51 protein-coding genes and 1 other RNA gene (2 of these 52 cut by a window edge) are annotated in these 57,671 nt (G+C 37.8%); 12 read left to right on the top strand and 40 right to left on the bottom strand.

The window, feature by feature from the left end; translation table 11 throughout:
* The 10 genes from purF to fabB all read right to left on the bottom strand — a co-directional run.
* Nucleotides 1-1,053: the 5' portion of an amidophosphoribosyltransferase gene (gene purF / locus H4J52_RS02180; RefSeq protein ID WP_182178051.1), read on the bottom strand. 465 nt of this gene lie to the left of the window's left edge; the window shows 1,053 of its 1,518 coding nt (coding positions 1-1,053); the start codon lies at nt 1,051-1,053; its stop codon lies off the left edge, out of view.
* A 113-nt stretch (nt 1,054-1,166) separates the two neighbouring features.
* Nucleotides 1,167-1,649 carry a CvpA family protein gene (locus tag H4J52_RS02175; RefSeq protein WP_182178053.1) on the bottom strand — a complete coding sequence of 161 codons (483 nt, stop codon included), beginning with the start codon at nt 1,647-1,649 and terminating at the stop codon, nt 1,167-1,169.
* Nucleotides 1,650-1,746: 97 nt separating this feature from the next.
* Entirely contained in the window at nt 1,747-2,376 is a 630-nt protein-coding gene (locus H4J52_RS02170; protein WP_182224152.1) for an SPOR domain-containing protein, read from the bottom strand.
* 29 nt (nt 2,377-2,405) lie between these two features.
* Entirely contained in the window at nt 2,406-3,707 is a 1,302-nt protein-coding gene (gene folC, locus H4J52_RS02165) for a bifunctional tetrahydrofolate synthase/dihydrofolate synthase (protein ID WP_182178057.1), read from the bottom strand.
* A gap of 7 nt (nt 3,708-3,714) precedes the next feature.
* Nucleotides 3,715-4,575 carry an acetyl-CoA carboxylase, carboxyltransferase subunit beta gene (gene accD / locus H4J52_RS02160; protein ID WP_182178059.1) on the bottom strand — a complete coding sequence of 287 codons (861 nt, stop codon included), beginning with the start codon at nt 4,573-4,575 and terminating at the stop codon, nt 3,715-3,717.
* A gap of 212 nt (nt 4,576-4,787) precedes the next feature.
* Complete coding sequence (gene truA / locus H4J52_RS02155) at nt 4,788-5,570, bottom strand: tRNA pseudouridine(38-40) synthase TruA (RefSeq protein ID WP_182178061.1); 783 nt, start codon at nt 5,568-5,570, stop codon at nt 4,788-4,790.
* A 289-nt stretch (nt 5,571-5,859) separates the two neighbouring features.
* A complete protein-coding gene (locus H4J52_RS02150) occupies nt 5,860-9,300 on the bottom strand; it encodes a FimV/HubP family polar landmark protein (protein ID WP_182224151.1) in 3,441 nt (1,146 codons plus the stop codon).
* A gap of 289 nt (nt 9,301-9,589) precedes the next feature.
* Nucleotides 9,590-10,609 (bottom strand): aspartate-semialdehyde dehydrogenase, encoded by a 1,020-nt coding sequence (locus H4J52_RS02145; protein ID WP_182178069.1) that lies wholly within the window; start codon nt 10,607-10,609, stop codon nt 9,590-9,592.
* A gap of 40 nt (nt 10,610-10,649) precedes the next feature.
* A complete protein-coding gene (locus H4J52_RS02140) occupies nt 10,650-11,783 on the bottom strand; it encodes a 4-phosphoerythronate dehydrogenase (protein ID WP_182178071.1) in 1,134 nt (377 codons plus the stop codon).
* Nucleotides 11,784-11,886: 103 nt separating this feature from the next.
* Complete coding sequence (gene fabB / locus H4J52_RS02135) at nt 11,887-13,098, bottom strand: beta-ketoacyl-ACP synthase I (protein ID WP_182178073.1); 1,212 nt, start codon at nt 13,096-13,098, stop codon at nt 11,887-11,889.
* 176 nt (nt 13,099-13,274) lie between these two features.
* On the opposite strand from fabB, the gene mnmC reads away from it, so the two are divergent.
* On the top strand, nt 13,275-14,567 hold the full coding sequence (gene mnmC, locus H4J52_RS02130) for an FAD-dependent 5-carboxymethylaminomethyl-2-thiouridine(34) oxidoreductase MnmC (protein ID WP_310649615.1): 1,293 nt from the start codon (nt 13,275-13,277) through the stop codon (nt 14,565-14,567).
* A 22-nt stretch (nt 14,568-14,589) separates the two neighbouring features.
* Here mnmC and H4J52_RS02125 read toward each other — a convergent pair whose 3' ends face one another.
* The 3 genes from H4J52_RS02125 to H4J52_RS02115 all read right to left on the bottom strand — a co-directional run bounded on the left by H4J52_RS02125 (nt 14,590) and on the right by H4J52_RS02115 (nt 16,680).
* Complete coding sequence (locus tag H4J52_RS02125; RefSeq protein ID WP_182223192.1) at nt 14,590-14,883, bottom strand: YfcL family protein; 294 nt, start codon at nt 14,881-14,883, stop codon at nt 14,590-14,592.
* A 105-nt stretch (nt 14,884-14,988) separates the two neighbouring features.
* Nucleotides 14,989-16,131: an ATP-NAD kinase family protein gene (locus H4J52_RS02120; protein WP_182178076.1), complete on the bottom strand. Its 1,143-nt coding sequence runs from the start codon at nt 16,129-16,131 to the stop codon at nt 14,989-14,991.
* 18 nt (nt 16,132-16,149) lie between these two features.
* Entirely contained in the window at nt 16,150-16,680 is a 531-nt protein-coding gene (locus tag H4J52_RS02115) for an elongation factor P hydroxylase (protein ID WP_182178078.1), read from the bottom strand.
* A 319-nt stretch (nt 16,681-16,999) separates the two neighbouring features.
* Here H4J52_RS02115 and H4J52_RS02110 point away from each other — a divergent pair, with 319 nt between their 5' ends.
* On the top strand, nt 17,000-17,704 hold the full coding sequence (locus H4J52_RS02110) for a response regulator transcription factor (RefSeq protein ID WP_182178080.1): 705 nt from the start codon (nt 17,000-17,002) through the stop codon (nt 17,702-17,704).
* 71 nt (nt 17,705-17,775) lie between these two features.
* Here the strand turns inward: H4J52_RS02110 and H4J52_RS02105 are convergent, their stop codons facing one another.
* From H4J52_RS02105 to H4J52_RS02090, 4 genes are read right to left on the bottom strand one after another with little or no spacing between them, the layout of a single operon-like run.
* Nucleotides 17,776-18,561 (bottom strand): CsgG/HfaB family protein, encoded by a 786-nt coding sequence (locus H4J52_RS02105; RefSeq protein ID WP_182178082.1) that lies wholly within the window; start codon nt 18,559-18,561, stop codon nt 17,776-17,778.
* Nucleotides 18,562-18,565: 4 nt separating this feature from the next.
* Nucleotides 18,566-18,982 carry a curli assembly protein CsgF gene (locus tag H4J52_RS02100; protein WP_182178084.1) on the bottom strand — a complete coding sequence of 139 codons (417 nt, stop codon included), beginning with the start codon at nt 18,980-18,982 and terminating at the stop codon, nt 18,566-18,568.
* A 16-nt stretch (nt 18,983-18,998) separates the two neighbouring features.
* Nucleotides 18,999-19,391: a CsgE family curli-type amyloid fiber assembly protein gene (locus H4J52_RS02095; protein ID WP_182178086.1), complete on the bottom strand. Its 393-nt coding sequence runs from the start codon at nt 19,389-19,391 to the stop codon at nt 18,999-19,001.
* A 58-nt stretch (nt 19,392-19,449) separates the two neighbouring features.
* On the bottom strand, nt 19,450-20,904 hold the full coding sequence (locus H4J52_RS02090) for a curlin (RefSeq protein WP_182178088.1): 1,455 nt from the start codon (nt 20,902-20,904) through the stop codon (nt 19,450-19,452).
* Nucleotides 20,905-21,659: 755 nt separating this feature from the next.
* Between H4J52_RS02090 and H4J52_RS02085 the strand changes: the two genes are divergently transcribed.
* Entirely contained in the window at nt 21,660-24,152 is a 2,493-nt protein-coding gene (locus H4J52_RS02085; RefSeq protein ID WP_182178090.1) for a S8 family serine peptidase, read from the top strand.
* Between the two features lie 581 nt (nt 24,153-24,733).
* Here the strand turns inward: H4J52_RS02085 and H4J52_RS02080 are convergent.
* From H4J52_RS02080 to H4J52_RS02070, 3 genes are all read right to left on the bottom strand, one after another.
* A complete protein-coding gene (locus H4J52_RS02080) occupies nt 24,734-26,488 on the bottom strand; it encodes a hypothetical protein (protein WP_182224150.1) in 1,755 nt (584 codons plus the stop codon).
* A 107-nt stretch (nt 26,489-26,595) separates the two neighbouring features.
* A complete protein-coding gene (locus tag H4J52_RS02075) occupies nt 26,596-27,105 on the bottom strand; it encodes a hypothetical protein (RefSeq protein ID WP_182224149.1) in 510 nt (169 codons plus the stop codon).
* A gap of 297 nt (nt 27,106-27,402) precedes the next feature.
* Entirely contained in the window at nt 27,403-28,476 is a 1,074-nt protein-coding gene (locus H4J52_RS02070; protein ID WP_182224148.1) for a hypothetical protein, read from the bottom strand.
* Nucleotides 28,477-29,147: 671 nt separating this feature from the next.
* Here H4J52_RS02070 and H4J52_RS02065 point away from each other — a divergent pair.
* Nucleotides 29,148-30,500 carry a serine hydrolase gene (locus tag H4J52_RS02065; RefSeq protein ID WP_182175518.1) on the top strand — a complete coding sequence of 451 codons (1,353 nt, stop codon included), beginning with the start codon at nt 29,148-29,150 and terminating at the stop codon, nt 30,498-30,500.
* A gap of 355 nt (nt 30,501-30,855) precedes the next feature.
* On the opposite strand, the gene H4J52_RS02060 is transcribed toward H4J52_RS02065, so the two are convergent.
* The 6 genes from H4J52_RS02060 to H4J52_RS02035 are packed head-to-tail and all read right to left on the bottom strand — an operon-like array spanning nt 30,856 to nt 36,645.
* Nucleotides 30,856-31,188: a Na+/H+ antiporter subunit G gene (locus H4J52_RS02060; RefSeq protein ID WP_070374293.1), complete on the bottom strand. Its 333-nt coding sequence runs from the start codon at nt 31,186-31,188 to the stop codon at nt 30,856-30,858.
* Between the two features lie 10 nt (nt 31,189-31,198).
* On the bottom strand, nt 31,199-31,468 hold the full coding sequence (locus tag H4J52_RS02055) for a K+/H+ antiporter subunit F (protein ID WP_182178098.1): 270 nt from the start codon (nt 31,466-31,468) through the stop codon (nt 31,199-31,201).
* Entirely contained in the window at nt 31,462-31,998 is a 537-nt protein-coding gene (locus H4J52_RS02050; RefSeq protein WP_182178100.1) for a Na+/H+ antiporter subunit E, read from the bottom strand. Before H4J52_RS02050 ends, H4J52_RS02055 begins: the two co-directional genes overlap by 7 nt.
* Entirely contained in the window at nt 31,998-33,515 is a 1,518-nt protein-coding gene (locus tag H4J52_RS02045) for a monovalent cation/H+ antiporter subunit D (protein ID WP_182224147.1), read from the bottom strand. Before H4J52_RS02045 ends, H4J52_RS02050 begins: the two co-directional genes overlap by 1 nt.
* Nucleotides 33,512-33,856: a Na+/H+ antiporter subunit C gene (locus H4J52_RS02040; protein WP_182178104.1), complete on the bottom strand. Its 345-nt coding sequence runs from the start codon at nt 33,854-33,856 to the stop codon at nt 33,512-33,514. Before H4J52_RS02040 ends, H4J52_RS02045 begins: the two co-directional genes overlap by 4 nt.
* Nucleotides 33,856-36,645, bottom strand: coding sequence for a monovalent cation/H+ antiporter subunit A (locus H4J52_RS02035; RefSeq protein ID WP_182178105.1), 2,790 nt, complete (start codon nt 36,643-36,645; stop codon nt 33,856-33,858). Before H4J52_RS02035 ends, H4J52_RS02040 begins: the two co-directional genes overlap by 1 nt.
* Before the next feature lie 279 nt (nt 36,646-36,924).
* Between H4J52_RS02035 and H4J52_RS02030 the strand changes: the two genes are divergently transcribed.
* Nucleotides 36,925-37,395: an Lrp/AsnC family transcriptional regulator gene (locus H4J52_RS02030; RefSeq protein WP_182178107.1), complete on the top strand. Its 471-nt coding sequence runs from the start codon at nt 36,925-36,927 to the stop codon at nt 37,393-37,395.
* A gap of 72 nt (nt 37,396-37,467) precedes the next feature.
* On the opposite strand, the gene H4J52_RS02025 is transcribed toward H4J52_RS02030, so the two are convergent.
* The 5 genes from H4J52_RS02025 to H4J52_RS02005 form a co-directional block, all read right to left on the bottom strand.
* The gene (locus H4J52_RS02025; protein ID WP_182178110.1) at nt 37,468-38,136 is read right to left on the bottom strand and encodes a hypothetical protein; all 669 of its coding nucleotides are present in this window, start codon (nt 38,134-38,136) and stop codon (nt 37,468-37,470) included.
* 224 nt (nt 38,137-38,360) lie between these two features.
* Nucleotides 38,361-39,626, bottom strand: a complete 1,266-nt coding sequence (locus tag H4J52_RS02020; protein WP_182224146.1) for a DUF3300 domain-containing protein — start codon at nt 39,624-39,626, stop codon at nt 38,361-38,363.
* Between the two features lie 124 nt (nt 39,627-39,750).
* Nucleotides 39,751-41,100, bottom strand: coding sequence for an ATP-binding protein (locus H4J52_RS02015; RefSeq protein WP_182178114.1), 1,350 nt, complete (start codon nt 41,098-41,100; stop codon nt 39,751-39,753).
* A gap of 23 nt (nt 41,101-41,123) precedes the next feature.
* The gene (locus tag H4J52_RS02010; RefSeq protein ID WP_182178116.1) at nt 41,124-41,801 is read right to left on the bottom strand and encodes a response regulator transcription factor; all 678 of its coding nucleotides are present in this window, start codon (nt 41,799-41,801) and stop codon (nt 41,124-41,126) included.
* Nucleotides 41,802-41,806: 5 nt separating this feature from the next.
* Nucleotides 41,807-42,103, bottom strand: a complete 297-nt coding sequence (locus H4J52_RS02005) for a PepSY domain-containing protein (protein WP_259366573.1) — start codon at nt 42,101-42,103, stop codon at nt 41,807-41,809.
* Nucleotides 42,104-42,360: 257 nt separating this feature from the next.
* Between H4J52_RS02005 and H4J52_RS02000 the strand changes: the two genes are divergently transcribed.
* Complete coding sequence (locus H4J52_RS02000) at nt 42,361-43,197, top strand: choice-of-anchor H family protein (RefSeq protein WP_182178118.1); 837 nt, start codon at nt 42,361-42,363, stop codon at nt 43,195-43,197.
* Between the two features lie 318 nt (nt 43,198-43,515).
* Here H4J52_RS02000 and dnaJ read toward each other — a convergent pair whose 3' ends face one another.
* The 3 genes from dnaJ to grpE all read right to left on the bottom strand — a co-directional run bounded on the left by dnaJ (nt 43,516) and on the right by grpE (nt 47,659).
* Nucleotides 43,516-44,649, bottom strand: a complete 1,134-nt coding sequence (dnaJ, locus tag H4J52_RS01995; protein ID WP_182178120.1) for a molecular chaperone DnaJ — start codon at nt 44,647-44,649, stop codon at nt 43,516-43,518.
* Between the two features lie 157 nt (nt 44,650-44,806).
* Nucleotides 44,807-46,726 (bottom strand): molecular chaperone DnaK, encoded by a 1,920-nt coding sequence (dnaK, locus tag H4J52_RS01990; protein ID WP_182178128.1) that lies wholly within the window; start codon nt 46,724-46,726, stop codon nt 44,807-44,809.
* Between the two features lie 279 nt (nt 46,727-47,005).
* Nucleotides 47,006-47,659: a nucleotide exchange factor GrpE gene (gene grpE / locus H4J52_RS01985; protein WP_404851967.1), complete on the bottom strand. Its 654-nt coding sequence runs from the start codon at nt 47,657-47,659 to the stop codon at nt 47,006-47,008.
* 439 nt (nt 47,660-48,098) lie between these two features.
* On the opposite strand from grpE, the gene nadK reads away from it, so the two are divergent.
* From nadK to H4J52_RS01970, 3 genes are all read left to right on the top strand, one after another.
* Nucleotides 48,099-48,980, top strand: a complete 882-nt coding sequence (gene nadK / locus H4J52_RS01980; protein ID WP_182178130.1) for an NAD(+) kinase — start codon at nt 48,099-48,101, stop codon at nt 48,978-48,980.
* A gap of 108 nt (nt 48,981-49,088) precedes the next feature.
* The gene (gene recN, locus H4J52_RS01975) at nt 49,089-50,777 is read left to right on the top strand and encodes a DNA repair protein RecN (protein ID WP_182178132.1); all 1,689 of its coding nucleotides are present in this window, start codon (nt 49,089-49,091) and stop codon (nt 50,775-50,777) included.
* A 132-nt stretch (nt 50,778-50,909) separates the two neighbouring features.
* Complete coding sequence (locus H4J52_RS01970; protein WP_182178134.1) at nt 50,910-51,257, top strand: outer membrane protein assembly factor BamE; 348 nt, start codon at nt 50,910-50,912, stop codon at nt 51,255-51,257.
* Between the two features lie 76 nt (nt 51,258-51,333).
* On the opposite strand, the gene H4J52_RS01965 is transcribed toward H4J52_RS01970, so the two are convergent.
* Both H4J52_RS01965 and H4J52_RS01960 read right to left on the bottom strand, forming a co-directional pair.
* Nucleotides 51,334-51,714 carry an RnfH family protein gene (locus tag H4J52_RS01965; RefSeq protein WP_182178136.1) on the bottom strand — a complete coding sequence of 127 codons (381 nt, stop codon included), beginning with the start codon at nt 51,712-51,714 and terminating at the stop codon, nt 51,334-51,336.
* Complete coding sequence (locus H4J52_RS01960) at nt 51,707-52,147, bottom strand: SRPBCC family protein (protein ID WP_182224145.1); 441 nt, start codon at nt 52,145-52,147, stop codon at nt 51,707-51,709. Before H4J52_RS01960 ends, H4J52_RS01965 begins: the two co-directional genes overlap by 8 nt.
* 150 nt (nt 52,148-52,297) lie before the next feature.
* Here H4J52_RS01960 and smpB point away from each other — a divergent pair, with 150 nt between their 5' ends.
* From smpB to H4J52_RS01945, 3 genes are all read left to right on the top strand, one after another.
* Complete coding sequence (gene smpB / locus H4J52_RS01955) at nt 52,298-52,780, top strand: SsrA-binding protein SmpB (protein ID WP_070377008.1); 483 nt, start codon at nt 52,298-52,300, stop codon at nt 52,778-52,780.
* A 94-nt stretch (nt 52,781-52,874) separates the two neighbouring features.
* Nucleotides 52,875-53,224: a transfer-messenger RNA gene (gene ssrA / locus H4J52_RS01950) on the top strand.
* Nucleotides 53,225-53,385: 161 nt separating this feature from the next.
* A complete protein-coding gene (locus H4J52_RS01945; RefSeq protein WP_182224144.1) occupies nt 53,386-54,621 on the top strand; it encodes an integrase domain-containing protein in 1,236 nt (411 codons plus the stop codon).
* 182 nt (nt 54,622-54,803) lie between these two features.
* Here H4J52_RS01945 and H4J52_RS01940 read toward each other — a convergent pair whose 3' ends face one another.
* The 4 genes from H4J52_RS01940 to H4J52_RS01925 all read right to left on the bottom strand — a co-directional run.
* Nucleotides 54,804-55,184, bottom strand: a complete 381-nt coding sequence (locus H4J52_RS01940; RefSeq protein WP_182224143.1) for a hypothetical protein — start codon at nt 55,182-55,184, stop codon at nt 54,804-54,806.
* Between the two features lies 1 nt (nt 55,185).
* Nucleotides 55,186-55,350: a hypothetical protein gene (locus tag H4J52_RS19815; protein WP_259366574.1), complete on the bottom strand. Its 165-nt coding sequence runs from the start codon at nt 55,348-55,350 to the stop codon at nt 55,186-55,188.
* 193 nt (nt 55,351-55,543) lie between these two features.
* The gene (locus H4J52_RS01930) at nt 55,544-56,323 is read right to left on the bottom strand and encodes a hypothetical protein (protein WP_182224142.1); all 780 of its coding nucleotides are present in this window, start codon (nt 56,321-56,323) and stop codon (nt 55,544-55,546) included.
* Nucleotides 56,324-56,414: 91 nt separating this feature from the next.
* Nucleotides 56,415-57,671, bottom strand: partial view of a Fic family protein gene (locus H4J52_RS01925; protein WP_182178144.1) — the 3' portion only. Its footprint extends 231 nt past the window's final position; the window shows 1,257 of its 1,488 coding nt (coding positions 232-1,488); its start codon lies off the right edge, out of view; its stop codon occupies nt 56,415-56,417.

Genomic DNA, 57,671 nt, shown 5'->3' with positions numbered 1-57,671 from the left:
AGCATTAAGTTTACGACGTACTGATTTTTTACGCTGCTCTTGACCAGGCATAATAAAAGTACGCCCAATATACCTATTTTTCACAAAACCTTGGCGATACGGAATACCAAGATGACGAGCAATTTCTAGCGCAGTATCACATGATGTTTCAGGGATGGGGATAACAACATCAATATCTATGTCTTCCCATTCTTTAGCTATTTTATCACCCAATTTTTTGCCCATTTCAACACGAGAACCATATACAGAAATTTTATCAATAGCTGAGTCAGGACGAGCAAAATAAACGTATTCAAAAATACAAGGGTTGTAAGCTGGGTTTTCTGCACATTGTTGACTGTGTATTTGTCCATCTTCAGTGAAATAAATTGCTTCACCAGGGGCAACATCTCGCACAAATTCAAAGTCGTTGGCATCAAGTGCTACCGACTCAGAAGCCACCATATATTCAGTGCCTGTAGCAGTTACACGCTTACCAAATACTAAAGGACGAATTCCATTTGGGTCACGAAATACAACCATGCCATGACCTATAATTAAGGCAACCGTTGCATAAGCGCCACGAATTCGCTTGTGCACATTACTGATCGCTTTAAAAATATCATCAGGTGTTAATTTTAAATTTTCAGTCAGTTGTAATTCATGACCAAGAATATTCAGTAATAACTCAGAATCAGACGTCGTATTAACATGACGACGTGCAACATTAAACAACCACTCTTTTAATTCTATCGCATTGGTTAAATTACCATTATGTGCGAGAGAAATCCCAAAAGGGGCATTGGCATAAAAAGGTTGAGCTTCTGAAGAACTTGAGGTGCCTGCGGTTGGGTATCTAATATGACCAATACCCATGTTACCTTGTAATCGCAACATATGACGTGTGTGAAATACGTCTTTTACCAAACCATTACCTTTGCGTAGTCTGAAGGTATTGTTATGAATAGTCACAATACCAGCAGCGTCTTGACCACGATGTTGCAGTACAGTTAATCCGTCATATAATGCCTGACCAACCGATGTTTTCCCAACAATGCCAACAATACCACACATGAGCTTACTCTCCACAGAACTAAGTTTAAAAGCGTTTTAAAGAAAATAAACGCTAAGTAAATAAAAATTATACTAATTAGTATCAGCCCCGTATTAATGGCACTGGAATAAAATTATTTCAAAAAGCTTGATGAATTTTTTAGGTATTCAAAAAACCATTCTACAATGAGTGTAAACTCGGGGATCAGTTGAGAACTTGTCCACCACGTGGTTGATGATGCAGGTGTAAAGGCATCCATAAAGAATAGCACAGCACTAATAATTAATACGCCACGTAATGCACCAAAAACAAGACCTAGTATACGATCGGTACCAGATAAACCCGTTTTACTGACGAGTTGACCAATTAAATAATTAACAAGTGCACCGAGAATTAACGTAGTGATAAAGAGAATAGCAATCGCAGCAGCATTACGAAGCGTTTGATCGGAAATATTAGTCAATAAACTGGAGAGGTTTACATAAAAATTACTGGCAATAAAAAAGGCACTGATCCAGATAACTAGCGAAACTGCTTCTTTAACAAAGCCGCGCACTAAGCTAATTAATGTTGAAATGCCTACAACTGCCAAGATGGCATAGTCTATCCAAACCATAAATTAAACGCTACCAATGAATACTTACCAGTATAATCAGGCGCGCATTCTAACAGGAATACGCCTTATTGTGCCAATCTTTTATTTTTACAGTGAATTATTTTGTTGGGTAGAAGCGAGCAACTTTACCTTGAACTCCAGTGAGATTTTCCAATGGAGTAATTTTTTCCATTAGTGAGCTTTTAATAAGTTCGGGGCCAATAAAGACTTTGATTAATGCACCATTTTTTGTATTTATCGGTTTAGTAAAAGCGGTGTAACCGTTGTCTTTAAGCTTGAGCAATAACTTAGCAACATTTTTTTTATGTCGAAAACTCCCTAATTGCACCACCCATGCTTGTTTTAATACTGACTTTTCCGGCAAGGTTTTTTCTGGTATTTTCTCGGTTAGTTCTTTTTCTGCACTCACCGTTGAATTATTTAAACGCTGAGCATCACTGTCTTTACCCTCAGTTTGAACCGCATATTTTATCGGTTGTTCCGCAGTCGGTAATTCATCATCTAGCGCAAGTTCATCACTCAATGCTTCATCTTTTATTTTTACAATTTTATCTTGAGGAAAAATCCGCGTATTCTTGTCAAATTCAACATGAGGTGGAGGTGGAATTTTTTCAAACTCATCTTGATAAGTCTTTTTATTGCCGTCAAGTAAATCTGGCAAAATAATAATAGCAATTGCAGCCACGATAATAGTGCCAACTAAGCGATTTTGAAAAGGTGTAGACAAATGAAACTCCCCGGCTGAAGTTAATAAAACTACAGCAGTAAACGTCTGACTTCAGCAACGGTATAAAATGATCCAAACACTAAAATAAGATCTGTTGCTGTTGAATTTTTGTTAGCCATTCTAAATGCCTGAGTAATATTGTCAAAACAATTAGCTGAATCTTCATTTAATGACAGTTTTTCGGCTAACTCTTTTGCGCTAGCGCCACGAGGCATTGATAATCCACCTAAATACCAATGATCAACAAGGGCTGATAATGGTCGAAAGGTATTGGCAATATCTTTGTCTTTTAGCATACCAGTAACGGCATAGAGTTTGTTGTACTGTTGTGATTTCAAGTATTCAACTAAATAACGCGCTGCTTGTGGGTTATGGCCAACATCCAGCAAAACACGACTGTTTAAACCTTTGCTCGTGAAAAGTTCTGTACGTCCAGCAACTTTTGTTGTTTGGATTAAAGCATTGATATTTTCAGTATTAAAAACAAACGAGAAATCTTTTAGTAGTGCCAAAGCTGTTAATGCTGTCGCTACGTTGTCTTGAGGTATAAAGGGTTTAGCTAACTTATTAACTCGCAGTTCACCAAATTTCCAGCACCACAAAGCGCAAAAGGGCTTGTTAGCCACTGATGGTAGCATTTTAATAGAAAAGTCATGCTCGCGCAGACTTACAAGCGCGTTGATGTTTTTGGCGTGTGTAAGCACAGATTTAGGACATTGAGTATCACCTATTACGACTTTTTGATTAGCTCGCATAATACCCGCTTTTTCAAAGCCAATGCTTTCACGGTTGTCCCCTAAATAAGCTTGGTGGTCTAAATCTATTGTGGTGATCACGGCAATATCAGCATCAATTAAATTTGTAGCATCTAGGCGTCCACCTAAACCAACTTCAAGAATAATGAAGGCTGGCTTTATTGCCATTAATACAATAAATGCAGCTAAGGTTGTATATTCATAGTAAGTCAGTGAAATATCGTCACGCTGTTCTTCTATTAGCTCAAATGCAGAGATCAATGATTGGTCGTCTATATCGATATTATTAATACGTAAACGTTCATTAAAATTTTCAATATGTGGTGAAGAATACACCGCAACCGTTTTATCATGAGCGAGCAAAGCATTTTCAATAAAAGCACATGTTGTACCTTTACCATTAGTACCTGCAACCGTGATCACTTGAGCAAAACTGAAATCGATATTTAATCGCTTGGCGACATGCGAAATACGTGTCAGACCCAAGTCAATTTCAGTTAAATGAATAGTTTCTAAATAAGAAAGCCATTGAGCTAGAGACTTTCTAGCAGAATGGCTTTTATTGTTTTTTTGCATAATATATTTATGAAACGTTAAGGCTTGGATGCCCCATGAATTTAGCTAACAGTCGAGACAGTGTATTTCGCATATCACGTCGATCAACAATAATATCAATAGCACCCTTCTCTTTTAAAAACTCACTGCGTTGAAAACCTTCAGGTAGTTTTTCACGTACGGTTTGTTCAATAACACGTGGGCCAGCAAAACCAATTAAGGCTTTAGGCTCTGCGACGTTAACATCACCTAGCATCGCTAAACTAGCTGATACACCGCCCATCGTTGGGTCAGTTAATACCGAAACGTAAGGTAAACCTTTTTCACTCATTTTTGCTAGTGCGGCACTCGTTTTTGCCATTTGCATTAATGAAAATAGTGCTTCTTGCATCCGCGCGCCGCCACTGGCAGAAAAACAAACAAGTGGGACATTATGCTCAAGGCAGTATTCAACCCCTTTAACAAACCTAGCTCCCACAACCGAGGCCATTGATCCGCCTAAAAATGAAAATTCAAAAGCCGCAGCAACAATTGGCATACCGTTGAGTTCGCCTCTCATAACAACAAGTGCATCTTTTTCACCGGTACTTTTTTGCGCCGCACTTAAACGGTCTTTATAGCGTTTTGAATCTTTGAACTTCAAGATATCTTGTGCTTCAAACTCTTCACCTAATTCAGCACGGTTATCTTTATCTAAAAAGCAATCGATTCGCTTACGTGCAGAAATACGCATGTGGTGATCACATTTTGGACAAACTGATAATAATCTATCAAGTTCAGCTTTATAAAGCACCGCATTACAAGAAGAGCACTTGCTCCAAACACCCTCAGGGATATTGCGCTTTTGTGTTGTCTTCGCTTTTGGGAGAATTCTTTCGATCCAGCTCATAATTTATTTTTGCCTTCTTTACCTAATATGTTCTTAGGAACATAAAAAAATTTGCCGCTATTGGTTTCAACCTATCAGCAAATTGTTAATTTTTGAATTACTCTAACTATAACCGACAATTAAAGCACATTTAGCCCTACTGTGAATACAAAAAACTGGTCTGTTTTGTTGGAATTAACAGTTTGTAATTGCTCATTCTGCCAATATTTATCTTAAAGTAAAAATAGTGGCCCCAGCGGAGGTTTTGGGATATTAAACTCTTGTGGGTAGTCGACACCAACAAAATATAAACCCGCAGCGGATGCCATCATACCAGCTACGCAACGATTTTTAGCTTCGAGTACTTCACCCAGCCACGCTACTGCTTCTAATTGTTGACCTACACGCATTAAACTACCCGCGATATTTCTCACCATATGGTGTAAAAAAGCATTGCCTTTTACATCAATAATAACAAAGTCGCCTTGGCGAGAAACATTACAGTGAATCAGTGTTCGAACCGGAGAGTGTGACTGACAATGAACCGTCCGAAAAGAAGTAAAATCATGCTTACCCAGTAAAGACTGAGCCGCCTGATGCATTAATTTTTCATCGAGTGGATAATGACAGGACGTTATTCCCTGACTTAAAATCGCAGACCTTAAACGATTGTTATTAATAACATAGCGATAACGACGTGCTGTTGCGCTAAATCGAGCATGAAAACTTTCATCAACTTGCTTCACCCACGAAACAGCAATGTCACTGGGTAAATTAGTATTAACGCCAAGTGTCCAAGCAACATCTTTACGCACTTTATCTGTTTCAAAGTGAATAACTTGGTTGGTTGCACTAACACCTGTGTCGGTCCTACCGGCACAAATAACTTCAATGTTTTCATCAGCAATTTTTGATAAGGCTTTTTCTACATTTTGTTGAACACTGACCGCATTTTTTTGTCGTTGCCAACCGTGATAACGACTTCCATCGTATTCAATACCTAAAGCGTAACGCATCAATAACTCCCAATTATAATGCGCACATTATCCAATATTTTAAGGTTTATGCCAATGAGGTTTTACATAATAGCCTCTAGCTATCAACGTTTAGGATTTTAATTGCCATTAAACACGATTATTTAAAGAGAATGAAGTAAACATCGTTGCTCTGTATTTGATTTATTGAACGCCGTATCAAATCATTCTGAATCGATTGAAGCCGCGCTTTAACCTCTCTCATCATTGGGCGTGGCGATATAAAAAAAGCCACAAAAGTGGCTTTAAATAAAAGGTTCAAGCGTGTTATTTATAAACTGATATTATCAAGTAATTGCTGAGCATCAAATTGTTGCTGTGCGTCGCCTTTTTCAACAACATCTTGAAGTATCACTTCAGCATTTTCATTGTCGCCAATTTCAATATAAACTTTGGCTAAATCCAATTTTGCAGCGATACCGTTATCGTCTTCGTCTTCGGCAGAGTTATCGCCAGAAAATTCAGGAAACTGACTTAATCCGACATTAAAATCAGTTTTATTGTAAGGTTCATCAGCATTTGTTGAGCCTAGACTATCGGATAATAAAGAGTCTACAGAAACAAAATCGTCTTCATCGCTATTAAAATCAATATTTAAATTATTATCACTATCTAGATCATCTCCAATCTCTAAAGCATCATCTAAGTCGAGACTAAAATCCTCTTCATCAATGACTATGTTGATTTCATCATCTGATTGCTCTGCTGCTAAGTCAACCGTATCTAGGTCGATATCATCAGTCGTAAAATTATCAGATAAATCTAAACCACTTGACGAGGGGGGCTGACCTTCTTCTATATTGGCGAGTAGTTCATCAAAGTCGACATTATCAAGGTCTTCAATCGCGTCACTCTCACTATTATAACTAACAGCACTGCTTTGTGTAGTTTTTTCATCAGCCAATAAATCCGCTAATACGTCACTATCGGTATAATCAGTTGATGATTCAGCCCCTTGATCATTCGCTGGTCCATCAGTAAGTATATCATCTCCAATATCTAACTCATTTGTAAGCGAGTTATCGCTGTCTGCAACTTCAGCCAACAGTGCATCTATGTCAAGTTCATCAGACAAGTTTTTGTTTTCGCTCGTGCTGACATCAGCGTCATCAATTGACTTTTCAATATTTTCATTAAGCAACGCACTAAAATCTACGGATAAGAACGGTGCGACATAATCATTTGTAAAGTTTTCAATAAGCGCTTTATTTTCACCTTCCGTTGTATCAATTTCATCTGCTGTTATATCAGCGTCTGCATGCATAGGCGATTCGTTGGAAGGCTGCCCTTCATTGCTCTGTATATCGCCAAGCAAACTGTCAATGTCATCAGATTCAGTTAAGTCTATATTTTCATTAATCTTATCTGCAGCTAAATCATCAAGCGGATCAACAATATCATCGGCCGTAATAGGTTTTGACACCTCTCTAGGGTCGGCCATTGAGTCTAATAACGCATCAATGTCGTCAGGATCTGAAATTTCAAAATTTTCAGGCTTCTCGTTGAGTTCTGCAACGGCACTTTCTTTAACCATTGAGTCCATCAAGGCATCAATATCATCTGGGTCTGTTAGCTCTGTCGGACTGTCATTAACCACTTCAGGTATATGATCAGCAGGTTCAGCTGCTGCTATTGAATCCATCAAGGCATCAATATCATCTGGGTCTGTTAGTTCTGTCGGACCGTCATTAACCACTTCAGGTATAGGATCAGCTGCTGGAGCTGCTGCTATTGAATCCATCAAGGCATCAATATCATCTGGGTCAGTCAGCTCTGTCAGACCGTCATCAACCACTTCAGGTATAGGATCAGCTGCTGGAGCTGCTGCCATTGAATCCATCAAGGCATCAATATCATCTGGGTCGGTCAGCTCTGCAGGACCGTCGTCAACCACTTCTGCGGTAGGTGCTGCTGCCATTGAATCCATCAAGGCATCAATATCATCCGGGTCGGTCAGCTCTGCAGGACCGTCGTCAACCACTTCTGGGGTTGGTACTGTTGGAGCTATAGAGTCCATCAACGCATCGATATCGTCAGGGTCAGTGAGTTCAGCAGGCGCTTCCACTACCGAGTCCATCAACGCATCAATATCGTCAGGGTCAGTGAGTTCAGCAGGCGCTTCCACTACCGAATCCATCAACGCATCGATATCGTCAGGGTCAGTGAGTTCAGCAGGCGCTTCCACTACCGAATCCATCAACGCATCGATATCGTCAGGGTCAGTGAGTTCAGCAGGCGCTTCCACTACCGAGTCCATCAACGCATCGATATCGTCAGGGTCAGTGAGTTCAGCAGGCGCTTCCACTACCGATTCCATCAACGCATCGATATCGTTAGGGTCAGTGAGTTCAGCAGGTGCCTTTTCATCTGTAGCTTCATTTAATAAATCATTAAGTAAATCTTGACCTAATTCGCCTCCTTCTAATACTTCTCCTGCCGCCTCTTCCTTGCTTGTATCTTCTTCATCCTCGTCACCAAGACCTGAAAGTAAAGAGTCTAAATCACTTTGATCTAACTCTCCACCTTCTAGCTCTTCACCATCAAGTGATATATCTTCCAAATCATCTAAATCATCAAGTCCATCTAAGTCATCTAAGTCATCTAAATCTTCATCTAAATGAATAACATCATCAAGTAACTCATCATCTAGGGAGCCTAAGCCATCGTCATCGTCAGAAAATAATGAATCATCCAAATTAAGATCATCTTCATCTAGGTCCATTGACAGTTCATCGTCTAAAGATAACTCATCATCGAGCGATAATTCATCATCAAGGGAGAGTTCACTGTCTAAAGTCCCAAGTGTTTCTTCTTTATTTTCAGGCTTTTCTTGTTCAGCTGCTTTTGACTTTTTAGGCTTAGCAACGTTTTCTACTTCACCACTTTTCTTACGACGTATTAACCAAGCACCAAACATTATGGCACTCAATGCTGGCAAGGTTGACATAAGTATCTTGAACCAAAGTTGTGACGTTATCCCTTCATTTTCAAGTTCAATTTTTTGTTTTTCTAATAATAGTTCTTGCTCTCTCGCTTCTGCCTTTTCTAGTAGTTTTTGTTGAAGCGCTATAACATCATTAAGCTGAAGCTTTATTTCTTTGCCTTTTGCTACTTCATTTTGCATGACATCGAGCTGTTCATTGAAATTACTTAAACGAGAATTAAGATTTTCATTTTCTTTGAGTATCGCTTGCAAGCCATCAATGGAATCTAAAACATCATTTTGAATAGTTTCTAAGCGAACCGTTTGCTTTGTATCTATTTCTTCAAGTTGTGCATTAATTTCTTTTTTTGTTGCGTCTAAATCTTTCTTTTTAATGGCGAGTTCAGCGGGAGGAACAACTTTTTTCTTCACTGTTTTAGCGACTTTCTTTTGCCATGTTTTATCATCAGTCGTTGATTTACTTTTTGCCTGCACGGGATTTATTGCACGCATTTCATCAATAGACGGTAATTTTAAATATTGTCCGTTATTAAGATGATTTAAATTATTTTCTTTAAATGCTTGAGGATTTTTTTGATATAGCGCCTGCATCACTTGATAAACAGATAACGCTGGGTCTGGACGAACTTTTAAAGCAATATTCCATAGGGTATCTTTTGACGTAATAGGTCCATATTGATCATACGGAAACATATCCGTAGCTTTAGGTCCCCTAATACGAATACCGCCTTCTTCAAAGGCGAATAGAGAAACACTAAATGTAGTCATGCTTATAAATATTACCTGCCATAGGCACAGGCGTAATAATCGATGCATCAAGTTTCCTAATTATTTTTATTTATTGCCAATAGTTTGGCACTTTAAGCCTAGAGAAAGTAAAGCAAATTCTATTCCAACCTTACTCTTACGACCTATATGATAGCAAGTAAATACCAAGAGTTTTAGTCATAACGAAACAAAAAAACTCGTCGTTAACTATAACGACGAGTTTTGATTTTTCTTTAATAAATCTTAAGGTTAACGAGCATTTAACCTGAACTAACTCACTTGGGGTAATTTATGAAAGGTAGTCTTTAACCAATAACTCTGCAATTTGTACACTGTTAGTTGCTGCACCTTTACGTACATTGTCAGCAACAACCCACATATTTATACCGCTACTGTGACTAATATCTTCACGAATACGACCAACATAGGTTGCATCTTTTCCGCTTGCATCGCCTATCTGGGTTGGAAAGTCTTCGTCATTACGACAAACAACAAGTCCTTGAGCTTGCTCTAATAAATCTTTAACTTCTTCAGCTGAAATAGGTGTTCCTGTTTCAATATGTAACGATTCACCATGACCAAAGAATACGGGGACGCGAACGGCAGTTGGGTTAACAAGTACATTTTCGTCACCAAGAATTTTTTTAGTTTCCCATACCATTTTCATTTCTTCTTTGGTGTAGCCATTATCCATGAACACATCAATTTGAGGGATAACATTAAAAGCGATTTGACGAGGAAAATGTTTTGTTTCAACAGGCTTTCCGCTTAATAAATCTGCAGTTTGTTTTGCTAGTTCGTCTATTGCTGCTTTACCGCCACCAGAAACTGATTGGTAAGTGGAGACGTTAATACGATTAATACCCACAGCATCATAAATAGGCTTTAACGCCACCATCATTTGAATCGTTGAACAATTAGGGTTAGCGATGATATTACGGTTGCGATAATCAGCTAATGCACTTGGGTTAACTTCAGGGACGATCAGAGGGATATCTGCGTCGTATCTAAACTCTGAGGTATTATCAATAACAATACAACCTGCTTCACCAGCAATAGGTGCAAATTTAGCAGATACTGAACCACCTGCTGAGAAGAAACCAATTTGTGCTTGGCTAAAATCAAAATGGTCAGCGTCGAGTACTTCAATACTCTCCCCATTAAAATCAATAAATTCACCGGCTGAACGTGCACTAGCCAGCGGATATAATTTATTAATTGGAAAATCACGTTCTTCTAATAACTCTATGATGGTTTTACCCACCAAGCCTGTTGCGCCTAAAACGCAGACATCAAATTTTTGTGCCATATCACTCTCTCTTTACTTTGAAAAACAGTGCACTAATGCGCTACTGCTTAAGAAAACCAAGATGATGTGGCACATCACTCTTGGCTTGATTCGACATGGTTACTTTAACCGAAGAAAACTCCCTACGAGCTGGATAAGTTTTTCTGATATGGTCAAAGCCATGACTTAAAACTGTTTGTCTGAAAATTCCATCATCACGGCGTACATCGTAAACCATTTTTACTAGCTGGTTTAGTAGTATTTGCTCGAACGGTTGATTAATTTCAACTTCGGTTATTGACGCTCGTGGTAAAAAATCACTTAACTGCTTATCTACCGGTATTTCAAGCTGCTTACATAATGCCTGATAGAGTATTTCCGTACCACGTGCTTTTCCTTCTAAGCTATAACCAGCAATATGTGCAGAGGAGATTTCAGTATAGGCAATAAGCTCGTGTAATATATTGGGTTCATTTTCCCATACATCTAAAACAAGCTTTACCCCATGCCCCTGCTTTTTTAGCGCCAGTAACGCTTTATTATCGATAACCTCACCACGACAAGCGTTAATTAGAATTTGGTGATCATTGAGTTGCTTTAATCGATTTTCGTTGAGTAGGTGGAAAGTTGGATGGTCGCCATTCTCCACAATAGGCACATGCAATGAAACTACATCACAAGAAAGTACGTCTTCGAGTGATGAATAATGATGCTTGTCTTTACTGTTTTTTTTCTGTTGAGCTTCAAGTATAGGATCGCAAATTAAAGCCTTAATACCTAACGCTGATAACTTTTCGCTTAACCGAGTACCAGTATTACCACCACCAACAATTCCTATGGTTAACGATAACAAGTCAATTAAGTAACGTTCTGCTAAGACAACCAAAGCACTGATCACATATTCAGCAACTGAAATTGCATTACAGCCAGGAGCAGAAGTAAACGTAATGCCTCGTTCACTTAAATAGTTTTGATCAATATGGTCAACACCAATCGTTGCCGTACCGACAAACTGACAAGTTGAATTACTGGCCAATAACGCTTGATTAACTTTAGTTATCGACCGTACTAATAAAACATCAGCACTTTTCGTTTGTTGGGCGGTTAACTCACGACCAACAAATGCGTGTAATTGACCTAAGTCGCCAAAAAACGCTTGGGCAAAGGGCATATTTTCATCGTAAAAAATATTCATGGTTTAGAGGCTTAAGGTAATTATTGAACAGATGAAAGCTATTGTAGCTTAAATGCAAAAAAGCCACTATAAAGTGGCTTTTTAAATAAAAAAATATTAATCGTTATTTGTATTTTTGCATAACTAAAGTCGCGTTAGTGCCACCAAAACCAAAACTGTTAGACATAACCAAGTTAAGGTCTACGTCACGTTTTTCTGTAACAATATCTAAGCCTTGTGCTTTTTCATCTAAATTATCAATATTGATAGACGGCGCAACAAAGCTGTTTTCCATCATTAATAATGAATAAATAGTTTCGTGAACACCTGCAGCGCCAAGTGCATGGCCTGTCATTGCTTTAGTTGCACTGATCGCTGGAGAATCTTTGCCAAACAATTCTTGAATGGCACCAAGCTCTTTAACATCACCAACTGGTGTAGAAGTACCGTGTGTGTTTAAGTAGTCAACTTTACCTTCAACACCTTGCATGGCTTGTTGCATACAACGCACAGCGCCTTCGCCACTTGGAGCTACCATGTCATAACCATCTGAAGTTGCGCCGTAACCGACAATTTCAGCATAAATATGTGCGCCACGTGCCAATGCATGTTCAAGCTCTTCAACAACTACCATACCGCCGCCACCAGAAATAACAAAACCATCACGATCGCTATCGTAAGTGCGTGAAGCTAATTCAGGTGTGTCGTTACGACCCGCAGATAATGCGCCCATTCCATCAAACATCATCGCTAAAGACCAATGAACTTCTTCACCACCGCCAGCAAAAACAATGTCTTGTTTGCCCAGTTGAATAAGTTCCATTGCATGGCCAATACAATGCGCGCTTGTTGCACAAGCTGAACTGATTGAATAGTTAACACCTTTAATTTTAAATGGCGTAGCTAAACAGGCTGAAACGGTACTGCCCATCGTTTTGGGAACAGCATAAGGACCGACACGACGAATACCACGGCTACGTAGTGTGTCAGTAGAAATAACGATATTTTCTGATGAAGCGCCACCTGAGCCAGCAACAATGCCAGTACGAAAATTTGAGACTTGATCGTCTGTTAATTTTGCATCAGTAATGGCTTGTTCCATCGCGATGTAGGCATAACCTGCGGCGTCACCCATAAAACGAAATGCTTTACGATCAATATGATCTTTAGGCTCAATCGTTGGTTTGCCCCAAACATGGCTTTTTAAACCTGCTTCTGCAAAGCTTTCCGACTGACTAATACCTGAACGGCCTGCTTTAAGAGATGATAAAACTTCTTCCGCATTGTTACCGATACTCGATACAATGCCTAATCCGGTGATCACTACACGTTTCATTTGAATAACCATTTAAAAATTGAAAAATCAGGCATATCATACAGAAATTTGCCCATAAACTGGTCTGCTCAGTGTACACGTGTACACTGGTTTTTACAATTTTATGACAGATACTTTTAATTTACGCTAAAATACTATCTTTAGCGCTTGAAAACCAATGGATTTAATAAATACTTGTGATTAAACAACAAAAAAATTTAAATACGCCGCTTGAAAGAAAAGGCTATCAAATTAGACCCGTTATTAAGCAACCCGAAAGTGTTGCTATTATTGGTGGTGGCGTTGCTGCTGCTTGTGTTGCTTATGCGTTGACTCAAAAAAATATCAAAGTAACACTTTATTGTAAAGATAAAGAAATTGCCCAAGGCGCTTCGAGTAATCATGTCGGTGCATTATTTCCACTTATTCATCAACAAGTTGATGATATTAGCTTATTTTACCAACAGGCATTTTGGCATGCACTAAAATGTTATAAAGATTTATACAGCAAAGGGTTTGTTTTTAGTCATGATTGGTGTGGCTTACTTGAAATTTCCTACAAAACAGCTTTAGAAAAAAGACAAGAAATTTTCGAGCAAACCAACCCTTGGTCAAAAGAATTAATTACCAGTATAAATGCAGAGCAAGCATCGCTATTAGCCGGTATTACACTTGAACACGGTGGGTTGTTTATGCCCAGCGCTGGGTGGATAGCACCCGGTGAATTAGTTCAACAGCTATTTAGTGCGGCACAGCAAACTCAGCGGTTGTCGATAAAAAATCAAGTAAACATTACCGCACTTAACCAGCAAGACGACGAGAGTTGGCAGCTAACTACAAACAAAGGCATAATAAATGAAAAAGTTGTTATTTTTTGCGGCGGTGCTGAATCTATTAAACTCAATATTATTGATGAATTACCACTGAGTTCTGTGCGTGGTCAAATAACAAATATGGCAACGAACGAGCAGATTAAAAACCTATCTACCGTTATTTGCCACAAAGGTTATCTAACACCTGCACACCAGCAACAACATTGCATCGGCGCGACATTTGAAAAAGACAGTTTCGATATTGTGGCAACAGATGCTGGCGATCAATATAATTTAACCATGTTAGAAAAGTGCCTGCCTAAATTAATATCATGGCGCGAACAAGACGTTACCTCGAGTAAAGCTCGTTTACGCTGTATGACACCAGATCACTTACCGGTTGTGGGCGCTATGCCTGATATAGCCCAGCATAAAAGCAGCTACGCCCATTTAGCAAAAGATAAAAACTGGCGTTATCAAGAACCTGCACCTGTGATTAAAAATCTATACGTACTTACCGGTTTGGGTGCTAGGGGCTTATGTACTGCGCCGCTATTAGCCGATATTTTGACTGCTGATTTAACGGGGGGCGAATATCCTGTTGGCAAACAAGAACTTTTTAACTTATCACCCAACAGGTTTGTTATTCGCGATATTATTCGTCGTAAATATTTATAGTATTTAATAAAGGCTGTTATTACTAAACTGATACAAATGATTGTTTAAGGTCTAGCCAATAGTCTTGTACTATTTTTCTATCTTGTGGGCTTAACTCAGTACGAGCGGCTTGTAGTTTTTCATCAATGCTTGTTGCAAGTGCGGGCGAAAGTACCTGCGATTCGTCACCAAATTCAATGACCGACAAGCTGATAAAACCACGTAAGTAGCTACTGGCAAATAATTGGTCATCACTGATATCTTCATCAAATAAATTATCTAAATATAGATAAAATGCGGCAATATTTTCAAACGATTTTTTTTCTTTAATTGACATAGTTCTACTTATTTTTCAGTGTTAAATTTTATGAGTGGCTTAGCAACATTATCTTCAAAATATTATCATCAGAGAATACTTTCAAAAGAACATATTGAAAGCACGTTATTGTGGACTTGCCACAGGATACAATACTTGATCGTTATAACCGGTTATTACCGGTAAATAACCTGATAGCGCTATATCTAAATCGCTGTCACCAGTATCAGCTATCAAAGGTCTTGATGATAAGGCGGATAATTTGGCTTTCGTAGCAATAATTAAAATATTTTCTTTCCCAATAGCGCGGATCACTCTTGGGCTGAGCTGTTGATTACCGCGGCCAAAAATATGTCCTTGTCCACCAATCAACGTGATCACCAATTTAATCGTTTTAGTCTTTGATTTAGCACGAGCGATTGCTTGCCATAATTGAGGTTCAGTCACATCACTCGCCAGTAAACTTTGTTGTTCAACAAGATCAACCCCAAGCAATGTATTCTCTAACGCCAATTCCTCCATTAAAAATGCCGTCGTTGAACCTGAGCCGATAACAAAGAGATCATCATCCATTTCATTAATCACATGGGCTGCAATATCTTGCAGTACTAATTCATCAAGCTCTTTCCCCCCCGACTTTACCGCTTGTACAAACCGTAGTTCAGCAGGGATTTGCATCTCACCATATCGTTTAGCTTTAACAATACCATCTCGAAAGAGTGATTCATCAATATCCATCACATCAGCTTCGGTGAGTGTTACTAATTGGTTGGTGATCATCATTTCAACAACGCGTCCAGCCGCTTTAGGCGTAACCGCGTAAACACCAGAGTGAATTTTACACCCTGCTGGAATACCTAATACTGGACATTTATCTCCCACTATTTTACAAACATTTCGTGCGGTGCCATCTCCGCCTGCAAATAATAATATATCAATGTTTTTAGCCAATAAAGCCTGTACGGTATTTTCGGTATCTTCAGCCGTTGTATGTTCAGTATCCCTGGTTTGAAAAACAACTTCAGTGGTAAAGCCAAGCGCTTTAGCGGTTTTTTCTCCCATAAGATCATTCGCACAATAAATGGTTATTTGATCCCGATATGGTAGAAGAATAGATAGCGCTAAACTTGCCCGTTGGTTTGCTTTTGCTGTAGCACCAAGTGCTAAGGCTTTTTCTGCAATGTCGTCACCGTCACTACCTTTTAGTGCAACACTGCCGCCAATGCCTGCAATAGGGTTGATGATAAAACCTAAACTAAATTTTCTCACTATTTATCCTATTCATCGCTACAACACAAAATGTGTACGGGTTAATGGTAATGGCGTTTGATAAAAGTTTGCCAATGCGACAATGAATTTTTGTGCATCATTTGGAAAACCTGAATTTAAGTAATGTATTACTTGCTGATAAACCGCGCGTTTAAAAGCTATACGATCGGTAGTGCCCATTCCCGATAAGTTGTCTATTGAAACATCAAAGCATTTCCCTGTTGACACACTAAGGGCCCACTCAATTGCTTGTGGTTTAATTTCTACTTGTTCAAATTGTTCTTGCTGTATTTGATCTCGCCCATCAGGGGTATACCAATAGCCAAAATCTTCTTTTAATCTTCGAGCAGGTCCCGCTAAACACCAATGTGCGATTTCATGCAAAGCGCTGGCATAAAAACCATGAGCAAAAATTATTTGGTGATACTCGCACACATCATCTGCAGGGGAGTATAAAGGTTCGTCCCCTCCTTTAATCAAGCGAGTATTAGTACAGGCACTAAATGTGTCATTAAAGATGTTAATTAAATCTCGGTATTGTTCAGGCATCTATGGGTTCTGGCATTTATAGCGTAAGTAAAATTGACAACGTATTCTAACCAAAACTCTTTAGGCTTGCACTGGCTATTTTCATTAAACTACACTTTTAAATAACGAAGTAAAGTGAACAATAGTCGCTTGTTTGAGACGTGATTTATTTTATTTAAAATCTTTATTATTTTATAACGACATTTAGTTTTTAATTTGTTATCTTGATATAGCAAATGCTAATTTATTGTTACATCTTAAGACGATAAATATGTCATACCTTATCGCCTAGATAAGCAAAAAGGACTCAATAATATATGGATAGGGATAGGGATAAAGTATGGGTCCAATAAATGGAGTTAAATTCAACGCCTTTTTTTTAATTAATAGCGCCGAAAATAAGATAACAGAAAATGCACTTCATCATTCTACTCTTCAATTTACAGATTTAGTTAAAACGTGTGATATCGATATAATCTCAGCAAAAAATTTACCCAGCATTGATCAATCTAAAGACTTTGATTTGATTTTTATTGATGTAGATAGTTTTAATTTTACTGATGACATACCCTGTGAAATACAGAGGCTTGCGAACAGTACACGGGTTGTTTTATTTAATGCAATAGACAACATATATCATGAAAAAAAACTATTAATATCAAACATTGCCGGTATTTTTTATCGAAAGGATCCTCTTGATATGATCTTACGTGGCATCACAAAATTACAAAAAAATGAGCGATGGTTTAAGCGAAAAACAATGAACAGTGCACTGAGCGAGTTACTTATTAAAGTGAATAAGTCAAATCAGCTTCCTGATAATAGCCAACAACAATCAATAAGTTTACCTAGCCTAACACGCCGGGAGAATACCATTATAGGCTTAGTTTCACGTGGTGCAAAAAATCAAGAAATTGCAGACCAACTCCACATTAGCCCCAATACAGTAAAAACTCACCTCTATAGTATTTTTCGAAAAACGAGTTCGCGAAATAGAATTGAGCTGATAAGTCGAACACAACATTTTATACCCACGATAAATTAAATACGAATGTTAAAAACCACACAAAAAAGCCAGTGATTAATCACTGGCTTTTTTGTGTGCATTTATCATTATTATGTGTCAGCACGCCATACTTTGCGGGCGATACCTTTCACTACTAATTCGGTAATGGCTTTTTCAATCGCTTGTTGTACACAGACATGCATTGGCTCGTTTTCACTAAAGCCCCCTTCCATCTCAGCTAAACGTTTAAAGCTAACATAGCGAAAAAAACCAGCACGAACTTCTTGGCTCAAAACCTTTTTACTGGTTGATACCGACACAAGAACTTGCCCTGTGCGAACGTCAACCGCACGCATATAAACCGTTATTTGGTCTTCACGATAAAGCTCTGACGCACCAATACCAAAATATTCCGCACCAAACCCACCGGTTTTAGTATTAGAGTCATAGCTAATAATTCCACCTTCAAGTAGTATTTTCGCGGTAGTCAGTGGTGGTAACTCAATATTTTCTGTCGCTTTATTTGCTTGATTAGCCGCACGGGTAATTTTTCGCTCGGTTAACACATTTTGCAAACCTTCACGTTCTACCGGTAAAAACCAGTCAGAATCACTTAATGCTTGCATCAAAATTGACGTTGCCCCTTGCGTTACTGCCGTCGAAAATGAGCTTACATTCGCTTGCGGTTTATATTGTCCTGTTTGGTCTCGATAAGCGTACACCGACACAGGTATTGCACCTTTAGGTTTAGGTAATGCTTTGAGTTCTTTAAAGCTTTCTAGGGGCAACATTTTTGTCGCAAACGACTGCTTTGGAGGAAATAAATTACTCGCAGAATCCAGTACACTACAAGCCGACAAAAGGCCAACAAGGCTCACGATTATAATTTTTTTCATCTGATTATCCAAACTTCGGTATTTCAATTATGGTCACTTTCCCTGTCAATAAATCAGTAATTTCTATAGTGATACTGTCACTATTAGCAGACAAAATATCAATTTGATAATCGCCACTAATAAAGGTGCTATCTTCTCCATTATTGAATTCCGCATTTTCGCCTAATACGGTATCTTTATATTTACTGACAATATCACTGAGTGTCGCACGTTCAAGGGCATCGGATACCTTTTCCTCAAAACTTTTCTTGCTCTGAGCGGCTTTATGTTTATTTTGCGCTTGTGCTTTACCTAATAGAAAACTGCCGTTTAACGCACTGCCTCCAAAACTTGGATTAATAGGTGTGTATACTAACTCTGAACTCACTGCGTAACTGCTTACGCTAATATGAGCCACTAAAGCTATAATTAATTTTTTCATGATTACCTCCCTTTAATTACCAACCATTCCCAACCATATCAACACTATTTTGACTATATTGTGTCTGTGACATGGCATCAATCAATATAAATATCGCTTGTTCTACTTTTTCTTTAACGGGTGATTGACGGCGCCCAAAATGAGTAACATAAATTATGCGACCATTAAGCAGTAGACTAAGTTTAGTGCCCGCTCTTGGCACTATTTGCTCAATTATTTGAGCATTTATGCCTTGTTTATTTGGAATATCATGCCACAGCTGACTAAATTTAAAATAGAAATCATGGCCTAAACGACTCTTGGTATTATCAAGGAGTAAACCTCCAATTTCTACTTCGCTTGTCGCATGACACAAAGGTGTAAATAACAGGGTGAATATTACTCCCCATAAGCATTTATATTTAGGCATATTATAATAGATAAAAAGGGGCTTTAAGCCCCTTATTAACACTTAAATTAATAGAGAATTATTGTTGCACAATTACTGCAGTATTCCAATCACCCACTTGCGTAATAGAAACAACACCAGAGTCACTGATAAATGAACCTTCAACAATGTTACCATTACCTACTTGACTTATATTAAATGCGATATTAGCACCTCCAATAAGCATAGTTTCACCACCTTCTCCAGTGATTAAGTTTTCATCGCCTATTTGTTCAATACCAATTTGGTGGTTGCTACCTTCAACTAAAATATCCAAGGCATTCAACTCACCCGTTTGAGTGATATCAATAGTATTAGCATTACTGTTGATAATAGTACTTAGCATAACCACCGCATCGTTAGCGAAACCCGTTTGAGCAATTTCAATATCATTTTCGCTTGTGGTCAACTCATTGTTGTCAGTTGAAGCCTCTAAAACAACAACATTTTCATCACCTGCTTGCATCACGTCAATATTATTGTTGTTGCCGTTAAAATTAACTACGTGACTTTCGTTCAAACTGCCCAATTGTACTGAAGTGTATTCATTATTATTGCCAATGGCACCAATGTAACTGATATTGCTATCACCAACTTGTACATAGTTAAAATCGTTGTCATCACCGATCACATCAAAACTAGCAGCGTTTGCGTTGCCGTTTTGCATAATATCCGTAGTGTTAGCAATACCTGTATAAATAGATGATTCAGCTGTATTATTATCACCTTCTTGATCGATAGATATTTCGTTTTGATCACCATCAACTGAAGCAATAGTTACTCGGTTACGCGCCCCCTCTTGTTCGATAGCAAGTTCGTTAGCATCACCTGTGATCGCTGAGACAGTCGCCACACTCCAATAACCGTCTTGAACAGCTTCAACAATATTGTTGTCACCCCGAATACTGGTAATATAAGTTTCATTCCATTGACCATCTTGTACAATATCGATCGTATTATTAGAGCCGGTTAACTCTGAGTTAATTGCCCAATGACCGCCTTCGCCTTGGTCAACAACAACTATATTACTGTCGCCAACAACTTCATTAATAGCGCGATTACCAAAACCTAAATAACCAGTACCTAACTGAGTCACTTCAATAGCGTTTTCATCACCCGTAACGTTATTCTCAGTTTCGTTAATATCACCCTCTTGTTCTACGAACAACTCATTATTGTTGCCGACATATGTGCCAACCGCTAAGTTGTCATTACCTACTTGTACTATCTCAGCTATATTGCCTTCACCGATCACCGTAAAGCCAGAGCCGTTAACATCACCTTCTTGAAGAATGATTGTTTCGTTACCTAAAGCAGCACCATCAGTAGAGGTTTGTGACAACATAATCACATTACCTACTGCATTAGCCATTAGATCTGATTGAATAATAACCGCTTCTGTTTTTCCCTTTGTTTCTTCACCAGCGAATGCTGTTTGATTTAGGCCAAGAGCCATAACAACAGCGCAAGTGATTAATGATTTGTTAAGTTTCAAAATATATCCTTATTTTTATTTTTTAATTTATGTGAGTAAACAATCGGCTCACAAAGATGATTAATCGATAAGCAGCTTTTGTCTTATCTGTAATGGCGTTTTGTATTCCCATAGATGTTTGACAATAATAACGAATAGTATTATTTAAATGATTTTTCAGTGAAGATAAGGACTTAATCGTAAATACCTTTATCCGTTTTCACTGTAATAAGCAGGCTTTATTTATTGATGTAAAATCTCACTTTATGAGCTTTTACATCCGCTTATTAAAAAAGACTAAACAATGATAAATAAGCACTTTGTATAGGTTCATATCACAAACCTAAAAAATCTAAAGAAACTCAATTCGTTTTACTACGTTGCATTAAAAACTGTACGTTATTTCCCAACAAATGAAAATCACCCTATTTTATCATTCCAATAAAACCATAAAAAACAATAAATTAAATAAAAAAACAACAATGAAAAAATAAAAAATCAAACCTCTCATAAAAAAGGACTACAAAGGTCACTTAAAAAACGAAGCCCAAAAAGTAGTAAAAAAGTAGTAAAAACGATAAATACACACACCTAAAGTAATGAAAAAGTCGTGTTTGTTACATTTTAATAGTCACAACCCTATTTTTATGAGTAAAGTAATAAGGTTGCGTATACTCATAGTAAGCAAAAATTTTTAAATAAAGGAATGTAGCCTAGTCATTATCTTTAGGCTAAAAATAATTTGAACAAAATACTAAATAAACATGGAGCAAAACATGAAAACAAAATTATCAGCTTTAACATTGGCGTTACTGCCTTTGTTCGCTAATGCATCATTAGACCTTAGCTCGAAAGAAGGTCTTACTTATAAATCAGACTCAATAATTGTTGTCTATAGAGATAGCGCATCTAAATTTGACCGTCGTGCTGCTCGCAGCATAGTGCGAGCTAAAATTTCTGATTTAAACAATGACGAAATTGATGATAAATATCGTAACTTGAAAGAAGGTCGTATAGCGAAATTTACCCTTGATAATATTTCAGTAAAAAGTGCGCTTGAAAAACTCCGTAAAAATCCTGCTGTTTTATATGCAGAGCCTGATTACATCGTTCATGCAAGCGTTATACCTGACGATAGTAGCTTCGCTGACCTTTGGGGCATGAACAATACAGGTCAATCAGGCGGTGTTGCAGATGCAGACATTGATGCACCTGAGGCATGGGATATATCAACAGGTAGTCATGATGTGATCGTGGGAGTTATTGATACCGGTGTTGATCATACACACCCTGATTTAACGGCAAATATCTGGTCTAACCCTGGCGAGATCGCTGGTGACGGCATTGATAACGATGGCAATGGCTACATTGATGACATTCATGGCATTAACGCTATTAGCGGCGTAGGTGATCCAATGGATACCGGAGGACACGGTAGCCATGTTTCAGGTACGATTGGCGCATCAGGCAATAACGGTTTAGGTGTTGTGGGTGTTAACCACGATGTCTCTATTATTGGTTGTAAATTCCTTGGTGATCAAGGCGGTACTACTTCAGATGCAATAGCCTGTATTGATTACTTTGTCGGCTTGAAAAATAACGGCGTAAACGTCCGGGTAACCAACAACAGTTGGGGTGGTGGTGGATTTAGCCAAGCACTTTCTGACGCAATAACCTCTTCTGAAGAAGCAAACATTTTATTTGTCGCTGCAGCCGGTAACGATGCATACGACAACGATGCGCAAAGCAGCTACCCTTCTGGCTACCCACATGACTCAGTATTAGCGGTAGCAAGTACAACGCGTACTGATAGTATGTCTAGTTTTTCACAATGGGGCTTAACCACTGTTGATTTAGGTGCACCAGGCTCAGATATTTTATCAACAATACCCGGTGGTGGTTACGCATCATATTCAGGCACTTCGATGGCGACGCCACATGTTACCGGCGCAGCTGCTTTAGCATGGTCAGTAAACCCTGAACTGAGTGCGATAGAAATGAAAGCACTCTTAATGAGCTCTGGTGAGGATAACGCTGCACTTGCAGGTAAAACAGTATCAGGAAAACGCTTGAACGTTAATAATGCACTAAACGATGCTAATCCAACACCAGGCTTTACACTTGCAGCAACACCGGGTTCAAACACTATTGAAGCTGGTGCAACCGCAACTTACAGCTTTAACGTTGGTTCTGTTGCCGATTGGGACGGTGAAGTTAGCTTAACTTTAGATGGCTCACTTGCTGGGGCAACATTATCTACAGATACGGCTACACCAGGAGCTACGTTTGAACTGAGTGTACCAACAACAGCGGAAACACAATGGGGTGAATATACTTTTGTGGTAACGGGAACAAGTGATGATTTAGTTAAAGCATCTACTGTTCGCTTAATGGTTAATCCACAAGGGTTGAACGAGTTTACTTACACGAATGATGAGGTTGTTAGTATTCCTGATAACAATGCAGAAGGTATTTCTTCAACCATTAATGTTGCAGATGAACTTACCGTTTTTGCTTCTGATATTTATGTAAATATTACTCATACGTGGATTGGCGACTTAACCGTCATGTTAACATCTCCTTCAGGGACTACTGCACCACTGCACAGTGCATCAGGTGGCGGCGACGATAACATTGATAGTACCTTTAGCTCTTCCGCTTTCAACGGCGAAGTAGCCACTGGTGACTGGATATTAAGTGTTGCTGATAATGCAGCGGCAGATACCGGCACATTAAACAACTGGGCACTGACTATTACTGGTATTGGTGAAACACTTCCTAGCGCACCGCAAGCGAGCTTTACTTATGAAGCAGACGGTCTAACCGCTACATTTACTGATAGCAGTAGTGATAGAAATGACGATATGGTTAGCTGGGATTGGAACTTTGGTGACGGTGCTATATCGAGCGCACAAAACCCTGTACATTCTTTCGCAGCAACGGGTAACTATGAAGTTACACTTACCGTAACGGATAGCGAAGGTTTAAACAGTACAGAAAATATGCTGGTAAGTGTTTCATCAGTCAGTATTGAAGCCGCAGTTAAACGTGCATACAAGTCTCGTTTAGGTCGCTTACGTGTTGATATTACTTGGGAAGGCACTTCAGCTGATAGGGTAGATATTTTCCGTAATGGTGTAAAAATTGATACGGTCGAAAATACGGGTATTTACCGTGACCGTGAACGTCGCGCAACGGGTAACCAATTCGTTTATCAAATCTGTGATGCATCAACAGCTTGTTCAAATGAAGTAACCGTTAACTTCTAAGCTTTATTTAAGAGAACATGATTAGGCAATAAAAACACCAGAAAATAGTTGTAACACCGATATATTAAGTATTACAGACTGATGTTCTAGCTAGCTAACAATCCCTAACAATTAAAACTGTTAGGGATTTTTTATTTTAATAAGAGATTGATATTCAGTTAAATAAGGTAATAAATACGGTAAACAGACACATCTATAGACATGACTTGCAGGCCCATGAGTAGGTATTTTCAGAGATTTTTAATATGTCTATGATTTATGGCTATTGAGGGCGTTATGCTCGTAATTATGTCTATAGTTATCAAGCGAACCATTACATTAGGCTTGCCAATAGTAAATTAGGATCACTTTGTGCGCATTGCGGAAATTAGCAACTAATTAATCCTAACGTCCGCTTCAAGCTCAAAGCAGTCAGTCGATTTTTCCATGATTTTATGTCAATACCTGACCTAAAGCAGATATTAAAAAAACAGTTACCACTCTAAATTAATTGTGAGGAATTGTTTTTATTGAGCGGTCAAAATAGATTAATTATTAAGACTTGAAGCCATAGTCACTTGTTATGCGGCAATCACTACGTTTTATTTGTTTTCTCCAAATAAAAATTTCCCGGTATGCCAAACAGATCGACCAAAATTATGAATGAGTTGCTCACCTTGCCTCATAAAAGAATTGCCTTGTTCTACGCCTGCAAGCTTTATGGCATCTCCAATTTTTGATCCTGTTGGGTGAGCATCACCAACTCTCATATCATATGCACCCGCGATACAGCTGAATACTTCTTTAGCTTTATCTACTCCTATTTTCTGAGCCAAAATATCTTGAAGTAATTTATTTGAACCAAGTTTTTCTTTATCTGAATGTGTCGAAAGTTTACGCAGTTCACGTACGTTTAACCTATCGGAAAATACTCGGACTATCTCCTTAGCCAACCTAAGTAATGTAGCTTGATCTTTACTTGCAAAACGCGTTACAAGTTGCTTCGTTTCTAAGTCATTAATATCTTGCTTAAATAGGGAAATGCCAAATTGGTGCTGAAAACCGCCTTCTAGTAGGCGCATACTTTCGAATAATATATCTTCTACAGCATTAGTTGAAGCAGGCTTAGCATTTACTTGTGATTCTAGTAATTCACTTGATACTTTTCCTTCAGGAACAACATTTTTAGCCGCCCACATATGTTGTTCCCATGACGATAGACGTGCTATATCACAAGCGTAAACTGTAATTAAATCAGATGAATTTATTCCGAAATGAATAGAACGTCCAGACGTAGAAGTGAGTCCACCAGTTTCAGCTGTGTACCACTTTACTGAAAAGCCTTGAAGGGCAACAAAATCATTGATAATTGAAGATCTAAACCAAAGCCAACGCCCTATATCCTCATCATTTAGTTCCGCAGATGTCATTCTTTCACCGTCAGTTTCTACGATAAAATTAGGTAATGTATTATCAACATCTCCACGGACACGCATACTTACTCCGCGATGTTCTATCCATTCATCTCGCCAAAACTCACCTTCGATTCGAATACCTTCAAATCCGTCATGATTTCCAGACGATTGTTCAAATTCGGTATTATCATTATCTTCCGGTCCCATGACAGGAGCATCTTCATCTTCGTCAACATCAGTTCTCCATACTCTCATTGCTGACCAACTTCCACCATAAACATCTTTTAAACTACGGATTAGCAACTCATATCGACCACCATCGCGCTGTTCTTTTTTATCCTCTAGTTGCCCATACTCTCCTCCTTCAAGTTGAGAAACATTCTCAACTCTTTGGCGATAATAAGACATTCGAAGTGATAGGTTTCTAGCTGCTAAATAGTCAATCAAAAACTCTCGTTTAATCTCGATTCTTTGATGATTTCCTTTTTCATCAACAAACTCTCGAACTACCACAGTAAAGTTTTCCTCTGGTCTTACCCAATTATCACCATCTTTTATTAGGTTAAGAGCAACAACAATGTCAGGGTTAAGAATCCAACATCTTCGATCAACTACTGGTTGATAATGTTCGAAAACAAGCTCAATTCCAATTGGTTCTTTATCTTGGTATTCGTATTGTTCTATAGATGAATAATGACCGTCTTCATAGGCGTATGGTTTAGCACTGTGCCCAATTCCAATATCACTCCAACTAAGATTTTCAGCTATCTCACGCTTTTCTGGTGGAAACGCAACAGACCCAGCTCCAAAATACTCACTAATATGACCGATTTTTGTCGAGTCACCTTGTTCGTTACTATTTGAAGCTCGTAAAGGAATCCATGTTGCTTTAGCAAAATTTCTACGAGTTTCTTTTGTTTGGAGAATCCATTCTTTTTTCATTATTATTAATTCGCTTAATTATGATGTTCAGTATGAGTTTGATAATTTAACCGTGCGTGTTCAAATACAGTTTAAAACTCTTATATGTCGCTTACTCGTTTGTAATTTTACAGAGATAAATTGTTCCATTTATTACAGCCACTTAGCTCTACAAATAAATCTGATGGGTATTGAATAATATCAATTATATTCTCAGGTGAGATGTTTTTTTTACTAAAACCTTCATGCTCAATTGGCTTAGAAATATTATGACCACGCTCCTTGAGAAATACTCTAAATATTTCATTTTCAGGAAGATAACTATCACTAAGTTGACTCATTGGAACGCTTGCTTTTACGATACAGGGAATTCCAACTTGTTTTAAATTTTCGCCTATTTCCGTGTGCTCATGGCAGCCATAAAGTGATTCTCCACCCCAATATTCAAAAAATCCGCCGATTCCACTCTCTGATTCTAGATATGGTTTGAAAAAGCAAAACCATATCATGTCACTTCTACAATCTGCGGCAGCCTGATTATTTCTTTTTAACTCACCTGCAACTTGTTCACTTATCAAGGAATTATTCTTCATTCCTTCAATTCTATTAATAAGTGTATTTTTTGTTTGTACGGTCATGCCATTAGTTAAAATCCCCTCAATCTCATGAAGAGCGAGCTTTGTGCAGTGATAACCAATTAAATTATGTTTTTTTAGTTCTTCTCTAAATCTAATGACAAACTCATCATATAAATATGCATTTGCCTGCCTTGTGCAGTTGCATTCCCAACCAGAAAAACGGGTAATATTTTCATCTAATAGTTTGATGACCTCTTCAGGCCAAGTATCTATAGACTCAATAACAATGTTAATAGATTTCTCCTATTAAATTTAGATTAGATATGTGCAAAATTGATTGAGCTGTATAACGCCTTGTTAGCCTTCGTTTATCACCGAACTAATAATTTTATTATTTGAAACATCATCACCAACTTTAGTTATCATGAATAACATTTCATTCGTATTAAAAAAATCTAAAGACTTTTCAAAATATTCTCTGTATAGAATAGAAGCTTTACCACTCTCAACTAATGCTAAAAGCCTACTAGCGCTAGAGTATTTTAAACCAGAGCTATCTAAAACACTAAAATTAGCTCGAAGTAGCATATCACTCAGCAATTGACCTTGCATAAAACGTATTACTCTCGTTTCAGTAACAGCATTACCTTTTTTTTCTGTGGAGACTTTTTCTTGAGCGAAACAGTCTAGAAACAAGTTGAAAGCTAAAGTTTTTTTATCTAATTTAATGGATAAATTTTCAGTTCTGACATGCACACAATTCAAGTACCCATTGAGTGGGTCGATAATATTAGACTCATTAGGGCTGGAACTAAAAGAAAGATCTACATAAACATCTTGAGTAGCAGTAATAAAGTAATCGTTAAAAGCAATGTGACTAATACAATTAGATAGAGAGCCTACACTTGCTTTTCGACCATAACTCTCAAACTGAGCCTGAGTTTGAAGTATCCACCATTGTTGCTGCTCATTTAGTTTAAGGCGTGAAGCAATTAGAAGTGGTACACCAAAATTTTCTGCGTAGGCTGAATACTTTTTTAAAAAGCCCGCACCAATTTTTTTAGTTTCTATATTATTTGTTGTTTTAACTTCGACAAAAGCATTCAACTTTTTCAACTTACGCTTTGAATCATATATAGAATTATGTAAATTAAATGAAGCCAAATAATCTGGAGTTTTATAGTGGTTCTGTATACTTAGGCCTTGTTCAAGTCCAGAAATTGAATCACAACACCTCATGATTTTACATAAAAGTAAGAATTCATCTTCCAATAAAAGCCCATCAACTCTTCGTCTTGCCTCATCAGTACTAAGTTCACCGGAGTATTTTTCTAAGTACTCCTCAAAGTCGGATTGGGACGTACAACCAATGCTGATTGATTTTAGAATTTTTAGTCTTTCAATTGTTGAAAGTGCCTCAATCCCTTCCATATACTCGACTCCATGATTTAGAAGGCTAACAGTTTAATATGAGGATGTAATTCGCCTTTCTACAAAGGCCATTAATCCCCTTTAATTTATAATTAACATCGACATTACGTGATTGTTATCATTAGATCAATGACTCAACTGGTTGATGTGTAAAAGGCGGATCTAATCCCGCTTTTTGTAGAAAGAAGGATTTTTCGATGGCTGTATATAAAAATAGTATTTATTTGTTTTTTTAACTATTTAAGTCATCTAAATTTATGCTTGAATACTTCTGATTAAATCATATTACCAAAAGAATAATTCAAATTAACTTCAATGATATAAATTTAATTTAAAACTTAATTTGAGGAGAAATAAATCACTACTTAGATATATCTCGCATATTAATATATTTCTATGACCGCTTTGGTGGCTCAGGAGCCAGTCATGGGATAAATTATTGGTTAGGTGAAACCTATGGCTTTTGAAATGCTCATAGTTGACCTGATTATTTGAAAAGATTAATTGAATACAACACCATTAGTTGCCTTTTTTTACCACAATTCATCATTAGATTTCCATATTTATCCTTGTAATATTTGTTATTGTAAGTACCTAGTTTAAATCAATCTTATCTGAAAAACACTTAACATAAACGGATGCTTAGATCTTAGTGGAATATAAGGAATATTATGAAAAACACCTCAAATAAATTGATTGTGCTAATAATTATGATTTTTAGCCATCAATCTCTTGCAGCATCATTTACCAATTTTGAAAAATACCTGAAGAACAATATTAGAACCGAGGGGCCAGGAATAGCATACATAGTGACAAAGCAAGGAAAAACTATTTATAGCGGTGCATATGGAATGGCTAATATTGAATTAAGTACTCCTATGAGCACTAATAGCGTTTTTAAACTTGCCTCTATTACAAAGCAATTTACCAGTGCGGCAATATTGATATTACAAGAGCAAGGGAAGATGTCGATTAAAGACAATATTCACAAATATATTCCTAATTACCCAACTGAAGGTCACGAAATTACCATTGAAAATTTGATGAGCCATACGTCAGGAATTGCTAGAAATTTGCCAGATAGAAGAAAGTTGAACAAGCTAAGAAAGTCTTCAACCACTGTAGACGAAATGTTGACTCTATTTGCCAAGGAGCCAATGCAATTTTCACCAGGTGAAAAAATGCGTTATTCAAATATTGGCTACGTATTATTAGGTAAAATAATCGAAGTGGTTAGTGGTCAAAGTTACGCAGAATTTATAGAAACAAATATTTTTAAAAAACTGGGCATGAATGATAGTCAGTACGATGGACTTCAAATAGTCCCTAATAGGGCAACAGGTTATCATAGAACAAGATATGGTTACGAAAATGCAGATTGGGTCGATAGTTCATGGCGTTATGCCGCTGGAGGATTGGTTTCAACTGTTAACGATTTGGCTGTTTGGTATCATTCGTTAGCAAGTGGGAAATTAATTTCACTAAACAGTTATAGGCAAATGATTGAACCATTTAAATTAAATGATGGTAGACAATCTCATTATGCATTGGGACTTAATAATTTTGAAATTCATAAGAATAAAGTAATTGCTCATAATGGGGGAACTTCAGGCTTTTCAACGTCAGCCGTTTATTTTCCAGAACAGGATTCCTATATAGCAGTTTTGAGTAATGAACGCCCGTCAGATCCCCAAAAATTATTATTATTGTTATCTGCTGAAATGTTGGGAATTTCGTACCCTGAATTTAAGTCTACTAAAGTTGAAAATTCTCAACTAAAAAAAATGATGGGAAAATACCAAATAGGTCAAGATTCAGTTCGTAGATTATTTGAAGAAGAAGGACTTGTGTATTCTCAAAGAGATGATGGGCTACCATATGAAGTCATACCAATGTCTGACAACAGCTTTTACTTCAAAGGTTCATTATCTTATTTTGTAATTGAAAAAGGTGATAATGATAATCAAGTAATGCTCTATTACTCAAGTCTGTCCGAAATTCCTGAAAGAGCGGTTAAATTATGATTATTAGAAGCATGAAAGGGCATGAACATGGTAGCCATCGAACAGGAGAAAGAGACTCTAGTGTTGGTTAGGGCTAGTCTTAAAAATAATTTTTAACCAAAATAAAATACCTGTTGAGTGTCTGCTTTGGTGGCTAAGCGGACTATTTATGGTGATTCATTCACGACTAAATTAGGTCGGGTTTGTGGCAAAAGTGATCATTGCAAAGGCCAATAACTTTAGCCTTTTTTCTATAGGTGTTAAGTCTAAATGTAGTGGGTATGGTTATTAAGTAGACCGTAAATAAACACTGAACATCAAGACGCTCAGTGTTTTATATTTAACAGATATTTTATTGGGTTAACGCTAGAAAAGGTTAAACATCATCTTCAATGTTATCTATGCCTTTCGTGCGTTCTATACTCTCAAGCTTGTGATGAATAGCCGCTTTAATCATCATATAGGCACTGATGGGTGCAGTAAGCAATAAAAATAGCGAGATCAGTATTTCTTTTACACTAAACCCTGTATGAGTGGTGCTAAAAAAGATCATCGCAGCAGTTAACAGCGATGCCATGCCGAGTGTTGTAGCTTTGGTGGGTCCATGAAGTCGCATAAAAAAATCTGGCATTTTTACTAAGCCAATAGAGCCAACGAGTACAAAAGAGCCGCCAATTAATAATAATATTGAAATAATCCATTCTGCCATAACTTACCCCTTACTCTATAATATCGCCACGCAGCAAATACTTACATACCGCAACAGTACTAACAAATCCTAACATAGCGATTAACAGCGCTGCTTCAAAATATAATGCAGTGCCCATACTCATACCGTATAAAATGATCAATGCGATAGTATTGATGTACATCGTATCGAGGGCAAGTATTCTATCGGGTATAGAAGGCCCCAATAATAAGCGCCATACATTTAATAATAACGACAAACCTATCATCGCAAAAACAATTGAAATCACAGTTTCTAACATTGAAACATCTCCTTAAGAGGCGCTTCATAACGTTGTTTAATCATCTTTATTAAGGCCTGTTCATCTTTTAGATCTAAAACGTGTATTAGTAAAAACTGTTGTTCAAGCTTTTCACCTTCACTCAAGCTTTCTCTCCAAGGGTACACTTCCGCACTGACAGTGCCTGGGGTTAATGACACGGTACTTGCCAAAATAGTAATGGGCAGACTATGTGTTAAATCTAACGGTACTTTAACAAACCCAGGCGTTAATTTTTTAGTGGGTCCTAATATTAAAATAGCAACCTGAACATTTGCCGTAATAATGTCATATAAAACCAACGCTAAATGGCGTAACGCTAAACCAGGCTTAATAATGATGGGTTGCTTTGTTCTAAACGGGCTAGTCACCAAAGGAATGACTATCGCTAAAATAGTGGCTAAGAAAATATGCCCTGATGACAGGCTGTTATTTAACACCAACCAGACAATAAATAATACCAGACTCATTAAAGGAGCGGGTAGCCATTTAAATCGTGTTTCTAATCGCATTACTGTCCTCCTGAAAGGATAAGTTTAATATTGTTATTAAAGTCATGTAACTGGGTAGCTGCATCAATGGCATACTCACTTAGTGGTCCAGCAAAAACAGTCATTAATGGTGCGCCAGAGATGAGAATGAGCAATGCGACTAATTGCGCTGGATGAACTCGTTGTTGCCTTGTATCAGTGGTTATTTTAGCATGATGATACCAAAACAAAGTGCTACCAGCTTTAGACACAGCAAATAATATAGCTAAACTTGCAAAGAGATATATTGGCCAAAACACCAAGGTATATTCAGCATTTAAGGTTGCTTTAAGCAGCCATACTTTTCCAATGAAACCAGACAAAGGTGGCATGCCTATCACTGCAATTGCTGCAATCAAAAAACAAGCGCCAAGTAACTTCGGCTGAGAAACAGCAGAACCTGCAGAAATACGGTCGGCAACTTCACCACGTTGGCGGCCAATTAAATCCGCTAAAATAAAGAGTGCTGCTGTAACCAACGTTGAGTGCACTAAGTAATAGATAGCCGCGGAACTTGCTTCAATAGTTTGTACCGCAACTAATGCAACCAAGGTCCCCACAGACACTATCACCAAATTAGCGGTTAACTTTCTTAAATCTTTACTGGCTAAAACACCTACCGCGCCGATAGCAATGGTAGCAATCGCTAACCACCACAACCAACTTTGCGCCATATGAGTTAATTCGCCCGCTTCATCACCAAATATAAGTGTATATACACGCATCATTGAATAGACACCCACTTTTGTCATAATGGCAAATAATGCAGCGACAACAGGCATTGCTGTTGCATAAGTATTAGGTAACCATAAATGTAGTGGTAACAAAGCGCCTTTTAAAGCAAATACTACCAGTAATAACATCCCACCTATTTTGGCTAAGTAGACATCATCACCTTGTAAAAGTGCTACTTTCTGAGCCATATCAGCCATATTTAGTGTACCTAATACACCATATAAAACCCCTAAAGCAATCAAGAATATCGCTGAGCCTACAAGATTAAGGATCACGTACTGTAAAGCAGCACGGGTATTTTTTTTATCTCCACCATGCATTAACAACGAATAAGAGGCGATAAGTAAGACTTCAAAAAAGACAAATAGATTAAAAGCATCACCGGTTAAGAATGCGCCATTGACCCCTAAAATTAAAAAATGTACAAGTGGATGAAAAAAACTCCCTTTGTCGTCATCTCCGGCACTCGCATATAACACACAGACAACACCGAGTAATGTCGTTAAACACACTAATAATGTAGAGAGGGGATCAGCAACGAGTACAATACCAAAAGGTGCGCTCCAATCGCCGATAGCATAAACCTGAGTACCTTCAGCTTGGACTTTGAGTAGTAAAGCCAATGAGACGGCAAATGTAAAAACACTGAGTACAACAGAAGCCACTCTTCGGGTACTTAAATTCGAGCCAAAGGGAGGCATCAATAAAATAACACCCGCAAGTATGGGCAATAAAATCGGTAAAAAGGTCAAATTATGGGTCATACGTTTACCTTTTTATCTTTTTCTGGCTCGCCATCTACATGGTCACTGCCTAAATCTGCTCGTCCTCTAATCGCTAAAATAACCACGAAGGCAGTCATTGCAAAACCAATAACTATCGCAGTTAATACTAAAGCTTGTGGCAATGGATCCGTATATTCTGAAGAGGTTCCAAGCACTGCAGCATTATTAATGCTAAGCCGCCCAGATGAAAACAGAAATAAATTAACCGCGTAAGAAAACATAGTTAGCCCTAATACGATAGGGAACGTTCTAGAACGTAAGATTAAAAACACGCCACAAGATACTAAAAGCCCAACGCAGGATGCGTAAAGTAATTCCATTAAGTTTTCACCTCTTCTTTAGGGCCGCTCGCTAATTGACCAAGACTTGCCAAAATCATTAATGTCGCGCCTACAACTGTAATATAAACACCCAGATCAAAGATCAGTGCACTGGCAAGTTCAATTTTACCAATAATGGGAATGTCGAAGTAGTCAAACCAAGTAGTCATGAACGGCCTACCATAGAACCAACTACCCACACCAGTAAATGTCGCAATAGCAATTCCTGAGGCAATAATTTTCCGATAATTAATCGTTAAACGAGTAGATATCCAAGTTGAGCCGTGTGCAATATACTGTAAAATAAAAGCAACCGCGGTCACTAAACCTGCAATAAATCCGCCACCGGGAAGATTATGACCACGTAAGAAAATATAAAAAGAGATCATTAATGCCAAAGGGAGTAATGATTGAGAAATACTGGCTAATAAAATAGGGTAACGCTCTTTCGCCCATAGTCGCCCTTCACTATCCCTAACTGGAAGAAGTAACGGCAGGTTGATTAAAAGTTTATAAATACCCAGCGCAGCAATACCTAATACGCAAATTTCACCTAACGTGTCAAAGCCACGAAAATCAACCAAAATAACATTAACGACGTTGGTACCACCGCCACCTGTTTTAGCATTGGCTAAGAAAAATTCTGATATTGACTCAAATGGGCGGGTAATTAATGCATAGCAAATACTCGCGACCACAACTCCTAAAGCCGCTGAGATCCCTAAATCGCGAACCACACGTAAAGAGCTAGACTCTTTGGGTGAATGCTGTGGTAAGAAAAACAAGGCTAGCATCAGTAAAACAATAGTGACAACTTCAACCGTTAATTGCGTTAAGGCTAAATCTGGTGCTGAGAAACGAGTAAACACAACAGACACCATCAAACCGACAACTGATATCATCAACAACGACACCACTCTTGCACGGTACCAAATCACCGTACTTATTGCGCCAATCATTAATAATGCTGCGCCAATCGCGTTATGAAGATCAATTGGCGTCAATTCTTTTTGCCCGCTTAGTTGGTGCATTTCAAATAATGGCCAACCGGCAAAGATTAAAACAAAAACAAACATTAGCATTAGATAACGTTGTAAAGAACCATTTTCTATGTCATTTATTTTTCGCTGACTCCACTTTGTGATGAGATATATACTGTCATCAAAAGCCTTTTTGGCGTTCAAGCTAGGCATAGATGCCTGAAATTGAAACAGATAACGTCGCTGGGTATATAGAAATAAACCACCGATTACTGCTATAGCACTCATCAAGAGTGGCAAATTAAAACCGTGCCATAACGCAACTTTAAATTCAGGAACATATCCACCGAGTACGGCAAAAGACGCTGCTTTTAAAATGTCATCAATAATAAAGTTAGGGAAAATCCCGACGACTAAACATAAAGCGACCAGTATCTCGATAGGAACTCGCATATAACGCGGTGGTTCACTGGGTTGTTTAGGTAAATCAATAGGGTCGCCATTAAAGAAAACATCGTGGATAAAGCGAGCTGAGTAAGCTACAGCTAATGCACCTGCAACGGTAGCAAGTACAGGTATAAGCCAAGACATAGACCCAAGTAATTGTTGATGCAGTGTTTCAGCAAAAAACATTTCTTTAGACAAGAAACCATTTAACAGCGGTACACCCGCCATCGCGGCCGCAGCAACCATTGCTAACGTCGCCGTATAAGGCATAAATCGCCACATACCGTTAAGTTTCCGCATGTCACGCGTACCCGTTTCATGGTCAATAATACCTGTTGCCATGAATAATGAAGCTTTAAATATGGCATGATTGATTATATGAAAAATGGCAGCAACAGCAGCAAGCTTAGTGTCCAAACCGAATAATAAGGTGATTAACCCTAAATGACTGATCGTTGAATAGGCTAACAGCCCTTTTAAATCATGTTTAAATAACGCAATATAAGCGCCGAGTAACATGGTAGTTAATCCAGTTAAACTCACCAGAATAAACCATATATCGGTACCCGCTAATGCAGGATAAAAACGCGCTAATAAGAAAATCCCAGCCTTTACCATAGTAGCAGAATGTAGATAAGCACTTACCGGCGTTGGCGCAGCCATAGCATGAGGTAGCCAAAAGTGAAAAGGAAACTGTGCCGATTTTGTGAAAGCGCCCAGTAAGACTAAAATTAGAGTGACTTCATACCAAGCATGCGCTTGAATAATTTCTCTGCTCGCTAAGATCGCATCTAAATTGTAACTACCAACGATATTACCCAGTAAAAGCAAACCCGCCAGCAATGCTAAACCACCACCACCGGTTACGATTAAGGCCATGATTGCGCCCTTTCGTGCCTCGGGTTTATGCCACCAATAGCTAATTAACAAAAACGAACTAATACTGGTTAGCTCCCAAAAGAACCAGAGCTGAATGATATTATTCGACATGACAATACCAAGCATCGCTGTCATAAATAACATTAAATAAGCATAAAGCTTGGGCATAGAGTCTTTACTACTGAGGTAATAACGGGCATAAAAGATAACTAATATGCCTATTCCTAAGATCATAAATACAAACAACAGCGCTAAGCCGTCTAAACGGAAGGCGATATCTATACCTAGTAAAGGGATCCAAGAGATTGTTTCCCTAATAACGTTGCCAGCAAAAATAGCTGGCGCTAAGCTAATTGTCATGAATAATGCAATGATCGGCATTAACAACGTCAACGCAGTTGATTGATTACGTGTTAATTTTCCCGTTCTTGAGGAAATAATACTGCCGAGTAACGATAGCAGGGGTATCCAAAGCAAAGTCATAGAGTAAGCCTTTTTATTTTTATAATGAGAAGTAATGACATCTGAACATAGACATAATATGTCGCTAAACTAAATTTAACAACATTATCTCCTTATAAAAGTGTAATTGAAATTAATTTAAAAGCACTTTAGTACAAACTGAATAAAAGTTAAACGATGAATATTCGGAAAAGCATTGTTTATTCGACGATTGTTTGATTAATAAACACAATGCATTGGTTAATAAGACAATAGTCGGTATAGTTAGTAATTTACTATATAAATGGAAGACTTACCATAATGAAAAAATTAGATGATATAGATTTACGCATTTTAACCATTTTATATCGCGATGCTGATATCACTAATAAAGAGTTAGCTTCACAAATAGGTGTTGCGCCCTCTACCTGTTTAGAGCGCGTTAAGCGCATGAAACATAAAAAAATAATTAATGGTGCTTACATTGAAATTGATTTCAAAAGTTTAGGTGGAAATATAGAAGCGATTGCAGCTATCCGCTTACAGCCCTATTCTGAAGATATTGTTAACAACCTTCGTGATGATTTACTTAAGCTACCCGAAATTGTTAGTTTGTATCACATGGGAGGGAGCTACGATTACTTTATTCATATGTCAGTTAAAGACAGCGAACATTTACGACAATTTGTTTTCAAGGCGATCACGTCAAGAGATGAAGTAACAACAGTAGAAACTTCGCTTATTTTTGAGCACAGTCGTAGTGGTGTTCTGCCAAATTTTGATGACGAATAAACATTCTACCGGTTAGCCCTGTAGTGACTTTTCATAAAAATATGACTCATTAAAAAACTACAATCAAGGCGACTATTTTTCAAAGTCTTGTGTTTCAAAATAAAGTGGTTTAATGGTGCCACAATTTAAAAATTTATATAGAAGTTCAGTTTCTTTTGGCACAGCTGACGATGTACGAAAACGTGTTAAACACCCGGCTTCGAGATCGAGGCCAAGTAAATGTCCAAAACTTGGGGCCTGTTGGATTTTATGAATATAAATTTTATAATTTTTCTTTAAATCTATTACCGCATACTCTTGCTTGTTGCTTGATTCACTGATGTCATCAAGTTTGCGAACATATAATTTTTTAGCAAACGTTAATGGTATATTTTTATACACAAGCATTCCATCACGAGCAAAGTGTCCTGCGTATACGTCAGCCATAATCACCATTTCTTCACCATGCATCAATCGTTGTAAGTTAAAAGCCTTCGTTTTTATTGTCGTTAATTGCCCGTCACGAACAGTTTGCAACAGCGCTAAATCTTTATTCTCAATTTTATATAATAACTGCACATTACTTGGCCTATCATATGTTGTCATCACCACAGCATATATAGCAGAGCGCTGAACAAAGAGGACCATATTATGTTCGCCCATATATGTAGGGTCTATTGGCGGTAACTCTTTAACGTCTTCACGAGCAAAGCTTGTTGAATTTAATACCATCAAGAGTAAAGTCAGTAAAATTTTTTTCATCAAAAATAACTCGGTAAAGTATGTATAGCGTCATACCAATAAAAGTTATTGGTACAAACAGATAATCTGATTATAAACTATCTAAAAAAAAAGGCTAAATGAATTAACATTTAGCCTTTGTCCATAATTCTGTTTAGAAGCATTCGCTTTACGTTATGGTAATACAAATTTTTCAGATCATTACATAGCGCTGTAATCCCTACTTTTATATAAACATAAAAGTATTACTCTTTATTTCGTGCTTTAATAAGCGTTGAACGATTACTTTTAACCGATACTTGTCGATGGGTTTTTAGCTGTTTCACCTGATGCTTAGTATGCCTTTTTGATCTGTTTTGAGATTTAGCATGATGTTTTTCTGCTTTTTTTTTATACATCCCTGATATCACCTTAGCTGAAGGTTCTTTTTTTAGCGGTGCATTGACGTGATAAAGCTTTTCAGGCCTAGGCTGCTTAAGTATAGACTTGGTGGCTCTTGTTTTAGTTAACGGTACTTTACTGTTATTTAACTTAGCAGTCATCAACAATGGTCTGCCCTTTACCTTAGGCGACACGTTCTTTTTGGGTGCACGATAAGATTTGTGGCCAGTTTTTCGTATTTTCACTCGCTTATGGTCATATCTCAAACGGGTATGCTTGCTCCTATAAGCAACACCTTTTCTATGCGCTATCTGATGTGTCCATCGCTTTGCATATCCGCCGTTAACGATTAAACGCCGAGGACGCTGTTCATAATAACGATGTTTAGCATGATGAGAACTCGCCACAACCACATGACGATTGTTCCAATGAAATGCACTAAAGAAATAATTGAACGAAATATGAATACCTGAATGCCAATAGAAGGGTCTTTTGTCGCTGACATACATACGATGATGGGGTTGCCAATAAACTGGTGGGTAAGATACCGAATGCCAAGTACCATAAACCCTGCGGGTGTCGTAGTATGGAATATAAACAATTTCCTTTTTTATTGGCTCAATAACAATATTATTTTCTTCATAGCTAACATCCATGTTATCCATTTTTTTAAGGTTACCAGCAAGCGCTGCTTTTTGTCTCAACACTTGAATACTTTCTAACAGCTGAGATTCGTCTTGTAGAAAAGCATCACCGAGTTGCTGAGTCCAGGTTAAATTCTCACTTAGTCGGGTCAGAATACGCTCAAAAGGGACTAACGCTTTAACACTAGCGTCCCAATTAAAGTCTTCTACCGAACGAGCGGCCACTTCACTGCTAACCCCTTCATTTTTTATTAGCCAGCGATGGGCTGTTATAATTTCGATAGGGTAAGTAGCAGCAATTAATATATGGGTAAGTAAACTGTCAGGGTACAGCGCAATAGGCGCTAACATTTGTGCTAATTCAGCATCACTGAATGATTGTTGTTCCTGTTGCTCAATATAGGGCTGTGTAAGATTTTCTGCGAGTACATTAAAACTTACTAAAGCGCTGACAGCAAAGCTAAATGAAAATATAAAATCTTTCATCGTTATGATCCTCATGACTAATTCTAGACAATAAGGATAACAAGACAAAACTGAACGTAACCTGAACAGCTTTTTTAGGTAAGCATTGCCACTTTCAACATATGCTTAGTTTTTTAACAAAGGGCTAACGAGATGAATGAAAAACAAGTGTGAAAACAGCCCCCAAAAGTATCGCTGAATTGCCAATAGTTAATTGCCCCTGATAACTACTCACTAAATCATTAACAATGGCTAAACCAATGCCGTGGCCCGCTTGATAGGTGTCTGCTCTTCCCCCTCGAGATAAAATAAAGGCTTGCTGTGACGCTTCAATACCAGTGCCATCGTCAGCTATCTCAATGGTTAATTTTTTATCTACGGTTATAACGTTTATCATGATTTTGTGTTTTGCAGCTTTACAGGCGTTATCAAGAATATTACCTAAAATCTCCATTAAATCAGCTTCATCACCTTTAAATATAGCGTTTGGAGCAACGTTAACCCTAAAAGATAAGTTTTTATCGTGATAAATTTTAGCTAACGTAGCGATAAGCTTATTAACAACTTGCTCTATTTCAACCCCTAAATGCCATGACGACTGCCCTGCACTTTGCGCTCTTTTAAGTTGATGTTCGATTATTTTATTGATTAATTGTAATTGTTCAGTCGTACTCGCTGAAATATTAGCCTGACTTTGAATAACCGCTAGCGGGTTTTTAAGGCTATGCGCTAAATCAGCCAAGGCGTTGCGGTAACGTTTTCGTTGGTTCTCTTCTGTCGCTAATAGTGTATTTAATTGTTGTGTAACAGGTTGCAGCTCAAGCGGATAGTTTGCATCTAACGCTTTCTTTTGCCCTTTTTCTATGTGCTCAAGCTCTTGAGATAATAACGTTAGCGGCTTTAATGTCCAGAGTAGCCACACAATTTGTACAGCAATAAACACCACCATTAATACCACTAACCATGTCCAAAGCTTTTGCTTAAAATCGTTAAGCGCCATTAATAATGTTTCTTGGTCTTTAATAAGATGAAGTGTTATATCAAAGGCTTGACCATTGTCAGAAAAGCTAGCACTAAAGCTATAAAGTAAATGGCTGTTACCCTCTATGTTTATTTTTGAAATAAGTGTTTGCCCAACAGCTGGTGACGGTAATACTGACGGTAAAGGCAACGTTAGCAAAGAGAGCGACTGCCATAGGGGGTCAATTGGTGTATCACTCACTTTACTATCTTGCGGTAACGTTGCTATTAATGCATATAAGCCAGATTTACTGATATTAAATTGATTTTCCAACATCAGCTCAGGCATCAATAAATGATTATTTTCAACTTCCGCAACTGTAAAAATTGAATAGCTGTAAGCTTTTAGCTCATTTTTTATCGCTATATTTAACTGCCGTTCAAAGGCATTAGTTAAGGTTAAGCCAATAATAGGTAACATAACGACTGTCATCACTAAAGTACTTAATAAAAGCCGAACTTTTAAAGAGTTCATTCGTTAGGTATATCCATGCGACTTCATAGATCTAATCGCTTTAATTTATAGCCATGTCCACGCAGTGTTTCAATGAAACCGTATTCGTTATCCGGGTCGATTTTCTTCCTTAATCGCCGAATAAAGACTTCAATAACATTTGAATCAAGATCGAAGTCTTGGTCGTAAATATGCTCAGTGAGTGTTGCCTTTGAAGTAACTTCATCAAGGTGATGCATCATATACTCAAGTAACTTATATTCTGAGCTACTTAATTTTACCGACTTATTACTTACTTCCACGAGCAAACTTTTGGTGTTCAAGGTTAACGGACCATTTTTTATCAGTGGGCTTGCCTGCCCTGCCGACCTTCTGATCAGTGCATTTAACCGTGCAAGTAATTCTTCCGCTTGAAAAGGTTTCGTTAAGTAATCATCTGCGCCTGCATCTAAACCGGCCACCTTGTTTTGCCAGCTATCGCGTGCAGTTAACACCAATATCGGAAAGTTGATATTCTTCTCGCGTAGCATTCTAATAACACTAATACCGTCAAGTAACGGTAGGCCCACATCAATAATAGCTGCATCGTATGGATATTCTTGTCCTTGAAATAAACCCGTTTCACCATCACTCGCTAAATCAACTAAATAATTAGCAGCAATTAAATGACGATGCAAGTTTGTCTGTAGGTCAATATCATCTTCAATAAAGAGTAAACGCATGATGACTAGCCTCCATTAATTTTGCCTGTTTTAGCATCAACGTAAACAGAAATGATATGACCGTTCGCTTTGATTAACTTAACGCGATAGCCCGCTTTTTTATTCTCAACCTTAAGCACTTTTCCACCAAAACGACTTTTAGCAAGCTTAGCCGCTTGTTTACTGCTTTTTACGCTTAACGCAGCCTTATTTTGCTTACTAGCTTTAATAGTACTTGTTGATGACACAAATTTTCCTTGTGCCATCGCGTTAATAGAGAGCGCAAAAACAAAAAGAAAAAACAGGGGTAAAGCAAATTTCATTGTTATTCCAAAGACAAAGTTAAAAGTGTGCCTAGCTATATATACCCGTAGCTTATTTAAAATTATAAACCTTAGCAACTGAATATCAGCTGAACAATTATTAAAAGCGCTTGTATCAAGTGTATAACACGGTCGTTATTCGATTTAACCATGATAAATCAATAGTTATATAAACCGTATGGCAAGGAAGTGTTCAGCTTGCATTCAGCTTTACTGCGTTTTAATAGCAACACTTAATAAAGCCTGCAGGATATATTATGTTGTTAGTTAATAATGCAACTCAAACAGAACGTACAACTTCACTTAAAAAGTTACTGTTATTGGTAACTTTTAGCATACTTCCTTTAACTGATGTCACCGCCAACGAATTGAATGTTGGTCCGTATACAGTTTCACAAGGCGCACTAAAAAATAGCATCAGTGAGCAACAACGTAAAAAGATGATTGAAACAACTAAGCTTATTGAGTTACCTGACCAACTCAGCGGGAAAGCAACCACTAAATCTAGGGTTGATATACTTAAGAGCCCAATAAAAACCATTGAAAAATCAAATGTTGGTCATATCGCTAAAACAATCAGTCATGACTATTACGCTGACTTTTCTATTTATAGCGCGATGAGTTTTTTACATGATGATTACGACGAAGATGGTTACTATCAAACTTTTAGTATAACGTTTGATGCAGATATATATAGCTATACCGATGTTCAATGGGGTGAAGTTTATGCTTTACTTTACCTCAGTAAAAATGGCGGACCTTGGGCACACTATTTCACCACAGACAACTTTATTATTGAAGGGAATTCTGATGTAGACGCATATGAAGTGATATCTACTTTTATGTCTGGTTATGCCAGTGATCACTACGATGTATTAATCGATTTATACCAAGTAGGCTATAGCGAAATTGTTGCCAGCTATAGTGCCGATGACACTAATGCGTTATATGCACTCCCCATAGAAAGTGCCGAATACGACGAACCTTATATTGAAGTTATAGAGGTTGTTGAGGTAAGTGGTGGCAGTATTTATTGGTTAATATGGGGGGTATTCAGTATGGTAATATTACGCAATAAAAACAAAATCATTTAAGTGGCTAAAAACAAAAAAGCCACAAAATATTTTGTGGCTTTCTTTTAATTTTACATGTCTATAACATTCAACTAGGTACTCACAAAAATTAATAATAACCTCGTCATGCTGAACTTGTTTCAGTATATTAACAACAAGCTCCTGAAATACAGGTATTGTTCATTACTAAACCTAAGTACCTACATCCTTGTAGAAAAATTCAGGATACTGTCTTTATAAAAATATTTCTGAGCTATAATCATATAATTTTATAGGGTGGACATCAGCTTGGCTCATCTCAAGATTAGTCGACGCTAATTCCCCCTATCTAAAAGTAACTTAGCTTTTTAAGTCATCAAAAAACTTTTTAACGCCATCAAAGAAACCGGTTTCTTTCGGGCTATGTTTTATGGTGCTTTTACCCATTTTTTCATCTAACTGACGCAGTAAATCAGCTTGGTCACCAGACAAGTTAACCGGTGTTTCAAGCACAACTTTACACATTAAGTCGCCAATTGAATGGCTACGTACTGACTTAACACCCTTACCACGTAAACGGAACATTTTACCGGTTTGTGTTTCTTTAGGTATTTTAAGTTTAACTTTACCTTCAAGTGTCGGTACTTCTATTTCGCCACCTAATGCTGCTGTAGTAAAACTAATAGGGACTTCACAATAAAGATTGTTTTCATCACGAACAAATATTTTATGGTCACGAACGTTGGCTTGTACATATAAATCACCTGCTGGTGCACCATGCTCGCCAGCTTCCCCTTCGCCAGACAAACGAATTCTGTCACCCGTGTCGACACCTGGAGGAATTTTCACTGAAAGCGTTTTAGTTTTTTCAACACGGCCTTGACCGCGACATGAAGTACAAGGGCTAGCAATAACCTTACCTTTACCACTACATGTTGGACACGTTTGTTGGACAGCAAACAAACCTTGACGCATTTGTACTTGGCCATGGCCATGACACGTTGTACAAGATTTTGCACTAGTGCCTTTTTTAGCGCCAGAGCCATCACAAGGCTCACAACTTACATAAGTAGGTACTTTAATTTCTAAGGTTTTACCCCGAACGGCATCTTCAAGGCTTAGATCTAGATTGTAGCGAAGATCTGAACCGCGTTGTTGACGTTGCTGACGACCACCACCGCGGCCACCACCAAAAATATCACCAAATATATCACCAAAATCTTGACCAAAGCCTCCACCGCCATGTCCACCACCACCATGGCCACCTTGTTCAAATGCCGCATGACCATACTGGTCAAAAGCAGCACGCTTTTGGTCGTCATTTAGAATTTCATAAGCTTCTTTAACTTCTTTAAATTGCTCTTCTTTGTCTTTATCACCGGCATTACGGTCAGGATGAAGCTTCATCGCTAAACGTTTGTAGGCTTTTTTGATATCACGCTCAGAAGCATCTTTTGACACTTCTAGCACTTCATAGTAATCGCGTTTTGACATAGTGACTTCTTTTAACTGGTATTTAAATTTTTAGATATTAATTGAGTAAAATGACATTATAAATAGTTAGCTATTTTCAATGGCATTTTATAACGATTTTTAACGTAAGAAGCGCTGGTGTTTAAACCAGCGCTTTTATTTTTTCGTTAACTAAAGACTATTTGTCTTCTTTAACTTCTTCAAACTCAGCGTCAACAACATCGTCATCAGCTGGCGCAGCGCCGTCTGATTCAGGAGCGCCTTCTTGAGCACCCGCTTGAGATTTCGCTTGAGCGATTTCCATTAACTTAGCTGATGCTTCAACAACGGCTTGAGATTTAGCTTCAATCGCTTCTTTATCTTCGCCTTTAATTGCAGCTTCAAGTTCTGTTAATGCAGCTTCAATTTTTTCTTTGTCTTCGCTTGGTAAGTCTTCGCCCGCTTCTACAATTTGCTTGCGAGTAGAGTGAACAAGACCATCAGCTTGGTTACGTGCTGTTACTAATTCTTCAAACTTAGCATCTTCATCAGCGTTAGCTTCTGCGTCACGTACCATTTGCTCTACTTCTTCATCAGATAAACCAGAAGAAGCTTTAATGGTAATTTTTTGTTCTTTACCTGTGTTCTTATCTTTAGCAGTAACATGCAAGATACCATCAGCATCAATATCGAAAGTTACTTCGATTTGTGGCGTACCACGTGGTGCTGCGTCGATACCTTCAAGATTAAATTGACCTAAAGATTTGTTGGCAGATGCTTGCTTACGCTCACCTTGAACAACATGAACCGTTACCGCAGCTTGGTTATCATCAGCTGTTGAGAATGTTTGTGATTGTTTCGTTGGGATAGTGGTGTTTTTATCGATAACTTTCGTCATCACGCCGCCCATTGTTTCAATACCTAGTGATAATGGCGTAACGTCTAATAAAAGAACGTCAGTTACATCACCAGAAAGAACACCCGCTTGTATAGCTGCACCCGCTGCAACAGCTTCATCTGGGTTAACATCTTTACGAGGTTCTTTACCAAAGAATTCTGTTACTGCTTTTTGTACCATTGGCATACGTGACTGACCACCAACCAAAATAACATCATTGATGTCACTTACTGATAAGTCTGCATCTTTAAGTGCTTGTGCAAGTGGTATTAGCGTTGCTTTAACCATGTCTTCAACTAAAGACTCTAATTTAGCACGCGTTACTTTGATATTCATGTGCTTAGGACCACTGCCATCAGCAGTGATGTAAGGTAAGTTAACATCAGTTTGCTGTGCTGAAGAAAGCTCACACTTTGCTTTTTCTGCTGCTTCTTTCAAACGTTGCATTGCAAGTGGATCAGTTGTTAAATCCATGCCTTGGTCTTTCTTGAATTCAGCGACAAGATAGTTGATTAAACGGTTATCAAAATCTTCACCACCTAAGTGGGTATCGCCGTTAGTCGCTAATACTTCAAACGTGTGCTCGCCTTCAACTTCATCAATTTCAATAATTGAAATATCGAAAGTACCACCACCTAAATCGTAAACCGCAATAACTTTATCGCCTTCTTGCTTGTCCATGCCGTAAGCAAGGGCAGCAGCAGTTGGCTCATTGATAATACGTTTAACTTCAAGACCCGCAATACGACCCGCATCTTTAGTTGCTTGGCGTTGTGAATCGTTAAAGTAAGCAGGAACCGTGATTACAGCTTCTGTAACTGCTTCACCTAAAAAGTCTTCTGCTGTTTTTTTCATTTTCTTTAAAACTTCAGCTGAAACTTGTGGTGGCGCAACGTTCTTATCACGTGTTGTAACCCAAGCATCACCATTGTCAGCTTTAACAATACCAAATGGCATGATTTTAATATCACGCTGAACTTCTTCGTCTTCAAAGCGACGACCAATTAAACGCTTAATAGCATATAATGTATTTTTTGGGTTTGTTACAGATTGACGTTTAGCAGGTTGACCTACTAATGTTTCGCCTTCTTCTGTATATGCAATAATTGAAGGCGTTGTACGATCACCCTCTGCATTTTCAATTACACGTGCTTTGCCGCCATCTAGTACAGCAACACAAGAGTTTGTTGTCCCTAGGTCAATACCGATTATTTTGCCCATCTTTAGGATCTCCGAATACTAATTAAAATAAAGCTTATTAAAGTAAGATTTTTTAATAAACCTGTTGATGAAACAAATAGTGGGGGCAGGAAAATTCTTTTCAACTATTTTGAAAGAAAAAAGTAAATTTATTTCTTTATTTAGCTATTTATGAAGTTTTTTTGATTCTTTTACTGAAATAACGATAAAACAGCTTAATAAAAAATTTTTATCCTTAAATACAAAAAAGCGGTAAGAAGTTTATGAGCAACTTCTTACCGCTTTTTATTCTGTTTTTAATTATACTGTTGTATCTACTGCCGGAGCAGATTTAGAGACCATCACCATCGCTGGACGAATTAAACGACCATTGAGCTCATAGCCTTTTTGCATAACAGCAATAACGGTATTAGGTGCAACGCCTTCAACTTCTTGCATTGACATCGCTTGATGCAACTCAGGGTTGAAAGGTTCATTTTGTGGGTCAACACCTTTAACACCAAATTTCTCTAAAGAAGCAATTAAGCCTTGAAGTGTTAATTCAACACCTTCAATAATAGCGGTATTACTTTCATCTTCTTTATCAATATTCTCTAAAGCACGTTCTAAATTATCAACTGAAACTAACATTTCAGCAGCAAATTTCTCTAAAGCAAACTTACGTGCTTTATCAACGTCTTGTGCGCTACGACGGCGAATATTATCAACTTCTGCTTTAGCACGAACCACAGAATCTTTTTGATCAGCAATGGTCGTTTGTGCTGAAGAAAGACTGAGCTCAAGCTTATTGATTTTTTCTTGTTCTGCGCTAATTACGTCATGCACAAAAACATGTTGTACTTCAACTTGCTCTTCAGCTTGATCAATAATTTCTTGTACCAAAGTTTCTTCAGGCATTAAAGCTTCAGTTGATGGTTTAGCGGTATTTTTATTTTCTGTTGACTCATTAGTCATGAAAGCTCCAAAATAAACTAATAGTATATTTAACAATATAAGGGTTATATAAATCTGATAACCGTAATTATGGGGACTTCTTGCTACGTTTCAAGCATTAATGCCTATTTAATTAACTTTGTTTACACTTAGAGCTTGATAGCACCTTGAAAAAATAGCATATCTTTTATATAGACATTCTATATTAAAGAAATAACCTGTAGTTATCGATTCGCTGACCAAGGCAAAAAAGGCAAGTTTAAGCTACATTATTGATTTGAGAAAAAGACTATTGCCGTTAATCAACACATTATCTTTAGCCTATTGAATTTTGCTAAATACAAAATACGGGCTCAAATAGCTATAAAGTAAATCATTTATAAAAAGTCAACTTTACAAGCCATTAAAATACAGCGAAACTATTATTAACCCTAAGACAAAAATAATTTACAGTGTAGACATGAGTAAAATTTTTAATACCATAGGTTTAATTGGCAAACCAAACCATGAAGGAGCAAGCGCAACAATCACCGCGCTTTATCAATTTCTGACAGAACAGAACTACAAAGTATTAATTGAAAGCTCTGTTGCCCCTTCAATTGATATCGACAAGCTCACCGTTAACACCTTAATGGAGATTGGTGAACAAGCTGACCTCGCAATTGTTGTTGGTGGTGACGGTTACATGTTAGGTGCTGCGCGTGTTTTATCGTGTTACGACGTTGGTGTTATAGGAGTAAACAGAGGCAACTTAGGCTTTCTTACTGATTTATCGCCTGATGAATTACTTGAACCTCTCCAAGAAATTCTACAAGGTAAATCTCGCTGTGAACAACGTTTTATTATAGAAGCGGAAGTTTATCGTCATGGTAAGTTGAAAAGTTCAAACAGTGCCGTAAATGAAGCGGTACTTCATGCTGGAAAAGTTGCCAGCATGATTGAGTTTGAAGTTTATATTGATGGCAGTTTCATGTTTAGTCAGCGCTCTGACGGCCTAATAGTATCAACACCTACGGGGTCAACTGCCTATTCAATGTCTGCAGGTGGCCCTATTCTGACACCTAATTTAAATGCTTTATCTTTAGTTCCCATGTTTCCACATACTTTAACCAGTAGACCGATAGTTGTAGACGGCAACAGTGAAATAAAATTAGTGCTTGCCAATGAAAATTATGAAAACTTACAGGTAAGCTGTGATGGCCACGTAATATTGGCTGTTATGCCTGGCGATGAAGTTATTATCAGAAAAAGTGCATACACCCTTCGATTGATCCATCCACTCGATCATGACTACTTTAATGTACTACGCAGTAAATTAGGCTGGGGTAATAAACTTTATTAATTTTTAATAAATTCAGCCTGTTGAATTTTTATGCGATTAATACTTGCACAAACCCAAATTACTGTATAAATTAACAGTTATATATTTACACAGTAATTTGGCTTCGAAATGCTTTTACAACTTAACATTCAAAACTTCGCAATTGTCCGATCTTTAGATATAGATTGGCGCAAAGGTATGACAACAATTACCGGAGAAACAGGCGCAGGTAAATCGATAGCGATTGATGCCTTAGGTTTATGTTTAGGTGATAGAGCGCTGAATAACGTTGTAAGGCCAAATACTAAAAAAGCAGAGTTAGCGGCAACCTTTGATATTAAGAAAAATATTTCTGCACAAAAATGGCTTAAGAACAACGATCTTTCCCTTACCGATGAACACGACCCTGAGCAAGATTACGAATGTATTTTACGCCGAGTAATATCGGCAGAGGGCCGTTCAAAAGCTTATATAAATGGCAGCCAAGTACCGCTTACTCAACTAAAAGATATTGCACAATTTTTAATAAGTATTCATGGCCAACATGACCATCAACTCATTGTAAAGCCAGCACAACAACGAAAAATACTTGATGAGTATGCCGATCATCAGCATTTATTAGACGACGTTCAATATTATTATCAGCAGTGGCGAAATCTAAAAACAGAATTAAAAAAGTTGCAAGAAAGCAAAGAACAGCGTCAAGCTAAACTGCAATTATTACAATACCAAGTAAATGAGTTAGACGAATTTTCATTGCAGATGGAAGAATTTGAAACGTTAGAAAGTGATTACAAGCGTCATAGTAACGGTCAGACATTATTAAGTGGTGTATTGGAATCATTGCAGGTCTTATCTGAAAATGAAGACTTTAATATCACAGATAGCCTGAGAACTCATTGTGAACAATTGAATGACTTAGCACATATGGATCCAAGCTTAGCTGACATAGCAAAAACATTAGCAGAAGCGCTGATTCAAATTGAAGATGCAAACGATGAGCTAAAGCATTACTACGATAGGCTTGAACTCGACCCAGAAGCTTATCAAATGATTGAAGACCGCTATTCACAGGCGATTAAATTAGGTAAAAAACATCAAGTTGCACCAGAATACATACCAACATTGCATATGGAAATTAAACAAGCATTGAACTTAATAAACTCAGACGGTTCAAGATTAGACACTGCATATATCGACATTGAAAAAGCTAAAGCTCATTATCTACAGTCGGCAAAAACGTTATCAACATCAAGAGTAAAGTCAGCTAAAATAATGAGTAAAAAAATTACACTTAGCATGAAAGAACTCAATATGAACAATGGCGTATTTGAAGTTTCAGTCAATCAAATTGAAGTTGAGGCATTATCACCGTTCGGGCTTGATGAAATAAACTTTTTAATCAGCCTTAACCCAGGTCAAAAAATAGAAGCGATGAATAAAGTTGCTTCAGGTGGTGAGTTATCACGCATTAGCTTAGCGATGCAGGTAATATTAGCTGATAAAGTTATTACGCCGACACTCATATTTGACGAAGTTGATGTTGGTATCAGTGGTCCGACAGCGGCAATGGTGGGTAGCAAACTGCAAGAGCTAGCAAAAAACACCCAAGTAATATGCGTTACTCATTTACCACAAGTAGCCAGCAAAGGACATCAGCAGTTATTTGTCAGTAAATTAACAGATGGAGAATTTACTGAAACAAAAGTGACGGAACTAAGTGAGAATGGTAGAGTCCAAGAAATTGCTCGCTTATTAGCGGGAAATAAAATTACTGATAATAGCTTAGCTAACGCACAAGAGTTGCTTGCCGGTTAATAATACAATTTAACGTAAAGCAGGTACGTGTCATTAAATAAACAGGAACAAAATAAATTGAAAATAGTTTTGTATCTGTCCGCTTGCTTAGTTATTATCCCTTATTGAACTTATTAGGATAAATGAATAATCATGTTGTTTCGTATTTTAGCCCTTACTATCGCCTTATCTCTTTCTGCCTGCTCAAGCTGGGTTTTTCGTATCGACATTCCTCAAGGGAATTTTTTAGAACAAAAGAATATTGACAAACTTCAAATAGGTATGAATAAAGAACAAGTAAAATTTGTATTAGGTAGCCCCGTTGTTGTCGATGCATTTAACAACGACACTTGGCACTATGTTTACTCATTAAAATCAGGGCGAAGTGAAGAACTAAACATTCAGAAAAAGTTTATTCTATCTTTCGACCAAGACTCATTAATTAGTGCTGAAGGTGACTTTGAATTATCGGAAAGTTTTTATGTGCCAATGGTGAACTAATTGGTACTGTACTTTTAGTTCAATAAAAAACGGCCTTAACAGCCGTTTTTTTATTTTACATTTTGCAGTAAATTTTTTAGCTGGCCTTATTTCGTCGAGGATCAACGCGACCACCCGTAACTTTATCGGCACGCCCTTCATTTTTTGCTTTTTCAGCTCTGCGCTTTCTAACCTCTTTTGGATCAGCAATTAACGGTCGATATATTTCAATACGATCTAAATCTCGTAAAGTATCTGTTAACTTAGCCACTCGATTCCAAATACCAACATTATTTATGGTTAGGTCTATTTCTTCAAAAACAGATAAAATGCCTGATGCAATAATACCTTGCTCTAACAAGGTGCCTTCGTCGACTAAAAACGTCAATAGCTCTTGTCTATCGGGTAGTCCATAAACAACTTCTATTTGTATTTTACGTTGAGCAAGTTCTTGCTCTATTTCTATGCTATCAACCATTAGAATGATAAACCTCTTTAGCTCTTTGTGTAAAAGCTTGTACCATATTATTCGTCAAACTTGTAAAAACACGGCCAAATGCCAAATCGAATACTTTACTCGAAAACTCATACTCTAAATGCAGACTAATCTTACAAGCTTCTCCGGATAATTCAGTAAGTTGCCAGTAACCCGTCAACTTTTTAAAGGGACCATCAACTAAATCAAGTTGTACTTTATTATCACCAATCAAGGTATTCTTGGTGGTAAACCATTTTTTTAGTACCCCCTTCGAAACCATCAAAGCAGCAGTAACTTCATTACCTTGCTGAGAAATTATCTTACTGTTACCACAATTTGGAATAAATTGAGGATAAGCAACAATGTCATTAATTAATTGATACATTTGGTCAACGCTATACATCACTAAAGCGCTGCGACTAATTACGGGCATTTATATTCCTCAGCTTTAAAGGGTAATGATAACAAAGCCGTGAGCAAAAGGCATTAAACAGAAAAATTGAAATTAATCATTCAAATATCAATAATTCTCCGTATAATGTTTGTGATTGCTATTTTTGATAGCAAACAAAATGGAAATATAATGGCACAGAAAAAAAAATCAAACAGCAATACTATTGCGTTAAACAAAAAAGCTCGTCATAACTATTCTTTAACTGATAAGTTTGAAGGTGGGATGAGCCTGCAGGGTTGGGAAATTAAAAGTATCCGTAGCGGAAAAGTTAATATTTCTGATTGTTATGTACACGTAAAAAACGGTGAAGCTTATTTACTGGGTGCTGAAATAATGCCGCTCAATGCTGCTTCTAGTCACGTAGTATGCGAACCTAATCGTGACCGCAAGCTACTGTTGAATCGACGCGAATTAGAGAAAATAACCGCCGCTGTAGAGCGAGATGGTTATTCATTAATTGCCACGGCGATGTATTGGAAAGCCAATTGGGTCAAACTCGAATTTTATTTAGGTAAAGGAAAGAAAGACCACGATAAGCGGTCTGATATTAAAGACAGAGAATGGGCTGTTGATAAAGGCCGATTAATGAAAAATAAGAATTTAGATCGATAACAAGTTAACAATTAACACGTTGTTTATTTAAAAGAAGCGCTGTACAATGCGCTTTATAGACTGAATAAGTTTATAATTAAGATGTAAAAACTTTGGGGCGGATCTAGGATTCGACAAGATTCATGAAACCCGAGGTGCATGCCCAGGGGCGGTTTGCCTGGTAAAAAGCCGCAAAACTATAATTGCAAACGACGATACGTTCGCACTAGCCGCTTAGGCTAGCCATCGCCTCAAAAATTCTCCTATTGTTTAGAGGATCGATGGTCACCCCAAATAGGATAGCGAGGGAAGCACGCTTAAGGCTGAACCGCGAAATAGTATTAAGCTCACCATGACGAAGCCTGTCGGTTGGCGTCTAATTGGTTAAACAAATAATCGACTAAGCATGTAGTACCAAGGATGTAGGCTTTTTGGACGGGGGTTCGATTCCCCCCCGCTCCACCAAATAATGAATTAAAGACGTCCTAGGACGTCTTTTTTTTCACTTTAAATCAGTGACTTAGCCATAATAGCGTCTATTAACCTCCATTACTGTTTTACGACATCCAAGTTTTTTAGTAACATTAGATGTAACACCAGCCCAGTGTTACTAAAATGGAAATATTATGGCTCGCATCGTTAAACCTCTAACAAATACCGAAGTTAAAAACGCTAAAGCTAAGGATAAGGAGTTTAACCTTGCTGATGGCGAAGGTTTATCATTAAGGGTAAAGCCAAATGGCTCTAAAAACTGGATTTTTAATTACACCCATCCAGTATCAAATAAGCGGGCGAACATTGGTTTTGGTATTTACCCCGAAGTAACACTTGCAATTGCAAGAGACAAACGACTTAACGCAAGATCTCTCCTCGCTAAAGATATAGACCCTAAAACACATAAAGCCGAAGCCATTAAACAAAAAAAAGAAGTCTTATCTAATACTTTCATCAATGTAGCAAGTAACTGGTTTGAAGTTAAAAAAACTTCAGTTAGTCAAGATTATGGGCTAGATGTATGGCGCTCTTTAGAGCTACATATATTACCTTCTATTGGTAAATATCCGTTAACAGAAATCACCGCACCTTTGGTGATCTCTATAATGAAGCCTATAGCTGCTAAAGGTAGTCTTGAAACAGTCAAACGCCTATCACAGCGTTTAAACGAAATTATGACCTATGCCGTTAACACTGGTCTTATTCATGCCAACCCATTATCAGGCATTAAAGCCGCTTTCGAAAAGCCAAAAAAGCAAAATATGCCTACACTCGCAGCTGATCAACTTCCTGAATTAATGACAGCATTAAGTCGAGCTAGCATAAAAATAGTCACTAGAACGTTAATAGAATGGCAGTTACATACGATGACCCGACCAGGTGAAGCCGCTGCGACCAAATGGAATGAGATTGATTTTGAAAACAAGCTATGGAACATTCCTGCTGAACGTATGAAAAAGAAACGCCCTCATACAATTCCATTATCTGTGCAAGCTTTAGGCTTATTATCGAGTATCAAACCCATATCAGGTCACAGAGAGTATGTATTCCCTGCAGATCGCAGCCCAAGAGATCACGCTAATAAAGAAACAGCCAATGCTGCGTTAAAACGAATGGGCTTTAAAGGAATACTAGTTGCTCATGGTATGCGTGCACTTGCTAGTACTACCCTAAACGAACAGGGGTTTGATCCTGATGTAATTGAATCTGCACTTGCTCATGTAGATAAGAATAAAGTACGCAGGGCTTATAACCGTGCTGAATACATTGAACGACGTAAAGACATGATGACTTGGTGGTCACAACATATTGAAACAGCCGCTACAGGAAATATGAGTTTAGCAAATAAACTATCAGTGCATTCGTAAGCACAAAATAGAATAAGGCAAAGCCAAGTTAAACTTTTATGCTACCTGTGTGGCAGTGAACTATTGTCTTTACCCCAGAGTCGCAATTAATTATTTCTAAACAGCCTTTGCGACAGTGAACATGTGATACTTTTACGGGCTGTGAAGTTTACATTTATAAGCTGCCTGTGCGGCAGTGAACCTCACTTTGCTGGACGAATTGTTCGCTGGCTTTTTCTAAGCTGCCTGTGCGGCAGTGAACGAATAGCCATATCAGGTGTTGTTGTTGTTGGTTTTTTAGTCGAGATGGAAATACCAATACTATATAACCATGCTCCTAACCACCCTTTAATCTCTTTCAGTGCTTCTACTGAGGTAACAGGAAATACGACCGTTAAATAATCAATAGCTGTCATCATTTTTGTGACATTATTTTGCGGACAATGTGTCTGCATTAAATACCCTAAGTAGTCAAAGCTACAGGCGTTACTTTCACTGACGTTATAACTATTAACTGTCTGTAAATAAGATCCAGTGGTGATCTGACTAGGTTCAAAGGAGTTCTTTTTCAGAAGTGTATTCATCTTAAATCCCCTGAACTAATTGGCTACGCTTTGCTTTAAGCTCTGCCACAAGTTCTTTGATTTGTTCTGATGAATAACCAGCGCACATTGCCGCAAGGACGGCTTGAGTTTCGTGTTCTATCCAACCGACGGCACGATGGCCTCCGAGAGAAATAGGCTCAGGCATTAAACCTTCGTTTATTCGAGTGTATAAAGTAGATTTTTATAACCTGTTTGGTGAAGTAATTCAGGTTGGCGTTGTATTCTTATTTGGGCTATTTGAGCCATGTTCGATCCTTAATGGAATTTGAAAACATGACTAAATTACTAAGCTGATCGGATCGACCTGCGCGCAGGTGATCCGTTTGACTAAATTAATTCTATTTTTTTAAACATTGATAGAAAAAAGTTGCAGTTAATTTAAAGCCCATTAAGTTATCAGGCTGTGCTGGGCTTCCATAGAGGTTACCTTCAATTGTTAATCTATCATTAATATTTTTTTGTATTTCTTCTTCTGATATTTTACCAAGACGTACATCATCTTCAGCCATCTCTAACAGCCACATGTTCGCAGCATCTTCCCCCTCTCTCTTGCGCCTGGGAAATTCTTTCCTGTTCTTTTTATATTCACAATCTTCAATGTATTTTTTATTCGCCCATGTTTTAAGATCATTTTTATATTCCTTCAACATTTCTATGTCAATATTGCTGACGGCTTCATACCTTTTATTAGCTGTTTCTTTAGCACCTTTAGTAATAAACACATCCTTAATGCCCCGTACCGTCCTTTTTTTTTCAATAAGTAGCCCAAGCATTCTTTCAAGATTGAATAAGCCAGAATCTCTGAGTATTACAGATAAATCGTGTACTAAAACTTTATCCATTTTATAATGATTGTTTTCTACCTTCGTTAATTCTATATCTGCCATTAACAACTTTTCGTAAAGTATTGCTTGAGCTAAAACAATACCTTTTTCTTGGGTTGCTGCTTTAATCTTTTTAGAAAACTCATTCCTAGCATAACTATCAGCTGCGCCAACAAGTGATGTTGGTTCTATGGGTTCAACAAGAGTTTTGTGGACAGGTTTGATAAAGATCACTAACGATTTAATATCGTCTCTTCGTTTCTCTTGGCGCTGTTTTTTAGTCAACTGAGCCATATTTATTGATTACCCCTAATACAATAAGTTAAGTACACTATAATAAATCGAATTCCTTTAAATCTCAAAATTGATTTAATCACCTCAATGATTATTCAGGTGGTGGGGTGAACTTAAATTTTCGTATTACTTTGTTAAACGTTGGCACACCTTCATCCGGCAATAGGTTTGCCTTGTGCTCTTCAAGCGTCTCTCTAGAGTCCCCATAGGAATCCCAGTCGATTGATGCTGAATAATGCTGTAGTTGGTAAAACACTTTCGCAATGGTTGCGAACTTACCTGATCTGGTCGCTTTTCTTAATCCGTTGAGGTAGCTGTCTCTATGAACTGTCGGTACGATAATTTTATGTAGATCTACAGAGTGCAATTCCCGATTCATCATGATGCGTGATAATCGACCATTACCATCATCAAATGGGTGACACTCAGAAATAATGAATTGCATAAAAATAGCACTTTCAAGACCTTTGGGGAGGGTTATATATATATCAAAGGCTTTAGTTAGCGTGCCGACTAGCTCGCTTGGGTGCACAAACACACTGCTACCTGCTTTGTTAACACGTTCTTTAAATTTACCAGGGCGTTTATTTTTTCTTTCGCGCATAAAATCAAAATGTGACTGTTGAAGCGCTTCAATTAGTTCGTCTGCTGTAGAGGGGGTAACACTCATGCTTTGTAGGTCACTTACTTGATTGAAAACAGCCAAAACATCGTGACTGTCTTCGTGCCTTTCATGAACCGTGCTACCGGTGAATACTATTTCTTCTGCTTCATCTATTTCAAACTCAGTTCCTTCGATAAAATTTGAAAAATAGCTTTCAAAAAAGGCGAGGTGTTTCCAACTGCTTTTATTGTAAGTATACGGGACCGCTTCTAAGTTACATCTTAGCAAGTAATCAGCAAGTGATTGAAATAGGTCTATTCGCCCTACATCGAATGGAGTGTTTTGTGATGTGGCAATCGCTATTTCACTTTCTAATATGCCACCATAAGGGTGGGTTGAAAGTAGTGAGCTAATGATGTTTTCTAGTGTTGAAAATTCATGTTCAAAGCCATATTTTATAGCAAAGGTTCGAGTCTGATCCCTTATATTGTTGAGCTCGTCTTCGCCATTTTGACGTCTTAAGACGGTGCTTAAATGTTGTTCAACCCATTCTTTCCCTAATGATTTTTTAACCTTTGTTCGACTTAGAGCAAGGTTTTCAAGGTACTGCCGTGCAGGAGATGAGCGAAAAATAGTAGGGAGAAATGGCTCTGTTAGTTCGGATGTATTTCCTGCTGAAAGTTCTATGGTAAGCATACCGCCAATTGAGATCTTTCTTCTTGATACACCATCTTTAACGATATA

Source organism: Colwellia sp. MB02u-14, assembly GCF_014076915.1.
Classification (GTDB): Bacteria; Pseudomonadota; Gammaproteobacteria; order Enterobacterales; family Alteromonadaceae; genus Colwellia_A.
This window is presented reverse-complemented; position numbering and strand designations above follow the sequence as displayed.

Bases quoted from the DNA above. Each gene is read 5' to 3' on its own strand.
- H4J52_RS02070 (WP_182224148.1), bottom strand. From the start codon at position 28,476: ATGGAAGGGATTGAGGCACTTTCAACAATTGAAAGACTAAAAATTCTA.
- H4J52_RS19815 (WP_259366574.1), bottom strand. From the start codon at position 55,350: ATGCCTGAGCCTATTTCTCTCGGAGGCCATCGTGCCGTCGGTTGGATA.
- H4J52_RS02095 (WP_182178086.1), bottom strand. From the start codon at position 19,391: ATGCCTAAATATAAATGCTTATGGGGAGTAATATTCACCCTGTTATTT.
- H4J52_RS02080 (WP_182224150.1), bottom strand. From the start codon at position 26,488: ATGAAAAAAGAATGGATTCTCCAAACAAAAGAAACTCGTAGAAATTTT.
- folC (WP_182178057.1), bottom strand. From the start codon at position 3,707: ATGCAAAAAAACAATAAAAGCCATTCTGCTAGAAAGTCTCTAGCTCAA.
- H4J52_RS02040 (WP_182178104.1), bottom strand. From the start codon at position 33,856: ATGGAATTACTTTACGCATCCTGCGTTGGGCTTTTAGTATCTTGTGGC.
- H4J52_RS02140 (WP_182178071.1), bottom strand. From the start codon at position 11,783: ATGAATATTTTTTACGATGAAAATATGCCCTTTGCCCAAGCGTTTTTT.
- H4J52_RS02010 (WP_182178116.1), bottom strand. From the start codon at position 41,801: ATGCGTTTACTCTTTATTGAAGATGATATTGACCTACAGACAAACTTG.
- H4J52_RS02105 (WP_182178082.1), bottom strand. From the start codon at position 18,561: ATGAAAAAAATTATAATCGTGAGCCTTGTTGGCCTTTTGTCGGCTTGT.
- H4J52_RS01945 (WP_182224144.1), top strand. From the start codon at position 53,386: ATGGCTCGCATCGTTAAACCTCTAACAAATACCGAAGTTAAAAACGCT.
- H4J52_RS02060 (WP_070374293.1), bottom strand. From the start codon at position 31,188: ATGGCAGAATGGATTATTTCAATATTATTATTAATTGGCGGCTCTTTT.
- H4J52_RS02100 (WP_182178084.1), bottom strand. From the start codon at position 18,982: ATGAAAAAATTAATTATAGCTTTAGTGGCTCATATTAGCGTAAGCAGT.
- H4J52_RS02075 (WP_182224149.1), bottom strand. From the start codon at position 27,105: ATGACCGTACAAACAAAAAATACACTTATTAATAGAATTGAAGGAATG.
- nadK (WP_182178130.1), top strand. From the start codon at position 48,099: ATGAGTAAAATTTTTAATACCATAGGTTTAATTGGCAAACCAAACCAT.
- H4J52_RS01940 (WP_182224143.1), bottom strand. From the start codon at position 55,184: ATGAATACACTTCTGAAAAAGAACTCCTTTGAACCTAGTCAGATCACC.
- H4J52_RS02110 (WP_182178080.1), top strand. From the start codon at position 17,000: ATGGGTCCAATAAATGGAGTTAAATTCAACGCCTTTTTTTTAATTAAT.
- grpE (WP_404851967.1), bottom strand. From the start codon at position 47,659: ATGACTAATGAGTCAACAGAAAATAAAAATACCGCTAAACCATCAACT.
- H4J52_RS02145 (WP_182178069.1), bottom strand. From the start codon at position 10,609: ATGGCACAAAAATTTGATGTCTGCGTTTTAGGCGCAACAGGCTTGGTG.
- fabB (WP_182178073.1), bottom strand. From the start codon at position 13,098: ATGAAACGTGTAGTGATCACCGGATTAGGCATTGTATCGAGTATCGGT.
- H4J52_RS01965 (WP_182178136.1), bottom strand. From the start codon at position 51,714: ATGGTTGATAGCATAGAAATAGAGCAAGAACTTGCTCAACGTAAAATA.
- H4J52_RS02085 (WP_182178090.1), top strand. From the start codon at position 21,660: ATGAAAACAAAATTATCAGCTTTAACATTGGCGTTACTGCCTTTGTTC.
- truA (WP_182178061.1), bottom strand. From the start codon at position 5,570: ATGCGTTACGCTTTAGGTATTGAATACGATGGAAGTCGTTATCACGGT.
- H4J52_RS02045 (WP_182224147.1), bottom strand. From the start codon at position 33,515: ATGACCCATAATTTGACCTTTTTACCGATTTTATTGCCCATACTTGCG.
- H4J52_RS02000 (WP_182178118.1), top strand. From the start codon at position 42,361: ATGTTGTTAGTTAATAATGCAACTCAAACAGAACGTACAACTTCACTT.
- H4J52_RS02150 (WP_182224151.1), bottom strand. From the start codon at position 9,300: ATGACTACATTTAGTGTTTCTCTATTCGCCTTTGAAGAAGGCGGTATT.
- H4J52_RS01960 (WP_182224145.1), bottom strand. From the start codon at position 52,147: ATGCCCGTAATTAGTCGCAGCGCTTTAGTGATGTATAGCGTTGACCAA.
- H4J52_RS02020 (WP_182224146.1), bottom strand. From the start codon at position 39,626: ATGAAAGATTTTATATTTTCATTTAGCTTTGCTGTCAGCGCTTTAGTA.
- H4J52_RS01970 (WP_182178134.1), top strand. From the start codon at position 50,910: ATGTTGTTTCGTATTTTAGCCCTTACTATCGCCTTATCTCTTTCTGCC.
- accD (WP_182178059.1), bottom strand. From the start codon at position 4,575: ATGAGCTGGATCGAAAGAATTCTCCCAAAAGCGAAGACAACACAAAAG.
- smpB (WP_070377008.1), top strand. From the start codon at position 52,298: ATGGCACAGAAAAAAAAATCAAACAGCAATACTATTGCGTTAAACAAA.
- H4J52_RS02025 (WP_182178110.1), bottom strand. From the start codon at position 38,136: ATGAAAAAAATTTTACTGACTTTACTCTTGATGGTATTAAATTCAACA.
- recN (WP_182178132.1), top strand. From the start codon at position 49,089: ATGCTTTTACAACTTAACATTCAAAACTTCGCAATTGTCCGATCTTTA.
- H4J52_RS02005 (WP_259366573.1), bottom strand. From the start codon at position 42,103: ATGAAATTTGCTTTACCCCTGTTTTTTCTTTTTGTTTTTGCGCTCTCT.
- H4J52_RS02035 (WP_182178105.1), bottom strand. From the start codon at position 36,645: ATGACTTTGCTTTGGATACCCCTGCTATCGTTACTCGGCAGTATTATT.
- H4J52_RS02065 (WP_182175518.1), top strand. From the start codon at position 29,148: ATGAAAAACACCTCAAATAAATTGATTGTGCTAATAATTATGATTTTT.
- H4J52_RS02175 (WP_182178053.1), bottom strand. From the start codon at position 1,649: ATGGTTTGGATAGACTATGCCATCTTGGCAGTTGTAGGCATTTCAACA.
- H4J52_RS02125 (WP_182223192.1), bottom strand. From the start codon at position 14,883: ATGTCAATTAAAGAAAAAAAATCGTTTGAAAATATTGCCGCATTTTAT.
- dnaJ (WP_182178120.1), bottom strand. From the start codon at position 44,649: ATGTCAAAACGCGATTACTATGAAGTGCTAGAAGTGTCAAAAGATGCT.
- dnaK (WP_182178128.1), bottom strand. From the start codon at position 46,726: ATGGGCAAAATAATCGGTATTGACCTAGGGACAACAAACTCTTGTGTT.
- H4J52_RS02030 (WP_182178107.1), top strand. From the start codon at position 36,925: ATGAAAAAATTAGATGATATAGATTTACGCATTTTAACCATTTTATAT.
- H4J52_RS01930 (WP_182224142.1), bottom strand. From the start codon at position 56,323: ATGGCTCAGTTGACTAAAAAACAGCGCCAAGAGAAACGAAGAGACGAT.
- H4J52_RS02050 (WP_182178100.1), bottom strand. From the start codon at position 31,998: ATGCGATTAGAAACACGATTTAAATGGCTACCCGCTCCTTTAATGAGT.
- H4J52_RS02115 (WP_182178078.1), bottom strand. From the start codon at position 16,680: ATGCCTGAACAATACCGAGATTTAATTAACATCTTTAATGACACATTT.
- H4J52_RS02055 (WP_182178098.1), bottom strand. From the start codon at position 31,468: ATGTTAGAAACTGTGATTTCAATTGTTTTTGCGATGATAGGTTTGTCG.
- H4J52_RS02015 (WP_182178114.1), bottom strand. From the start codon at position 41,100: ATGAACTCTTTAAAAGTTCGGCTTTTATTAAGTACTTTAGTGATGACA.